The 44825-nt window shown below is 72.2% G+C and carries 45 protein-coding genes; 22 read left to right on the top strand and 23 right to left on the bottom strand.

Annotated features, from left to right (window positions below):
- Positions 1-617: 617 nt before the first annotated feature.
- A complete protein-coding gene (locus AB0C25_RS35205; protein ID WP_357379320.1) occupies positions 618-1181 on the top strand; it encodes a hypothetical protein in 564 nt (187 codons plus the stop codon).
- A 188-nt stretch (positions 1182-1369) separates the two neighbouring features.
- Positions 1370-1729 (top strand): hypothetical protein, encoded by a 360-nt coding sequence (locus AB0C25_RS35200; protein WP_357379318.1) that lies wholly within the window; start codon positions 1370-1372, stop codon positions 1727-1729.
- 86 nt (positions 1730-1815) lie between these two features.
- On the opposite strand, the gene AB0C25_RS35195 is transcribed toward AB0C25_RS35200, so the two are convergent.
- The 3 genes from AB0C25_RS35195 to groES form a co-directional block, all read right to left on the bottom strand.
- Positions 1816-3513, bottom strand: coding sequence for a molybdopterin-dependent oxidoreductase (locus tag AB0C25_RS35195; protein ID WP_357379316.1), 1698 nt, complete (start codon positions 3511-3513; stop codon positions 1816-1818).
- A 125-nt stretch (positions 3514-3638) separates the two neighbouring features.
- Positions 3639-5279 (bottom strand): chaperonin GroEL, encoded by a 1641-nt coding sequence (gene groL, locus AB0C25_RS35190; protein ID WP_357379314.1) that lies wholly within the window; start codon positions 5277-5279, stop codon positions 3639-3641.
- 70 nt (positions 5280-5349) lie between these two features.
- Positions 5350-5664, bottom strand: coding sequence for a co-chaperone GroES (gene groES / locus AB0C25_RS35185; RefSeq protein WP_030330046.1), 315 nt, complete (start codon positions 5662-5664; stop codon positions 5350-5352).
- Positions 5665-5923: 259 nt separating this feature from the next.
- Between groES and AB0C25_RS35180 the strand changes: the two genes are divergently transcribed.
- From AB0C25_RS35180 to AB0C25_RS35145, 8 genes are all read left to right on the top strand, one after another.
- Positions 5924-7120 carry a methyltransferase domain-containing protein gene (locus AB0C25_RS35180; RefSeq protein WP_357379312.1) on the top strand — a complete coding sequence of 399 codons (1197 nt, stop codon included), beginning with the start codon at positions 5924-5926 and terminating at the stop codon, positions 7118-7120.
- A gap of 10 nt (positions 7121-7130) precedes the next feature.
- On the top strand, positions 7131-7610 hold the full coding sequence (ybaK, locus tag AB0C25_RS35175) for a Cys-tRNA(Pro) deacylase (RefSeq protein WP_357379310.1): 480 nt from the start codon (positions 7131-7133) through the stop codon (positions 7608-7610).
- Between the two features lie 180 nt (positions 7611-7790).
- Positions 7791-8879 (top strand): substrate-binding domain-containing protein, encoded by a 1089-nt coding sequence (locus tag AB0C25_RS35170; RefSeq protein ID WP_357379308.1) that lies wholly within the window; start codon positions 7791-7793, stop codon positions 8877-8879.
- Between the two features lie 111 nt (positions 8880-8990).
- Positions 8991-9809 carry an ATP-binding cassette domain-containing protein gene (locus AB0C25_RS35165; RefSeq protein ID WP_357112382.1) on the top strand — a complete coding sequence of 273 codons (819 nt, stop codon included), beginning with the start codon at positions 8991-8993 and terminating at the stop codon, positions 9807-9809.
- Positions 9806-11068 carry an ABC transporter permease gene (locus tag AB0C25_RS35160; protein WP_357379306.1) on the top strand — a complete coding sequence of 421 codons (1263 nt, stop codon included), beginning with the start codon at positions 9806-9808 and terminating at the stop codon, positions 11066-11068. The genes AB0C25_RS35165 and AB0C25_RS35160 overlap by 4 nt, the downstream gene beginning before the upstream one ends.
- Before the next feature lie 22 nt (positions 11069-11090).
- Entirely contained in the window at positions 11091-12272 is a 1182-nt protein-coding gene (locus tag AB0C25_RS35155; protein WP_357379304.1) for an ROK family protein, read from the top strand.
- Positions 12273-12291: 19 nt separating this feature from the next.
- The gene (locus tag AB0C25_RS35150; RefSeq protein WP_357379302.1) at positions 12292-12597 is read left to right on the top strand and encodes a DUF1707 domain-containing protein; all 306 of its coding nucleotides are present in this window, start codon (positions 12292-12294) and stop codon (positions 12595-12597) included.
- Positions 12598-12737: 140 nt separating this feature from the next.
- Entirely contained in the window at positions 12738-13478 is a 741-nt protein-coding gene (locus AB0C25_RS35145) for a DUF4142 domain-containing protein (RefSeq protein WP_357379300.1), read from the top strand.
- Between the two features lie 23 nt (positions 13479-13501).
- On the opposite strand, the gene AB0C25_RS35140 is transcribed toward AB0C25_RS35145, so the two are convergent.
- From AB0C25_RS35140 to tsaB, 4 genes are read right to left on the bottom strand one after another with little or no spacing between them, the layout of a single operon-like run.
- Positions 13502-13756, bottom strand: coding sequence for a hypothetical protein (locus tag AB0C25_RS35140; protein ID WP_357379298.1), 255 nt, complete (start codon positions 13754-13756; stop codon positions 13502-13504).
- Between the two features lie 14 nt (positions 13757-13770).
- Positions 13771-14817, bottom strand: a complete 1047-nt coding sequence (gene tsaD, locus AB0C25_RS35135; RefSeq protein WP_357379296.1) for a tRNA (adenosine(37)-N6)-threonylcarbamoyltransferase complex transferase subunit TsaD — start codon at positions 14815-14817, stop codon at positions 13771-13773.
- The gene (gene rimI, locus AB0C25_RS35130; RefSeq protein ID WP_357253478.1) at positions 14810-15292 is read right to left on the bottom strand and encodes a ribosomal protein S18-alanine N-acetyltransferase; all 483 of its coding nucleotides are present in this window, start codon (positions 15290-15292) and stop codon (positions 14810-14812) included. Before rimI ends, tsaD begins: the two co-directional genes overlap by 8 nt.
- On the bottom strand, positions 15289-15966 hold the full coding sequence (tsaB, locus tag AB0C25_RS35125; protein WP_357253479.1) for a tRNA (adenosine(37)-N6)-threonylcarbamoyltransferase complex dimerization subunit type 1 TsaB: 678 nt from the start codon (positions 15964-15966) through the stop codon (positions 15289-15291). The genes rimI and tsaB overlap by 4 nt, the downstream gene beginning before the upstream one ends.
- Before the next feature lie 491 nt (positions 15967-16457).
- On the opposite strand from tsaB, the gene AB0C25_RS35120 reads away from it, so the two are divergent.
- Entirely contained in the window at positions 16458-17162 is a 705-nt protein-coding gene (locus AB0C25_RS35120; RefSeq protein ID WP_357379294.1) for a helix-turn-helix transcriptional regulator, read from the top strand.
- Between the two features lie 147 nt (positions 17163-17309).
- Here AB0C25_RS35120 and ung read toward each other — a convergent pair whose 3' ends face one another.
- The 6 genes from ung to AB0C25_RS35090 form a co-directional block, all read right to left on the bottom strand.
- The gene (ung, locus tag AB0C25_RS35115; RefSeq protein WP_357379292.1) at positions 17310-18011 is read right to left on the bottom strand and encodes a uracil-DNA glycosylase; all 702 of its coding nucleotides are present in this window, start codon (positions 18009-18011) and stop codon (positions 17310-17312) included.
- A 64-nt stretch (positions 18012-18075) separates the two neighbouring features.
- The gene (tsaE, locus tag AB0C25_RS35110; RefSeq protein ID WP_357379290.1) at positions 18076-18558 is read right to left on the bottom strand and encodes a tRNA (adenosine(37)-N6)-threonylcarbamoyltransferase complex ATPase subunit type 1 TsaE; all 483 of its coding nucleotides are present in this window, start codon (positions 18556-18558) and stop codon (positions 18076-18078) included.
- The gene (locus tag AB0C25_RS35105) at positions 18555-19658 is read right to left on the bottom strand and encodes an alpha/beta hydrolase (protein ID WP_357379288.1); all 1104 of its coding nucleotides are present in this window, start codon (positions 19656-19658) and stop codon (positions 18555-18557) included. Before AB0C25_RS35105 ends, tsaE begins: the two co-directional genes overlap by 4 nt.
- Before the next feature lie 55 nt (positions 19659-19713).
- Positions 19714-20832 (bottom strand): alanine racemase, encoded by a 1119-nt coding sequence (alr, locus tag AB0C25_RS35100; protein WP_357379286.1) that lies wholly within the window; start codon positions 20830-20832, stop codon positions 19714-19716.
- A gap of 89 nt (positions 20833-20921) precedes the next feature.
- Complete coding sequence (locus AB0C25_RS35095) at positions 20922-22391, bottom strand: NAD(P)H-hydrate dehydratase (RefSeq protein ID WP_357379283.1); 1470 nt, start codon at positions 22389-22391, stop codon at positions 20922-20924.
- Between the two features lie 55 nt (positions 22392-22446).
- On the bottom strand, positions 22447-22815 hold the full coding sequence (locus AB0C25_RS35090; RefSeq protein WP_357379281.1) for a holo-ACP synthase: 369 nt from the start codon (positions 22813-22815) through the stop codon (positions 22447-22449).
- A gap of 173 nt (positions 22816-22988) precedes the next feature.
- Here AB0C25_RS35090 and AB0C25_RS35085 point away from each other — a divergent pair, with 173 nt between their 5' ends.
- Together AB0C25_RS35085 and AB0C25_RS35080 are read left to right on the top strand one after the other, a co-directional pair.
- Entirely contained in the window at positions 22989-23285 is a 297-nt protein-coding gene (locus tag AB0C25_RS35085) for a hypothetical protein (RefSeq protein WP_357379279.1), read from the top strand.
- Positions 23282-24874, top strand: a complete 1593-nt coding sequence (locus AB0C25_RS35080; protein ID WP_357379277.1) for an alpha/beta hydrolase — start codon at positions 23282-23284, stop codon at positions 24872-24874. Before AB0C25_RS35085 ends, AB0C25_RS35080 begins: the two co-directional genes overlap by 4 nt.
- 6 nt (positions 24875-24880) lie before the next feature.
- Here AB0C25_RS35080 and glmS read toward each other — a convergent pair whose 3' ends face one another.
- Positions 24881-26794, bottom strand: a complete 1914-nt coding sequence (gene glmS, locus AB0C25_RS35075) for a glutamine--fructose-6-phosphate transaminase (isomerizing) (RefSeq protein ID WP_357379275.1) — start codon at positions 26792-26794, stop codon at positions 24881-24883.
- A gap of 237 nt (positions 26795-27031) precedes the next feature.
- Here glmS and AB0C25_RS35070 point away from each other — a divergent pair, with 237 nt between their 5' ends.
- Together AB0C25_RS35070 and AB0C25_RS35065 are read left to right on the top strand one after the other, a co-directional pair.
- Positions 27032-28051: an MmpS family transport accessory protein gene (locus tag AB0C25_RS35070; RefSeq protein ID WP_357379273.1), complete on the top strand. Its 1020-nt coding sequence runs from the start codon at positions 27032-27034 to the stop codon at positions 28049-28051.
- Between the two features lie 39 nt (positions 28052-28090).
- A complete protein-coding gene (locus tag AB0C25_RS35065) occupies positions 28091-29278 on the top strand; it encodes a pyridoxal phosphate-dependent aminotransferase (RefSeq protein WP_357379271.1) in 1188 nt (395 codons plus the stop codon).
- Between the two features lie 75 nt (positions 29279-29353).
- Here AB0C25_RS35065 and glmM read toward each other — a convergent pair whose 3' ends face one another.
- The 9 genes from glmM to AB0C25_RS35020 form a co-directional block, all read right to left on the bottom strand.
- Entirely contained in the window at positions 29354-30712 is a 1359-nt protein-coding gene (glmM, locus tag AB0C25_RS35060) for a phosphoglucosamine mutase (protein ID WP_357379269.1), read from the bottom strand.
- Positions 30713-30828: 116 nt separating this feature from the next.
- Positions 30829-31308 (bottom strand): 30S ribosomal protein S9, encoded by a 480-nt coding sequence (gene rpsI / locus AB0C25_RS35055; protein ID WP_357379267.1) that lies wholly within the window; start codon positions 31306-31308, stop codon positions 30829-30831.
- Positions 31309-31328: 20 nt separating this feature from the next.
- Positions 31329-31772, bottom strand: coding sequence for a 50S ribosomal protein L13 (gene rplM / locus AB0C25_RS35050; protein WP_053653864.1), 444 nt, complete (start codon positions 31770-31772; stop codon positions 31329-31331).
- A 209-nt stretch (positions 31773-31981) separates the two neighbouring features.
- The gene (locus tag AB0C25_RS35045; RefSeq protein WP_357379265.1) at positions 31982-33367 is read right to left on the bottom strand and encodes a nitrate/nitrite transporter; all 1386 of its coding nucleotides are present in this window, start codon (positions 33365-33367) and stop codon (positions 31982-31984) included.
- 128 nt (positions 33368-33495) lie between these two features.
- A complete protein-coding gene (locus tag AB0C25_RS35040; RefSeq protein WP_238644740.1) occupies positions 33496-33789 on the bottom strand; it encodes a hypothetical protein in 294 nt (97 codons plus the stop codon).
- On the bottom strand, positions 33779-34036 hold the full coding sequence (locus AB0C25_RS35035; RefSeq protein WP_088950199.1) for a DUF6364 family protein: 258 nt from the start codon (positions 34034-34036) through the stop codon (positions 33779-33781). Before AB0C25_RS35035 ends, AB0C25_RS35040 begins: the two co-directional genes overlap by 11 nt.
- A gap of 90 nt (positions 34037-34126) precedes the next feature.
- Positions 34127-34822 carry a class I SAM-dependent methyltransferase gene (locus AB0C25_RS35030; RefSeq protein ID WP_357253512.1) on the bottom strand — a complete coding sequence of 232 codons (696 nt, stop codon included), beginning with the start codon at positions 34820-34822 and terminating at the stop codon, positions 34127-34129.
- Positions 34823-35115: 293 nt separating this feature from the next.
- Positions 35116-35310, bottom strand: a complete 195-nt coding sequence (locus tag AB0C25_RS35025) for a DUF397 domain-containing protein (protein ID WP_357379322.1) — start codon at positions 35308-35310, stop codon at positions 35116-35118.
- On the bottom strand, positions 35307-36074 hold the full coding sequence (locus tag AB0C25_RS35020; RefSeq protein WP_357379263.1) for a DUF5753 domain-containing protein: 768 nt from the start codon (positions 36072-36074) through the stop codon (positions 35307-35309). The genes AB0C25_RS35025 and AB0C25_RS35020 overlap by 4 nt, the downstream gene beginning before the upstream one ends.
- A 279-nt stretch (positions 36075-36353) precedes the next feature.
- Between AB0C25_RS35020 and AB0C25_RS35015 the strand changes: the two genes are divergently transcribed.
- From AB0C25_RS35015 to AB0C25_RS34985, 7 genes are all read left to right on the top strand, one after another.
- Complete coding sequence (locus AB0C25_RS35015; RefSeq protein WP_357379261.1) at positions 36354-36686, top strand: hypothetical protein; 333 nt, start codon at positions 36354-36356, stop codon at positions 36684-36686.
- A 26-nt stretch (positions 36687-36712) separates the two neighbouring features.
- On the top strand, positions 36713-36958 hold the full coding sequence (locus tag AB0C25_RS35010; RefSeq protein ID WP_357379259.1) for a hypothetical protein: 246 nt from the start codon (positions 36713-36715) through the stop codon (positions 36956-36958).
- 142 nt (positions 36959-37100) lie between these two features.
- A complete protein-coding gene (locus AB0C25_RS35005; RefSeq protein ID WP_357379257.1) occupies positions 37101-39314 on the top strand; it encodes a molybdopterin oxidoreductase family protein in 2214 nt (737 codons plus the stop codon).
- A complete protein-coding gene (locus AB0C25_RS35000) occupies positions 39311-40750 on the top strand; it encodes an FAD-dependent oxidoreductase (protein ID WP_357379255.1) in 1440 nt (479 codons plus the stop codon). Before AB0C25_RS35005 ends, AB0C25_RS35000 begins: the two co-directional genes overlap by 4 nt.
- Positions 40747-43284 (top strand): nitrite reductase large subunit NirB, encoded by a 2538-nt coding sequence (gene nirB / locus AB0C25_RS34995; protein ID WP_357379252.1) that lies wholly within the window; start codon positions 40747-40749, stop codon positions 43282-43284. Before AB0C25_RS35000 ends, nirB begins: the two co-directional genes overlap by 4 nt.
- A complete protein-coding gene (gene nirD, locus AB0C25_RS34990) occupies positions 43281-43628 on the top strand; it encodes a nitrite reductase small subunit NirD (RefSeq protein WP_357379250.1) in 348 nt (115 codons plus the stop codon). The genes nirB and nirD overlap by 4 nt, the downstream gene beginning before the upstream one ends.
- Positions 43628-44716 (top strand): uroporphyrinogen-III synthase, encoded by a 1089-nt coding sequence (locus tag AB0C25_RS34985; RefSeq protein ID WP_357379248.1) that lies wholly within the window; start codon positions 43628-43630, stop codon positions 44714-44716. Before nirD ends, AB0C25_RS34985 begins: the two co-directional genes overlap by 1 nt.
- The last annotated feature ends 109 nt before the right edge of the window (positions 44717-44825 follow it).

Raw genomic sequence — 44825 nt, 5'->3', positions numbered from 1 at the left:
CAAGCCTTCAACCAGCCCGAAACCACCTCACACCAACACGTCAAGACCCACTGACCAGCACAAACAGGATGCAACTAGCCCAATGAAGTCGAGTGAATCAAGCCGAGTGCGCGAACCGAGAGGCAAGCGGCGATGGGGACCTTGGTGGGATTGTCCGTTCTGGGGTCTTCGGGCTTACGCGTAGGTAGGCTCTGCGCGGTATACGAGGTTTGTCCAGTGACCGGGCGCACTCGTGGGCCGGAATCATGGCGGGGTCGGGGTCGTTATATACCCTGACGATCGCAGGACCACCGGCTCGCCACCCCCGCCGCCGGGGGTGGGAATGCGGGACCCGGTCCGGTCGTTGCAGTCCCCACGAACGACCGCCCGGCCACTGCCTTCAGGTGGGTGCCGAGGTGGATGGGCCGCCCCCGGAATGACCCTGGGCCCTCGGTCGTTACACCTGGACCCGGCGCCACGAGCCCCCGCTCGGCAGGTCGCCGACCCGACGCCCCACCCGGGCGTCACCCCCCAAACTTTTCCCCTTGTTTGTGCAGCGCCGGACGAGGTGCTCACACCCTGCCGCCGCCCCCCTGTTGGCGGTTGGGGTGTTTCCTACCCCCGAAGGAGCTACCCCCATGAACACGATCATGCGTAAGAGTGTGCTGTCCGTTGCTGGCCTGGCGTTCGCCGGTGGTGTGTTCGCCGGTCCGATCGCCGCCCACGCCGCCACCCCGGTCGATGCCAAGCCGGTCGCGGCCGCCGTGCAGACCGCGGCGCCGAAGCCGCAGGGCGACCAGTCGCACATCGACCTCAACGACGAGAAGACGGCCAACGTCAAGGCGATCATCGCCGCCACGAAGAAGGCCGGCCTGCCCGAGCGGGCCGCGGTGATCTCGATCGCGACGAGCCTGCAGGAGTCGAAGCTGGACAACCTGGGCCACCTCGGCGACGCCAACGACCACGACTCGCTGGGCCTGTTCCAACAGCGCCCGAGTTCGGGTTGGGGCACGCCGGAGCAGATCACCGACCCGGCCTACTCCACCACCGCGTTCCTCAAGGGCCTCAAGCAGGTCGACGGGTGGCAGGACATGCCGCTGACCGAAGCCGCGCAGACCGTCCAGGTCTCCGCGTACCCGGACGCCTACGCCCAGTGGGAGCAGCAGGCCACCGACCTGGTCGGCCAGTACTGGAACAGCTGACCCACCGCACCACGACACCACCGCACCACCGCACCACCACCACCCGCACGACACCGACCGCTGGCCGGCCCCCGCAACTCGGGGTGCCGGCCAGCGGCGTTTTCGGGTCGTCTAGCCGGCATCTCGGGTCACGACGCGACGCGCTGCCCGGTGCGCGACTGCCCGTCAGAGGCGGACGCTCGGAGATCTTGGACAGTTTCCGTTACGCGGGAACGGAAACTGTCCAAGATCTCGCCGCCGGTAAGGACGTCGGCAAGCGCAGGCAAGGCCGCCGGCAAGGCGCCGGCAAGGCGCAGGCAAGGCGCAGGCAAGGCGCAGGCAAGGCGCAGGCAAGGCGCCGGCAAGGCGCCGGCAAGGCCGACGAACAGGGCGCCAGCCAACAGGATGATCATCCCGGGCGGTACGGCGACGGGGAACTCGACCCCGGCCGCCCACAGCACTCCGATGCCTGCGGCACCCACGACGAGGCCGGCGATGGTGAGCGTTCGGGCGGTACAGTCATGGCTTCACCCTGTCCCGACACGGTCCGGTCCGCGTCCGCCCGGTGACGTTATCGGGCATACGACAGGCGGCGTACGCCGGTCGCGGACCGCGGACGGTTGCCGTCCCCAGCGCGACGGTCAGGTGCTGCCGGTCAGCGAACGTTGACGGTGACGGTGTGCCAGCCGGTGGCGCCGTCCGGGACGACGCCCTGCGTACGCTCGGTCTGGGTTTCGCCTGTCGCGTCCGTCGCGCGGACCTGGAGCCGGTGCTCGCCCGGCGTGGCGTCCCAACGCCAGGACCACTGCACCCAGGTGTCCACCGACACGGTCGGTGCCAGCTCCGCCTGCTGCCAGTCGCCGCCGTCGACGCGTACCTCGACTCGGCTGATGCCCCGGTGCTGCGCCCAGGCCACACCGGCGACGGTGATCGGGCCGGTGGTCAGCCGGTTACGACTCCGAGGCGCGTCGATCCGCGACTGGGTCTTGATCGGCCCCTGGGCGGACCAGCCGCGCGGCACCCAGTACGCGTCGAAGTCGGCGAACCGGGTCAGTTCCAGCTCGGTCACCCATTTGCAGGCTGACACGTAACCGTAGAGGCCGGGAACCACCATCCGGACCGGGAAGCCGTGCTCGACCGGCAGCGGCTCACCGTTCATGCCGACCGCCAACAGAGCGTCCCGCCCGTCGCGCAACGCGGCGGTGGGGGTGCCGCAGGTCCAGCCGTCGACCGACCGGCCGACGACCTGGTCGGCATCGTCGTCCGGGTCGACCTCGTCCAGCAACTCCCGAAGGGGTACGCCGAGCCAGCGGGCGTTGCCGATCAGGTCCCCGCCCACCTCGTTGGATACGCAGGCCAGCGTGACGTACCGCTCGACCAGTGGACGGGCCAGCAGATCCGCGTAGCTGTAGGTGCGCTCGGTGCCGACCCGCCCGTGGATACGCAGCCGCCAGGTGTCCGGATCCACCTGGGGCACCACCAGCGCGGTGTCGATCCGGTAGAACTCGAAGTTCGAGGTGACGTACGGCGCGAGTTGTGTCAGTGCGAGGTCCGCGCCGGCCGGCACGGCCGGTGCGGGGGCCACGGGCGCGGGCAGTCGGATCGCCTCCCGGGCGGCGGACACTCCGCGCCGGCCGGCAAGCCAGCGCCCACCGAGACCGGCCACCACGGCCGTGCCGAGCAGCGCCCCACTCCCGGCGAGGAACCGTCGCCGCGAGTCCGGGTCCACGTCGGCAGGCCCGACCGGCTCGTTCGCCGCTACGGATTGCCCGCCCGGAGGCACCGGGGCGGCGGGCGTCACCGGACCAACCGGCGAACCACCAGGCGACACCGGGGCGGCGGGCGATACCGGCGCAGCAGGCGATACCGGCGCAGCGGACGGCACGGTCGGTGTGGGTGGTGACCAGGGCCAGGGGTCCAGCTCGAACGGGCCGGCGATGAACAGCCAGAGCACCAGGGCGCCGAGCCCGGCACCGACAAGCGACGGCAGCGCGTCGGCCGCGTCGGCACCGGAGCGGGTCACGGCGGCGGCCACGCCGATGACACCGAACGCGGCGATGCCGGCAAGTCCGAATGCCAGTCGCCGGATCGCCAGCATGCCGAACAGTGCGGCGAACGCTGCGAGCAGCAGGCCGGTGCCGACCAGCAGTGCGATCTTGTCGGCGGTGCCGAAGAGGTCGATGGCGAGTTGCTTCAGCGACTCGGGAACAGCGTCGACGACCACCCCGCCGACCGCGACCAGGGGCGCCGACCGGGGGCCGGTCAGCACTGCCACCGGTTCGGCGATTCCGATCGCGACTGCGGCGGCGGTTACTCCGGCCAGCGCGGCGTACCGCCGCGACGTGGTGCTCATCGGCCCAGTGTGCGTGATCATCCTGCCCGGTAGCCAACAACGTCAGCGTTCGGTAATGACCTGAGCAGACGAACGGGGCGCACCGTCGTACGACGGTGCGCCCCGCGACAGGTGTCGCTACCGGGTCAGAAGCCCGGGCCGTGCTGGTGGCCGTGACCGTGGCCGTGGCCGCCGCCGGCGGCCGGCTCGGCCTGCTCCGGCTTCTCCACCACGAGGCTCTCCGTGGTGAGCAGCAGACCGGCGATCGAGGCGGCGTTGGTGACCGCGTTGCGGGTCACCTTCACCGGGTCGATGATGCCGGCCTTGACCAGGTCGACGTACTCGCCCTTGGCGGCGTCGAGGCCGTTGCCCCAGTCCAGGTCGGCGACCTTCTGCGTCACGACGTAACCGTCGTGACCGGCGTTCTGGGCGATCCAGCGCAGCGGCTCGACGAGCGCCTTGCGCACGACCGAGACGCCGACCTTCTCGTCACCGGTGAAGCCCAGGTCGTCGTCGAGGACCGAGCGGATCTGCACCAGGGCGGCGCCGCCGCCGGGCACAGTGCCCTCCTCGACCGCAGCCTTGGTCGCCGCGATGGCGTCCTCGATGCGGTGCTTGCGCTCCTTCATCTCGACCTCGGTGGCGGCGCCAGCCTTGATGACGGCGATGCCACCGGAGAGCTTGGCCAGCCGCTCGGCCAGCTTCTCCCGGTCCCAGTCGGAGTCGGAGGCCTCGATCTCCTTGCGGATCTGGGAGACCCGGTCGGCGACGTCGGCCTTCTGGCCACCGCCGTCGACGATCGTGGTGTTCTCCTTGTCGACCACGACGCGCCGGGCGGTGCCGAGCACCTCCAGGCCGACCTGGTCGATCTTGTAGCCCAGCTCCGGGGCGACCAGCTCGGCGCCCGTGGAGATCGCGATGTCCTGGAGCATCGCCTTGCGCCGGTCACCGAAGCCCGGGGCCTTGACCGCGCAGACCTTGAGGGTCTTGCGCAGCGAGTTGACCACCAGGGTGGAGAGCGCCTGGCCGTCCACGTCCTCGGCGATGATCAGCAGGGGCTTGCTGTTCTGCAGGACCTTCTCCAGCAGCGGCAGCAGTTCCTCGATCGCCGAGATCTTCTGGGTGGTGACCAGGATGTACGCGTCCTCGAGGACGGACTCCTGGCTCTCCAGGTCGGTGACGAAGTTCGGCGAGATGAAGCCCTTGTCGAACTGGAGACCCTCGGTCACGTCCAGCTCGGTCGTGAGCATGGAGCCTTCCTCGACGGTGATGACACCGTCGCGGCCGACCCGCTCCATCGCCTCGGCGATCAGGTCACCGATCGTGGCGTCCTGCGCGGAGATCGTCGCCACGTTCGCGATCGACTCCTTGCTGGTGACCTCGGCGGCACGGCCGAGCAGCGCCTCGGAGACCTTGGTGGCCGCCGCGTCGATGCCCCGCTTGAGGCCGGCCGGGTTGGTCCCGGCGGTCACGTTGCGCAGGCCCTCGCGAACCATCGCCTGGGCGAGCACGGTCGCGGTGGTGGTGCCGTCGCCGGCGACGTCGTTGGTCTTGGTCGCCACCTCCTTGACCAGCTGCGCGCCAAGGTTCTCGTACGGGTTGGTGAGCTCGATCTCCTTGGCGATGGTCACACCATCGTTGGTGATCGTCGGCGCACCGAATTTCTTGTCCAGGACGACGTTGCGCCCGCGCGGGCCGAGGGTGACCTTGACCGTGTCCGCGAGGGCGTTGACACCGTGCTCCAGCAGGTGCCGGGCGTCGTCCGAGAAGCTCAGGATCTTCGCCATAAATGTCCCTTCGAAGCGCCATTGCCCCGGCCCGGCGAGCCGGACCGGGGCAATGGCACTGATCGGTTGCTTACTTCTCGATGACCGCGAGGACGTCGCGGGCGGAGAGCACCAGGTACTCCTCGCCGGCGTACTTGACCTCGGTGCCGCCGTACTTCGAGTAGAGGACGGTGTCGCCGACCTGCACGTCAACCGGAACCCGGTTGCCGTTGTCGTCGACGCGCCCCGGGCCCACAGCGAGGACAGTGCCCTCCTGCGGCTTCTCCTTGGCGGTGTCGGGGATCACGATGCCCGACGCCGTGGTGGTCTCAGCCTCGTTCGCCTGGACCACGATGCGGTCCTCGAGCGGCTTGATCGCAACCTTGGTCGCGGTAGTCACGGGCATACCCTCCTGGGGTACTGGTTTCGTTGCTGGTCGGCGGGGCCAACCAGCGTCAATCTGCCTCATGCCACCGGGCGGGGCCGTCGTCGCGGGTGCCGGTCCGCCTGGCGTGCGCACCCGGGTCGCGAGACCCGGAAGCTGGCACCCTCAGGGTGAGAGTGCTAATCGCAGGTTATTCCGTGGCTAGCACTCCGTCAAGGAGAGTGCCAGCGAGTCGCGCCCCGCCAGCCCGGATTTCCGGGTCCACCCGGACAATGACCGGGTGGATCTCGATCAGCTGGCGGCGCTGCGTACCCCCGAGGGGTCGGCCGCGCTCACGGCGGCGGCCGGGCTGGCCGGCGGTGATCCGCTGGCCGCGGCGTCGGCCCTGCGCGCGGCCGGAGTGCCGCCGACGCTGGCCGCGGCGGCGCTCACCCAGGCCGAGTTGCGTCACCGGGCGGTCGGCAAGTTCGGTCCGGCCGCCGCCGGGATGTTCCTCACCCGCCCCGGGCTGGAGCAGGCCACCCGCCGGGTGGTCGCCGATCGTCGGGCCGCCCGGCTGCACGCGGCCGGCGTCCGCACCCTGGCCGACCTGGGCTGCGGCCTCGGCGCGGACGCGCTGGCCGCCGCCCGCGCCGGCATCAGGGTGTACGGCGTGGAGGCCGACCCGGTGACCGCCGCGATGGCCGCCGCGAACGCCGCGGCGGCCGGGCTGGACGAGTTGTTCACCGTCGAGTGCGGTGACGCCACCGCGTTCGACGTCTCCCGCGTCGACGGGGTCTTCTGCGATCCGGCCCGCCGCACCAGCGGCACTGGACGACGGATCTTCGACCCGCGCGCCTACTCGCCACCCTGGGATTTCGTGACCGGGCTGGCCGAGCGGGTGCCGCGCACCGTGGTCAAGGTGGCGCCGGGGCTGGACCACGCGCTCATCCCGGCCGGCGCGGAGGCGGAGTGGGTCGGCGTGGACGGCGACCTGGTCGAGGCCGCGCTCTGGTGCGGTGAGCTGGCGGAGGTGCCCCGCCGCGCCACGCTCTACCGGCAGCAGGGCGTCGAGGCTCGCCGCCACCAGCTGATCGGCTCGGGTGCCGACGAGGCGCCGGTCGGGCCGCCCCGGCGCTTCCTGTACGACCCGGACCCGGCGGTGGTCCGCGCGCACCTCGTCGCCGAACTGGCCGACGAACTGGATGCCACCCTCGGCGACCCGAGCATCGCCTACCTCTACGCCGACCGCCCGACCCGCACCCCGTACGCGCGCTGCCTGGAGATCACCGACGTGCTGCCGTTCTCGCTCAAGCGGCTGCGGGCACTGCTGCGCGAGCGCCGGGTGGGTCGGGTGGAGATCCTCAAGCGGGGTTCGGCGCTCACCCCGGAGCAGCTTCGGCGGGATCTGCGGCTGACCGGCGACGTTGCGGCGAGCCTGGTGCTCACCCGGGTCGCCGGGGCGCCGACCGTGCTGATCGGTCGGCCGGTGGACTAGCCTCGCCGGTGTGGCGGGACAGGGCACGCCGGCGACGGCACTGTTGGTCAAGCGCGGGGTCGCGCATCGCACCCACCCGTACCGGGTGTCGCCGGACGCCCCGAACTACGGCGCGCTGGTGGCGGCGGCGCTGGGCGTGGCACCGGAGCGGGTCTTCAAGTCGTTGGTGACCGAGGTCGACGGCGCGCTCACCGTGGCGGTCGTTCCGGTCACCGGCGAGTTGGATCTCAAGGCGCTCGCGGCGGCGGTCGGCGGCAAGCGGGCGGCGCTTGCCGACCGGACGGTCGCCGAGCGGGCCACCGGCTACGTACGCGGTGGGATCAGCCCGCTCGGGCAGCGCAAGCGACTGCCCACCGTGCTCGACGAGTCCGCGTTGGACCTTCCGACGATCTACGTCTCGGCTGGTCGGCGCGGTCTGCAACTCGAACTGGCCGCGGCGGATCTGGTGGCGCTCACCGACGCCCGCACCGCCCCGTTGCAGACGCGCTGACGACTCTCGTTACGTCGACTCCACGGTGGGATACCCGTGGAGTAACAGTCGCGTTGCTGAATTGTTATCGCTGCCAACAAACTGGGTACCTGCGCGGTCTTGTGGAGGCGGTGTGACGCGCAATACGTTGCCGGACACAACAAAAACAACACCTCCCCCACCCCCGAAAGGACCCTGCACATGCGTAAGGGGATCCTCACCATCGCCGCCGTGGGCCTGCTCACGACCGGCGGCTTGACGGCCTGTAGCGACGACTCCGGCACCGGCTCGGCCGACTCCAAAAAGACTCCCAAGATCGGCGTGATCCTCCCGGACAGCAAGTCCTCCCCCCGCTGGGAGACGGCCGACCGCCGCTTCCTGGAGGAGGCGTTCAAGACCGCCGGCGTCCAGTACGACATTCAGAACGCCCAGAACGACAAGGCCGCCTTCCAGACCATCGCCGACCAGATGATCACCAGTGGCGTCACCGCCCTCATGATCGTCAACCTGGACTCCGGCACCGGCAAGGCCGTGCTCGACAAGGCCAAGTCGCAGGGCGTCGCCACGATCGACTACGACCGGCTCACCCTGGGTGGGTCCGCCCAGTACTACGTCAGCTTCGACAACGAGACCGTCGGCAAGCTCCAGGGCGAAGGCCTGGCGAAGTGCCTGACCGAGAAGGGCGCCAAGAACCCGGTCGTGGCGTACCTCAACGGCTCCCCCACCGACAACAACGCCACCCTCTTCAAGGCCGGCTACGACTCGGTGCTCAAGCCGAAGTTCGACTCCAAGGAATACACCAAGGGCCCGGACGACGCCGTGCCGGGCTGGGACGGCCCCACCGCCGCGACCATCTTCGAGCAGCAGCTCACCGCGACCAAGGGCAAGATCGACGGCGTGCTGGCCGCCAACGACACTCTCGGCAACGCCGCCATCTCGATCCTGAAGAAGAACAAGATCAACGGCAAGGTGCCGGTGACCGGCCAGGACGCCAGCGTGGAGGGCCTGCAGAACATCCTCGCCGGCGACCAGTGCATGACCGTCTACAAGGCCGTCCGGGAAGAGGCCAAGGCTGCCGCGGACCTGGCCATCGCACTGGCCAAGGGCGAGAAGAAGGACACCGGCCAGTCGGTGAAGGACGGTGACCGGGACGTCCCCTCGGTGCTGCTCACCCCGAAGGCCATCTACAAGGACAACGTCAAGGACGTCGTCGCCGACGGCTACGTGACCAAGGAGCAGCTCTGCACCGGGACGTACGCCGCGCTCTGCGCCGACGCCGGCATCAGCTGACGGACGCCGCAGTACCCGCCGGGACGACAATCGCCGCCCGGCACGGGAGCACCCTCCCGTGCCGGGCGGCGCCCGCCGGACGGGCCCCGACCCTCCCCTAAGGAGACCCCCGTGTCCGCGACCCCCCTGCTGGAACTCCGCGGGATCGACAAGAGCTTCGGTCCCGTCCAGGTGCTCCGCGACGTCGCCCTGACCGTCCACCCGGGTGAAGTGACAGCTCTGGTCGGCGACAACGGCGCCGGCAAGTCGACCCTGGTGAAGTGCATCAGCGGCATCCACCCCACCGACGCCGGTGAGTTCCTGTTCAACGGTGAACCGGTGCACATCGGCAGCCCCCGCGACGCCGCCACGCTCGGCATCGAGGTCGTCTACCAGGACCTCGCGCTCTGCGACAACCTGGACATCGTGCAGAACATGTTCCTCGGCCGCGAGCGGCGCAGCGGCATCGTCCTGGACGAGCCGACGATGGAGCAGCTCGCCGCCGAAACCCTGGCCGGGCTCTCCATCCGTACCGTCACCTCACTGCGCCAACACGTGTCGAGCCTCTCCGGCGGCCAGCGCCAGACCGTGGCCATCGCCAAGGCGGTGCTGTGGAACAGCAAGCTGGTCATCCTGGACGAGCCGACCGCCGCGCTGGGCGTGGCGCAGACCGCCCAGGTGCTCGAACTGGTCCGCCGCCTCGCCGACAACGGCCTGGCCGTGGTGCTCATCTCGCACAACATGAACGACGTCTTCGCCGTCTCCGACCGGATCGCCGCGCTGTACCTCGGCCAGATGGTCGCCCAGGTGAAGACCACCGACATCACGCATGCCCAGGTGGTCGAGCTGATCACCGCCGGGCGCTCGGGCGGGCTCGGCCTCGCCACCGACCCGGGCAGCAACGGCGACGGCCCGCAGCCGGCCGACTCGATCTCAGGAGGCGCCCGATGACCACCACCGCCGTGCGGAAGGACGGCCCCGCGGCCGTCACACCGCCGCCGACCGTCGGGGGCCACGTCCGCAACTACCTGAGCCGGGTACGCGGTGGCGACGTCGGCGCACTACCGGCCGTGCTCGGCCTGATCGTGCTCTGCACCGTCTTCGCGATCATGCGGCCGTCGTCGTTCCTGTCGGCCGGCAACTTCGCCAACCTCTTCACCCAGGGCGCGGCGGTCACGCTCATCGCGATGGGCCTGGTCTTCGTACTGCTGCTCGGCGAGATCGACCTCTCCGCCGGCTTCGCCAGCGGCGTCTGCGCGGCGGTGCTGGCCAACGTGGTCACCGTGCTCGGCTACCCCTGGTGGGTCGCCGTGCTCGCCGCGGTCGCCACCGGCGTGGTCATCGGCACCACGCTCGGGATGCTGGTCGCGAAGATCGGCATTCCGTCCTTCGTGGTCACTCTCGCCGGCTTCCTCGCCTTCCAGGGCGTCGTACTGCTGCTCGTGCAGGAGGGCACCAACATCTCCGTCCGCGACGAGGTGCTTGTCGCCATCGCCAACCGCAACCTCGCACCCGCGCTGGGCTGGGCGCTCACCGCTCTCGCGGTCGTCGGCTACGCGGCGGTGCAACTGCTGCGTTACCGCAACCGGGCGGCCCGTGGTCTGATCACCGACCCGATCGCGGTGGTGGCGCTGCGGATCGGCGGACTCGCCGTCATCCTCGGCACGGCGATGTACGTCCTCAACCTCGAGCGCAGCCGCAACGTGCTGATCGTCTCGCTCAAGGGTGTGCCGATCGTGGTACCGATCATCGCGGTGCTGCTGGTCATCTGGACCTTCGTGCTGCAACGCACCAGCTACGGCCGGCACATCTACGCCGTGGGCGGCAACCGGGAAGCGGCCCGCCGGGCCGGTATCGGCGTCGACCGGATCCGGATCTCCGTCTTCGTGATCTGCTCCTCCATGGCCGCCATCGGTGGCATCGTGGCGGCCAGCCGGGCCAACTCCGTCGACCCCAACACCGGGGGCAGTAACGTACTGCTCTACGCGGTCGGCGCAGCGGTGATCGGAGGCACCAGCCTCTTCGGTGGCAAGGGCCGCGTCCTCGACGCCGTACTCGGCGGCGCGGTGGTCGCGGTCATCGAAAACGGAATGGGCCTGATGGGTTACAGCGCGGGAGTCAAGTACGTGGTGACCGGCGTTGTGCTGCTCCTCGCCGCCAGCGTCGACGCGCTCTCCCGCCGCCGCGCGGCAGCCACCGGCACCCGCTGACCGCGCGGGAGGTAGCACCACGATGCGCCCAGGACCGAGTCAGGACGACGTGCGACGGCAGAACCTCGGGGCCCTGCTGCGCCACGTACACGTCCACGGGCCGACGACGCGCGCCGAACTGACCACCACGCTGGGCCTCAACCGCAGCACCATCGGCGCGCTCACCGCCGACCTGTCCGCAGTGGGACTGGTCAGCGAAGGAGCGCCAAAGGAAACCGGCCGGGCCGGCCGACCGTCACTTGTCGTCCGGCCCGCGTCGGCCCGGGTGTACGCGTACGCGTACTCCGTGGAGGTGGACCGGTTGCGCGCGGCCCGGATCGGGCTGGGCGGCGCGGTCCTGGACCGCCGGGAGCTGGACCGGCCCCGCGGCCTGCTGGCCGCGGAGGCCGCGCCGCTGCTGGCCGGCGCGCTCAAGGAGATGCAGCAGACGGTGCCGCGCGACGCGATCTGCGTCGGTGCCGGCGTCGCGGTCTGCGGCATGGTCCGCCGCAACGACGGCCTGGTGCGGCTCGGCCCGACCACCGGCTGGGTGGACGAGCCGATCGGCGCGGCCCTCGCCGCCGAGCTGGGCATCGAGGTGCCGGTCACGGTGGGCAACGTGGCGGACGTCGCGGCGTTCGCCGAGCACGCGCGCGGGGTGGCGGCCGGCTGCGACAACGTCCTCTACCTGTACGGCGACGTCGGCGTGGGCGCCGGCATCATCGCCGGTGGCCGGCGGCTGACCGGGCACGGTGGGTACGGCGGCGAGGTCGGCCACATGAAGGTGGTCCTCGACGGCAGGCCCTGTGAGTGTGGCTCCCGGGGCTGCTGGGAGACCGAGATCGGCGAGCACGCTCTGCTCCGCGCCGCCGGACGCTCCGACGCCCGAGGTCACGATGCGCTGCTGGCCGTCTTCGACGCCGCCGACCGCGGTGACGCCCGCGCCCAGACCGCGGTCCGCCAGGCCGGTGACTGGCTCGGCTTCGGGCTGGCCAACCTGGTGAACGTCTTCAACCCGGAGATGGTCATCTTCGGCGGCACCATGCGCGACCTCTACCTCGCGTCGGCGGCCCAGGTCCGCAGCCGGCTCAACTCCAACGCGCTCGCCGCCTGCCTGGAGCACGTCCGCTTGCGTACGCCGAAGTTGGGCGAGGACGCCCCCCTGATCGGGGCCGCCGAGTTGGCCTTCGAACGACTCCTCGCCGATCCCCTCGACGTGGGTTGATCCGCGTACGCTGTCCAGCGTGGATGTCGAGCTGCGCGCTTCCGACGACGACCGCAACCGGGTGGTCGCCGAGCTGCACCGGCACACCGCTGCGGGCCGGCTGACCCTCGACGAGTTCTCCGAGCGGGCCGGTGCGGTGTGGACGGCGCGCACCCTCGGTGACCTGGCCGCCCTCACCCGCGACCTGCCGGTCCTGCCCGACCCGACAGTCGACAGCGAGCCCGTCGGGCAGGGGCGTCGGGAGCTGCTGATGCTCTTCGCCGCCGCCGCTCTCACTCTGCTGCTGCTCGGCGGCTTCCTGGCCGTCACCCGTGGATCCGCCTGACCCGCCCCCCGCTGATCCGCCTCGCCCTCGGATGAACTGATCGCGCGATCAGTCCGTACCAGTGGTCGGACGGGCAGCCGGCAGGATCTGGCTGTCCGGTCCAGACGCGTTCCGGTCCGGACCGAGGAGGCCCCACAGACATGGCACCGCTGAGATCCGCCCATCGCCGACTGGGCAACCGGACCCACCGAGCGGCGCTGCTGCTCATCGCGATCGTCGCGGCGGTCGGTGTCCTGCCCGGCGTGGCCATCGCCGCGCCCGCCGGCGGTCAGCAGCTCAACGCCGCCGACATGACGCTGCTCAACGGGGTCCGGTTGGCCGGGCTGTGGGAGATGCCCGCCGGCCAGATGGCCGCCGAGAAGGGCCAGTCGGCGAAGGTCCGGGAGATCGGCGCCGGCATCGCCAGCGAACACCAGCGGCTCGACCAGCTCACGGTGGACGCGGCCAACAAGTTGGGCGCGAGCATCCCCAGCGAGCCGACGGCCGAGCAGAAGGGCTGGCTGGCCGAGATGCAGAAGGCCTCCGGCGCCCGCTTCGACCAGATCTTCGTCACCCGGCTCCGGGTCGCCCACGGCAAGATCTTCCCGGTGATCGGCGCGGTCCGCGCCAGCACCCGGGACGCCACCGTCCGCAAACTCTGCGAGGACGCCAACGCGTTCGTCCAGCACCACATGCAGATGTTGGAGAGCACCGGGCTGGTCCGCTGGCCGGAGCTGCCGCCGGCCGCGCTGCCCGCTCCCGGTGAGGACGGACTGTTGGCTGCCGCCGCCGCGAACGCCGGCCCGCAGGTCGGGGTCAGCAGCACCGTCGTCTGGCTCGTCTTCCTCGCCGCGCTGGGCACCGGCGGAATCGCCACGTACCGGATGCTGCGCCGCAGCTGAGCATCGCTCGTTGGTGGCTCGCGTCAGCGGTCGACCTGGGTGAAGTCCCAGGAGTGCGGAGCGCGGGCCACCAGCAGGGCGGGCGGATCGGGCAGCGGGCGCGGGGTGCTGCGCCACTTGGAGATGACCACCACCCGGTGGTCGGTGGAGGAGAAGACCTCGCTGGAGACGTGGAGCGGGTCGTGCTCCAACTCGGGCAGGGCGGTGTCGCACACCCAGGTGATCAGGTCGGCGACGCCGTACGCCTCGGCGCGTGCCTCCCACATCCGCACGATCATGTCCGCCTCCCCCGTCACACGCTGACCGTGGTCAACGGCAGTGCCGAGTCGGCCGGCAGATCCAGTCGGCTGGGCGCGACGCCGGCGGCAACCAGGTGCGACCCGAGCGCCGCCACCATCGCCCCGTTGTCGGTGCACAGCTTCGGCCGGGGCACCCGGACTCGGATGCCGTACTTCTCGGCCCGCTGCTCGGCCATCGCCCGCAGCCGCGAATTGGCCGCCACTCCCCCGCCGATCACCAGCGTGTCGATGCCCTGCGCGCGGCAGGCGGCGAGCGCCTTGCTGGTCAGCACGTCGCAGACCGCCTCCTGGAAGGACGCGGACACGTCGGCCACCGGCACCGGCTCGCCGGCCCGCTCCCGCGCCTCGACCCACCGGGCCACCGCGGTCTTCAGCCCGGAGAACGAGAAGTCGTACCGGTGGGCGGCGAGATCCTTCGCGGCGGTCAGGCCGCGCGGGAAGGCGATCGCGGCGGCGTCGCCGGCCCGAGCCTCCCGGTCGATCGGTGGGCCACCCGGAAACGGCAGCCCGAGCAGCCGGGCGACCTTGTCGAACGCCTCACCGGCCGCGTCGTCGATGGTGGCGCCCAGCGGGGTGACACCCCGGGCCAGATCGTCGACGAGCAGCAGGGACGAGTGCCCGCCGGACACCAGCAGCGCGATGGCAGGCTCGGGCAGCGGGCCGTGCTCAAGGGTGTCCACCGCGACGTGGGCGGCAAGATGGTTCACGCCGTAGGCGGGCTTCTCGGCGGCGAGCGCGTACCCCTTCGCGGCGGCGACACCGACCAGGAGCGCGCCGGCCAGCCCCGGCCCGGAGGTGACCGCGATCGCGTCGATGTCGGCAAGTGTGACGCCGGCCTCGGTCAAAGCCCGGTCCATGGTCGGCACGATGGCCTCCAGGTGTGCCCGACTGGCCACCTCGGGCACCACACCCCCGAACCGGGCGTGCTCCTCGACGCTGGAGGCGAGCGCGTCGGCCAGCAGGGTGTGCCCCCGCACGATGCCGACGCCTGTCTCGTCGCAGGAGGTCTCGATTCCCAGGATCAGCGGTTCGTCAGCCATGGTGGTGTGGTCCGTCCCCGGTCGGCTCGGCGTCGCGCCGCATCACCAGCGCGTCGGTGTTGCTCGGTTGGTAGTAGCCGCGCCGCACCCCGACCGGCTCGAACCCGTACGTCGCGTAGAGCCGCTGGGCTGCGGCGTTGTCCACGGCGACCTCCAACAGGGTGCTGCGGGCGTCCCGGCGGGCCGCCTCGGCGAGCAGTTCCTCCAGCAGGGCGCGGCCCACACCGCGCCGCTGGGCGTCCCGGCGGACGGCGATGTTCTGGACCCACACCTCACCCGGCGGAACACCGGCGAGCCCGGCGTAACCGAGCACCGCGCCGTCCGCGTCGACGGCGACGCGGTAGTGGTGCCCGTTGGCCAACTCGTTCCAGAACATGGCCGGCGACCACTGCTCGGCGCCGAAGAGGTCAGCCTCGATGGGTAGCACGTCGTCGATGTGCCACCAGCGGAACGGTTCGAGTCGTACCGCCGTCATGGCAGGACCGGTTTGCGGCCGGTCGCCACCACCGCGTCGGGCCGGCGCAGGTAGAGCGGGGTGAGCCGCTCACTGGCGGCACCCGCTCGGATCCGCTCGGCGGCGAGCAGCGCCAGCACGGTGGCGTCCGGGTACCGCGGCTCGACCCGGACGGGCAGTTCCAGGGCCTCGGCGTACCGGTGCGCCCCGTCGCCCACCGCGATCGTCGCGCCCAACTCCCGGGCGCGCGCGGCGGCTACCGCCGGCGTGGACACCTCGGGGCCGACGATCCGCTCCCCGGCACCGTCGTAGACGGCCCAGTACAGCTCCTTGCGCCGGGCGTCGCTGGCGGCCAACACCGGCTCACCGGACGCCGCCGGGTAGCCGATGCCGTCGAGCGAGCACACGCCGTACGTGGGGATGCCGAGCACCTGGCCCATCGTCGCGGCCGTGACGAGGCCGACCCGCAGCCCGGTGAACGGCCCCGGGCCGAGCCCGGCGACGATGGCGGCCAGGTCACGCGGGCGCGCGTCGACATCGGCGAGGACCGCGTCCACCTGGGGCGCGAGCAGTTCGCCGTGCGCGCGGGCGTCGACCGTGCACCGGTACGCCCGCGACGCCACGCCATCCGCCGAGACCTCCACCAGCGCCGCGGTCACCGCGGGGGTCGAGCTGTCCACCACGAGTACGAGCACGGTTAGCCAGCCTAGCGGCCTCGCCCCCCGCCCCGGTCACGCCCCGCCCCGGCACCACCCACGGCGACCCCGCGCGACCCGCGGCCCCATCCACCGGACGCCCCACCCGCCGGGAAGGCCCGCCCGCCGGGAAGGCCCCACCCGCCGAAACGGCCCCACCCGCCGAAACGGCCCCACCCGCCGGTAAGGCCCCACCCGCCAGGGCGGTCCCACCCGCCGGGGCGGTCCCAGCCGCCGGGAAGGCCCCACCCGCCAGGGCGGCCCCACCCGCCGGGGCGGCCGGGCCGGCGGAGGGCGACGGGCCGCATGCCATATTGAGCGGTATACCTGTGAGTCATAAATATGACTGACAGGTATACCGCTCAGCAGGGAAAGGCCCGGTCGCCGGAGGAACCGTCACCCGGCAGGCTGTGCAGCGGAGCGACGGCCAGACAGTCGTGAATCCGCCGCACCGGTTTCCGCTGCGGGGCGGCGTGGTCCACCATCCCCGGATGCCATCCACTCGTCTCGTCGGGCTAATCGCCACGGCCATTCGTCAGCAACGACACTCGCGCCAGCTGAGCCAATGTGAGCTGGCCGAGTTGACCGGAGTCAGCCAGGCGACGGTCGCCCGGATCGAAGGCGGCGACCGAGCGCCCAGCATCGCCGTACTGGAGCGGTTGCTTGCCGCCATGGACGTGCAGTTGGTCGTCGGGGTTGAGCCGTTGGACGCGCACCTCGACGCCCGGATCGACGACCTGGCTGCCCGGCCGATCACCGAGCGGATCGACGCGCTTGGCCTGGATGGGCTACTGGGCCGGCTCCCCGACTTCGCCCAGGCGATCACCGGAAGCACGGCAGCGCTGTTACAGGGCGCGCCGGTGCCGGTCGACGCGCTGGAGATCGCCCTGCGCTGGCAGGACTCCAAACCGTTCACCCGCTGGCTGGAGACGAACTACAGCCAGCGGTGGAACGCCCGCTGGGAGGAGTTCGGCGGGGTGTGGTTGGAGCCCGAGGAGCCCGGCGAACACCGCTGGTCGACCCGGTACGGGGAGATCAGGGCCACGATGTGCGACGAGCTCCCCGAGACGATCGAGGTGCGCCACGGCGAGCGGAGTTACCAGGTGGTGCCGCTTGTCGAGCTGGAGCTGACCGAGCCGCGCGCCGCCGATCTGCTACGCCGTTACCGGGACCGGCAATCGGCCAGCGACGGCTGAACCAACCGCCGGCCGACCTGCGGGCTACGGGCTGTGCGCGGCGGCCGGCACACCGCGCAGCCGGCCCGGGCGGCCCACAGCCCGCGCAGCCCACAGCCCGCGCAGCCCACAGCGCGCGCAGCCCACAGCGCGCGGCCTGGTGCCAGTTCAGCCGGCGGTGCGCTCCCAGTCGATGGTGGGCAGGCCGGCGTCGGCGAGTGCCTTGTTGGCCGCGCTGAACGGACGGCTGCCGAGGAAGCCACGCGGGTTCATCGGGCTGGGGTGGCCAGCCTCCAGCACCACGTGCTGCGGGTTGGTGACCAGCGCCGCCTTCTTGCGGGCGTAGCCACCCCAGAGCAGGAAGACCACCCGGTCCGGCGAGGCGTCCAGCGCCCGGATGGTCGCGTCGGTGAACCCCTCCCAGCCGGCGTTGGCGTGCGAGCCCGGGGTGGCCTGGCGGACGGTCAGCACCGCGTTGAGCAGCAGCACACCCTGGGCGGCCCACCCGTCGAGGTTGCCGCTGCGCGGCTTGGGGACGCCGACGTCCTCGCCCAACTCCTTGAAGACGTTGCGCAACGACGGCGGCACCGTCACCCCGTCCCGGACGCTGAAACTCAACCCGTGTGCCTGCCCGGCCCGGTGGTAAGGGTCCTGCCCGAGGATCAGCACCCGGGTGCCCTGCGGCGGGCAGAGCCGGTACGCCGAGAACAGGTCCTCGATAGGCGGGAAGACGGTCTGCGTCGCGTATTCCCGGGCGACGAACTCGGCCAACGCGGCGGTGCGGGCCGCGTCCAGGTGCGGGGTGAGCACGGCACGCCACTGCTCCGGCAACAGGGCCAGCAGGTCAAGGGCGGGGGCATCGTCGGGCATCAGGAACCTCTCACAGCTCGGGTCGGTCCCCCGCACTCTAGGCATCCGGTACGACAGCGGCGGCCTAACCCAGGTCGGCGAGCCGCCGGGCCCAGTCGCCACCGATCGGGTCCAGCTCGACGATCCTGGTGTCGTCGTCGCGGCGGTCGATACGGACCCGTAGGTGCGCGTCGACCAACTGCTCCACCAGGCCCTCGCCCCACTCCACCACCGTCACGGAGTCGTCCACCGAGGCGTCGAGGTCCAGGTCGTCGATCTCGGCGCGCGGATCGGTGGCGGCACCCAACCGGTACGCGTCGGCGTGCACCAGAGCGACCCGGCCACCTCGGGCCGGATCGGGGCGATGCACCCGGGCGATCACGAAGGTCGGCGAGGTGATGTCGCCGACCACACCGAGCCCAGCGCCAACGCCCTGCGTGAGCGCGGTCTTACCGGCGCCCAGCGGACCGGTCAACAGCACCAGGTCACCGGCCCGCAGCAGCCCGGCCAGGCGCCGGCCGAACTCCCGGGTGTCCTCGACGGTCGACAGCTTGACGACGTGACTCACCGTTCCTCCGACTTCCCAAGTGATTCGAGGAACCGCGCGAGCGCGGCGTTGACCTCGTCAGCATGCTCCAACATCACCACGTGACCGCTGTCCTTGATCTTGACGAACTCGGCGTGTGGCAGCCGCCGGACGATCTCCTCGGAGTGGACCACCGGGGTGATCATGTCCTTGTCGCCGACCACCACCAGCACCGGCGTCGCGGCCAACGCCGCGAGGGCCGGGAAGCGGGAGTGGGTGGCCAGGGTCCGCAGGTAGCGGGTCACCGTGTCGGCCGACGTCCGGGAGTTCATCATCTCGACGTAGGAGACCAGAGTGGGGCTGGGCTTGCGGGTGCCGAAGCCGTACTTGCGGGTCAGCAGCCAGGCCACGTTCGACGTCGACTTGCGGGCCTTGTCGATCACCGGCCCGCCGTAGCGGGTGGCGTTGCTGACCATGTAGAGCACCGGGCCGCCAACCCGGCCGAGCAGCGCGGGCGCGACCAGCTTGGTCTCCGCGATGAGCCCGCCCGAGGTGGCCATCAGGACGGTGCCCACCACCCGGTCACCGAACAGCTCTGGAAACAGCTCGGCGAACGCCATGATGGTCATGCCGCCCATCGAGTGGCCGACCAGCACCAGTGGCCCGTCCGGGGCGGTGCGGTCGATCACCTGGCGCAACGTCCGGCCGAGCACCGTGAGGTCGTACTCGCCGGTCTCCAACCGGCCGGACCGACCGTGACCGGGCTGGTCGTACGCGACGACGCGGTAGTCACCGCGGGCGGCGAGCATCTGGCGCTGGAAGTGGAACGTCCCCATGTCCAGGCAGAAGCCGTGCACCAGCACCACCGTGGGTTGCCCCGGCACCGGCCTGGTCGGCTCGACCACCTCGACGTGGATGTCCGTGCCGTCCGGCAACTCCAGGCGGAACGCCTCGTCGTACCGTTGCTCGCCGAACATCTCGTGCGCGTAGCGGTCGGCCGGGTCGGCCTTGAGCCGGCGGACCAGGGTGCGCTCGGTCGCGACCCCGGCCGCCAGGCCCGCGGCGGCAACCCCCACCGCGGCGCCGACGATCCCCGCGACCCGGCCCACCGCGGTCCGCGGACGCGGAATGCGGTAGCTCACGGCGTCACCTCGGTTCGCGACTGCGGGGCTCGCAACCCCGGCTCACTCCTCGCGCTCACGGCCGCTCGCCGTCGTAGACCCGGGGCACCCGGGTGCTGCCGAACCGGGTCACGATCTCGTAGTTGATCGTGCCGGCGGCCTCGGCCCAGTCGTCGGCTGTCGGCTCGCCGTCCGCGCCGCTGCCGAAGAGCGTCGCCACGTCGCCGTCCGCCACCGGGTCGTCGCCGCAGTCGAGCACGAACTGGTCCATGCAGACCCGCCCCGAGATCGTCCGCCGTACGCCACCGAGCTGCACCGGACCGGTGTTGGAGGCGTGCCGGGGAACCCCGTCGGCATACCCGAGCGGGACCACGGCGAGATTCGCGTCGGATTCCGTGGTGTACGTGTGCCCGTACGAGACTCCGGTGCCGGCGGGAACCCGCTTGGTGAGCATCACCCGGGCGCGCGCGGTCATCGCCGGTCGCAGACCGTACGTCTCGCCGGCCACCGGGGAGAGCCCGTAGATGGCCAGACCGGGGCGGACCAGGTCGAAGTGGGTGTCCGGGCGGGTCAGGGTGGCCGCCGAGTTGGCGAGGTGCCGCCAGCGCGGTCGCAGCCCGGCCCGCTCGACCATGGCCAGCCCCTCGTGGAAGACGGCCAGTTGACGGTCGATGGTGGGGTGGCCGGGCAGGTCCGCGTACACGAAGTGGCTCCACACGCCGACCACCTCGACCAGGCCGTCGGCCTGCGCCTTCGCGGCGGCGTCCAGCAGCGCCGGCCAGTCGGCGACGGTCGCCCCGCCCCGGGACAACCCGGTGTCGATCTTCAGGTGCAGGCGGACGGGGCGCCCGGCGAGCCGGCTCGCCTCGATCATCTCGTCCAGTTGGGACAGGCTGGCCGCGCTCAGGTCCACCCCGGCGCTGACCCCCTCGTGCAGCGGCAGGCCGGGCGCGAGCAGCCAGGCCAGCACCGGCTCGGTCACGCCGGCCCGGCGCAGGGTGAGAGCCTCGTCGAGGGTGCAGACACCGAGCCAGTCCGCGCCGGCGTCGAGCGCCGCGCGAGCGGCCGGGAGCATCCCGTGGCCGTACCCGTCGCCCTTGACCACCGCCATCAACTCGGCGGTGGTGCCGGAGCGGAGCCTGCTCACGTTCTCGCGGATCGCGTCAAGATCGACGCGTACCTCGGCCTGCCACATACGCCCAGCCTACTTTCCGTGGAGATCAGCGCGGGCGGCGACGCACGTCCCCGAGGGCCGGTCCGGTCGTTCCGCCCGGAACCGCCCGATCAGCCCAGGCGGGCGACGACCGGGCGCAGCGCGGTCACCACGTCGGGCGCGGTCACCGGCCCGCTCCGGGCCGCCTCCCGGCCGGCGAGCCCGTGCAGGTACGCGGCCGCGGCCGCGGCCCGATCGGCGGGCACACCGGCCGCCAGCAGTGAGCCCAGCAGCCCGGCCAGCACATCGCCGGTGCCGCCGGTGGCCAGTGCCGGCGAGCCGGTCGGGTTGACGTACGCCCGACCGTCAGGTGTGCCGATCACCGTGCGGTCGCCCTTGAGCAGCACCACCGCCTTCATCCAGGCGGCCAGCCGCAGCGCGGCGCCGACCCGGTCGGCGCCGGGGTCCTCACCGCAGAGTCGGGTGAACTCGCGGTCGTGCGGGGTGACCACGATCGGTGCGTCCCGACCGCGGAGCTGGTCGGCGAGCGACCCGTCCACCAGCAGGGTCAACGCGTCGGCGTCGAGCACCACGGGCACCGGGGCGGCCAGCACGGCGCGCAGCTCGGCCGCCGCGTCGGCACCGGTGCCCAGCCCCGAGCCACAGACCCAGGCCTGCACCCGACCCGCGTCGGCGACCCGCCCACTGGCGATCACCGAGGGGTGCTGGTGCAGCACCTCGGCGCGGGCGCTACCGGCGTAGCGGACCAGGCCGGTCGGTCCGGCCAGCGCACCGCCCACGGAGAGCACCGCCGCACCCGGGTAGGTCGCCGAGCCGGTCGCCACCCCCACCACGCCCCGCGTGTACTTCTCCGATGCCGGACCCAGCTCCGGCCACCAGTCGACGACGTCGGACCACTCGGTGACCCGCAGCGCCGGGGTGCCTCGCAACCAGGGCCGCAACCCGATGTCGACGAGCTCCACCTGGCCGGCCAGGGCAGCGGCCGGCCCCACCACCAGGGCGGGCTTCAACGCGCCGAACGCCACCGTCACGTCGGCGTGCACCGCGTCCGGTCGGCCGGACGGGGCCAGCGGCACGTGCCCGGTGTCCACCGCGACCCCGCTCGGCACGTCCACCGCCAGCACGGTGGCGCGGTCACTGTCACGTCCGCGCAGCTCACCGAGCCGTTGCGCCACCGCGTCCGCGCCGGCCCGCAGCCCCCCGGTGCCACCGATGCCGACGATGCCGTCGAGCACCAGGTCCACCGGGCCGGTGGGCTGGTCGACAAGCTGGCCGCCGGCCGCTCGCAGCGCGGCCAGTCCCGCCGCGTGGGCACGCCCGGGAGTGAGGAGCAGTGCGGACACCTGGACACCCCGACGGGCCAGTCGCTCCCCCGCGTACAACGCGTCGCCGCCGTTGTCGCCGGAACCCACGAGCAGCAGCACCCGGCCGCCGTAGACGCCGCCGCGTTCGGCGAGCAGCAGCGCGGCCCGGCGGGCCAGCCCGGCGGCGGCGCGCTGCATGAGCGTCCCCTCCGGCAGCGTGCCCATCAGCCCCGCCTCGGCCGCCCGCACGTCGGCCACCCGCCACACCGCTCTCATGCCACCGTCTCCCCATCCGTTCGCGGGTGGACCCGACCGGCCCGCCCGGTCGACGTCACCGTTCCGCGACCACCATCGCCGACGCGATCCCCCCGTCGTGCGACAACGAGAGATGCCAGTGGTTGACCCCGCGCGCCTCGGCCGCCGCCGCGACGGTGCCGGCGACAGCCAGCCAGGGACGGCCGTCCGGGTCGGCCCTGATCTCGCAGTCGTGCCAGCTCAGCCCACCCGGGGCACCGAGCGCCTTGGCCACCGCCTCCTTGGCGGCGAACCGGGCGGCGAGCGACTCCGGCGGGCGCGGGCCACCGGAGCGGGTGTGCCGCTCGGCGCTGGTGAAGAGTCGGTCGGCGAGCAGCGGCGTCCGTGCCAGGGCCCGGGCGAACCGGTCGACCAGGACCACGTCGATGCCGACAGCGACGATCACGATCACACCCTACCGGCGGCCGGGCCGGAGATTAGCCGTCCGGCCCGCGGTGGGCAACGCCTGTGGACAGGCCGGGGTACGACCCACCGCCCGCTGTCCACAGGGCACTCCGGTGCCCGCCACGCCCGCCTAGCGTCAGCGCGTCGATCCCGATCGTCCACGGGGGTGTGGTCATGACCGATGAGTTGTTCGCCGTCCGGCCGGAGGAGCTGCGGGCGGTCGCCGGCACGCTCGACGACGAGGCGTACCGGCTGGCGTTGGGCCTCGCGAGGGTGCCGGAGCTGCTGGTGGTCGCGCCCGAGTGGAGAGCCGGCGCGGCTCTGGCCGGGCTGGAGGCGGCCGGGCACGCCTGGTTCTGCCGGCTGGGTGCTCGGGTCGCGGCGACCTCCGGTGGAGTCCGGGCGGCGGCCGGGGCGTACGAGACGGTCGACGACCGGGCCGCCGGCCGGTTCGCCGCGCTGCCCCGGTGAGCGGCGTCGGTTACCGGCAGCTGTGGGCGGCCGATCCGGGCGGCTGGCGGACCGCCGGGGTGGCCTGGGCCGGGCTGACCGGGCCGGTCGAGAGACAGGTCGGCGAGTTGGGGGCGGCCGGCGCGCGCCTGCGCAGCGGTTGGTCCGGTGCGGCGGCCACCGCTGCGGACGCCCGGCTCGCCGGTCTCGGTGCCGAGTTGGCCTCGGTCGCACCCGCACTGATCGAGGTCGACCAGGTGCTGGCCGAGCTGGCGGGCCGGCTGACGGTCGCGAAGGCCCGGCTCGCGGCGGCGGTCGCCCAGGCGGACGCGGCCGGGCTGGTGGTGGACCGCGCGGGCGGGGTGCACGTCGATCCCACCCGGGTTCGGCCCACCGAACGGACCGGCGTGGCGGCGGCTCGGGTGGCGGCGGCCCTACGCGACGCGCTCGACACGGCCGGGGCGGCGGATCGGATCGCCGCCGACCGCCTGGACGAGCTGACCCGGGCCGCCGGCTCGGGTTGGGCGTCCCCGCCACCGCCGGGTCGGCCGGCGGCCGGTGCCGCACCGACGCTTGTTCGCGCCTGGTGGGCAGGGTTGACCCCGGCGCAGCGACGGTGGCTGATCGGGCACGAGAGTGCGCTGGTCGGCCGGTTGGACGGGGTGCCGGTCGCCGCGCGGGACCAGGCCAACCGGCTGCGGCTCGGGGTCTGGCGCGCGGAGCTGCTGGCTGAGCGGCAGCGGTTGCTGACCCGGGTGCCGCCGGGGCCGCTCACGACGCTCCGCCTGCACGGGGTGGCCGGGCGGCTGGCCGGCCTGGACGCGTTGGCCGGGCGGCTGGCGGCGGACGGGGAGCCGCGGGCGTACCTGCTGCGGCTGGACACGGCCGGTGAGGGCCGGGTGGTGCTGGCGCTCGGCGACCCGGACCAGGCCGACCGGGTGCTCACCTACGTGCCGGGGATGGGTTCCGGACTGGGCGACGCTGCCGGTGAGTTGGGCAGGGCGGCGCGGGTACTGGACCGGTGCGCCACGCTCGCCCCGGGTGAGCGCAGCGCGGCGGTGCTCTGGTTGGACTACGACGCCCCGGACTTCGTGACCGCAGCGGCGTCGGCGGGCCAGGCCAACGACGCCGGCCCGGCGCTGCACCGCTTCCAGGAGGGGCTGCGGGCCAGCCACGAGGGGCCACCGGCCCGGCAGACCGTGCTCGGGCACAGCTACGGGTCATTGGTGGTGGGGACTGCCGCGCGGGAGCACGGGCTGGCCGCCGACGCGCTGGTCTTCGTCGGCTCGCCCGGGGTCGGCGCGTCGCACGCCGCCGAGTTGGGCGTGCCACCCGGCGAGGTCTGGGCCAGCCGCGCCCCGGACGACGTGATCCGCGCTGCCCGCCCAGTCGACGAGTTCGGCCGACGCGCCCTGCTCGGCGCGGCTCCACTGGCCGCGGTGCTGGGCTGGCCCGACCGGACCGGGCACGAGCTGTGGTTCGGTCACGACCCGTCGGATCCGGGGTTCGGCGGTCGGGTCTTCGGCAGCGGGCGAGGCGGGCACGCCGGTTACTGGGACCCGGGCAATCCCGCGCTGGACGGGATGGCCCGGGTCGTGCTGGGGCGTTGAGGAGGCCTACTCGACGGTGACCGACTTGGCCAGGTTGCGGGGCTGGTCCACGTCGTGCCCACGGGCGTCGGCGATCTCGGCGGCGAGCACCTGCAACGGCACCGTGGTGACGAGCGGGGCCAGCAGCGTCGGCGTACGCGGCACGTAGATCAGGTGGTCGGCGTACCGGACGACGGCCTCGTCGCCCTCTTCGGCGATCACGATGGTCCGCGCGCCACGGGCCCGGACCTCCTGGATGTTGGAGACGACCTTGTCGTGCAGCATGCCCCGGCCGACCGGCGAGGGCACCACGCAGATCACCGGTGTGCCCTTGTCGATCAGGGCGATCGGGCCGTGCTTCAGCTCGCCGGCCGCGAAGCCCTCGGCGTGCATGTACGCCAGCTCCTTGAGCTTCAGCGCGCCCTCCAGGGCCACCGGGTAGCCGACGTGTCGGCCGATGAACAGCACGGTTGGCTCGGACTTCAACTCCCGGGCCAGCTCACGGACGGGCTCGATCCGGTCGAGCAGCTCACGCAACTTGCCCGGGATCTCCTGCAACTGCGCGACCACCGCGCCCACCTCGTCGGCGAACTTGATCCCGCGGACCTGGGCCAGGTGCAGGCCGATCAGATAGCAGGCGACGACCTGGGTGAGGAACGCCTTGGTGGACGCGACGGCGATCTCCGGCCCGCCGTGGGTGTAGAGCACCGCGTCGGACTCCCGGGGGATCGTCGAGCCGTTGGTGTTGCAGATCGCCAGCACCCGGGCCTTCTGCTCCTTGGCGTGGCGCAGCGCCATCAGGGTGTCCATCGTCTCGCCGGACTGGGAGATCACCACGATCAGCGTGGACCGGTCGAGCACCGGGTCGCGGTAGCGGAACTCGCTGGCCAGCTCCACCTCGCAGGGGATCCGCGTCCAGTGCTCGATGGCGTACTTGGCGACCATGCCGGCGTGGTACGCCGTGCCGCAGGCGACGATGAAGATCTTGTCGACGTCGCGCAGGTCCTGGTCGCTGAGGCGGACCTCGTCCAGGGCGATCTCACCGGTCTCGGTGAGCCGGCCCAGCAACGTGTCGGCGATGGCCTGCGGCTGCTCCTCGATCTCCTTGAGCATGAACCAGTCGTAGCCGCCCTTCTCGGCCGACGAGGAGTCCCAGTCGATGTGGAAGTCCTTGCCGGTGGCGGGCTGACCGTCGAAGTCGGTGATCTCGATGCTGTCGGCGGTGATCAGCACGATCTGGTCCTGGCCCAGTTCGACTGCTTCCCGGGTGTGCTCGATGAACGCGGCCACGTCGCTGGCCAGGTAGTTCTCGCCGTCGCCCCGGCCGACGACGAGCGGCGAGTTGCGTCGGGCGCCGACGACCGCGCCGGGCACCGAGGCGTCGACGGCGAGCAGCGTGAAGGCCCCTTCCAGCCGCTGGCACACCACGCGCATGCCGGCGGCGAGCAACTGCGGGCCGTCCGGCTGGCCGGCGGCACGCAGGTCGGCCAGCGCGGCGGAGAGCAGGTGCGCGGCGCACTCGGTGTCGGTGTCGCTGGCGAACTGGACGCCGTCGGCCTCCAGCTCGGCGCGCAGCTTGGCGAAGTTTTCGATGATGCCGTTGTGGATCACCGCGACCCGTCCGTCGCCGGCGACGTGCGGGTGGGCGTTGCGGTCGGTCGGGCCACCATGGGTGGCCCACCGGGTGTGCCCGATGCCGGTGGTGCCGTCACCGATCCCGATCGGGCTGGCCGCGCAGGAGGCCGGGTCCTCGGCGGCCCGCTCGGAGAGCATCTTCTCCAGGTTGGCCAGCTTGCCGGCCTTCTTCTCGGTCAGCAGCTGGTCGTCGCAGACGATTGCGACGCCCGCCGAGTCGTAGCCGCGGTATTCCAGCCGCCGCAGCCCGTCGAGGACGATGCCGAGAGCGGGGCGCGCGCCCGCGTATCCCACGATTCCACACATGGCCCGCAGCCTAACCCAGTTTCGCTCATGATGGGTGCTCGAAAGTCGGGTTATCAATCACGGAATCTGAGCGATCGGTGCCTGGGTGGCCGCAACGGGACGAGCGTCGCAGGCCGTTCGCGCCCCACCCCGGAGCGCAGGGTTGCGGCGCGCCAGCGGGTGCGAAAGTCTCTCGGCGGGTTTGGCGCTCCCGTCCACGGCCCGCTCGTTTCCTACCCACTCCCGCCCGGAGCAGCCATGACCGACGCGCCCTCGCCCGACCCGTCGCCCTCACCCGCACCCGCACCCGCACCGGAGCCGACCCCCTCCGCGCCCCCGCCGGAGCCGACGGCGTCGCCCTCCTCGGCGCCGATCCCGACCGCCGACCCGCTGGCTCCGGTTCAGCCGTGGGCGCCCCAGGCCCCATGGACACCGTCGCCGTGGCCGCCATCTCCGCCGGCCGAGCCCTGGGCGCCGGCCCCGCCCGACACCCAGTGGACACCCCAGCCGCCAGCGGCACCGTGGACGGGCCAGCCGCCCGCGGCACCGTGGACGCCCGACGCACAGACGTCTCCCTGGTCGCCGGCTCCGGCCGACGCCTCCGGCGCGCCGCCGGCCGGATCACCGCCGCCGGGGTGGCCCACGCCGGCCGGGCAGCCGCCGTACGCGGGCTGGCCGCCGCCGGGGTATCCGCCGCCGTACGCCTACCCCGGCTATCCGCAGGTCTCCGGCAAGCCGGCCTCGGGCGGACGGGTCGTCGGGATCGTCGTCGCGGTCATCGTGGCGGTCGTTCTGACCGTGTGCGGTTGCCTCTGCGCGAGTGGCCTGTGGCTCGGCCCCACCCGCCCGGACCCGATCGCCGAGGAGCCGTGGGTCACCCCCGACGACGGTTGGGCCTCACCGAGCGCCGGACCGCTCGTCCCGGAGGCCCCCGCCACCGAACGCCCCACCGTGGCGCCCACCCCCACCAAACAGCCGATCACCCGCCCCACGTCGGGGCCGGCCCCGGTGACGGTGGTCTACGAGGTCACCGGTGGGGGCACAGTGGACCTCGCGTACTTCGACGCCGAGAGTGACCTCATCCACGTCGACGGCCAGAAGCTGCCCTGGCGCACCACCATCCGCACCAACGGCAAGAGCCGGATCAGGGTGGAGGCCGACTGGGTCGATATGGGATACCACGGTCTCCTCGAATGCACCGTCACGATCAGCGGCACCGGCAAGCCGGTGGTCCTCAAGGAGCGGAGTTACGGCAGCATCTGGTGCGCGCCCGAGTGAGGCTGGGGTTCAGCCCGGGGCACCCGTAGGCTGGCGCAGGTGACGAGCACCGATTTCGACCCGCTGGTGGCCCGGATGCGGCCGTTCGGCACGACGATCTTCGCCGAGATGTCCGCCCTCGCCGTGCGGACCGGCGCGGTCAACCTCGGCCAGGGCTTCCCCGACACCGACGGCCCCCCGGAGATGCTGGCCGCCGCCGCCGAGGCGCTGCGCGGCGGGCAGAACCAGTACCCGCCCGGCCCCGGGATTCCCGCTCTGCGCGCGGCGGTCGCGGCCCACCAACTGCGGTTCCACGACCTGACGTACGACCCGGACGGCGAGATCGTCATCACCGCCGGAGCGACGGAGGCGGTCGCGGCGAGCATCCTCGCCCTCTGCGAACCGGGCGACGAGGTGATCTGCTTCGAGCCTTACTACGACTCGTACGCCGCCTCGATCGCGCTTGCCGGCGCGGTCCGGCGGCCGGTGACCCTGCGCCCCGGGGTCGAAGGCCGGTACGCCTTCGACCCGGCGGCGCTCCGCGCGGCGTTCGGCCCACGGACCCGGCTGGTGCTGCTCAACTCGCCGCACAACCCGACCGGCAAGGTCTTCACCCCGGCCGAACTGGCGCTGATCGCCGAGCTGTGCCAGGAGCACGACACGTACGCGGTCACCGACGAGGTGTACGAGCACCTGGTCTTCACCGACGCGGCACACCCGCACGTGTCACTGGCCTCCCTGCCCGGGATGTGGGAGCGCACGCTGCGCATCTCGTCGGCGGGCAAGACGTTCTCCTGCACCGGTTGGAAGGTCGGCTGGGCGAGCGGCCCGGCGGCGCTGGTCTCGGCGGTGCTGCGGGTGAAGCAGTTCCTCACCTACGTCAACGCGGCTCCGCTGCAACCGGCGGTCGCCGTGGCGCTTGCCCTGCCGGACGACTACTACACCGGCTTCCGGGACAGCCTCCAACAGCGGCGGGACCAGCTCGTCGGCGGTCTCACCGACGCCGGGTTCGAGGTGCTCGACTCGGAGGGGACATATTTCGTCACCGCCGACGTCACCGCCCTCGGCGGCCGGGACGGGGTGGAGTTCTGCCGCTCGCTGCCGGAGCGTTGCGGCGTGGTGGCCGTGCCGACGCAGGTCTTCTACGACGACGTCGAGGCGGGCCGGCGGCTGGTGCGGTTCGCGTTCTGCAAGCGTCCCGAGGTGCTGACCGAGGCGGTCAACCGGCTGCGCGCGCTGGGCCGCTGATCCGACGGCCCCGGCTGTGCCGGAGGCTGTGGAGCTGATGTCGTGAACGATTCAGCTCCACAACGTCCCACTGACCTACGACGCGGCAGGGCTGGCGGTGCGGACCAACTCGGCGATCCGCTCGGCGACGTCGCGGGCGGTCTGCTCGGTGGCGGCCTCGACCATCACCCGCACCAGCGGCTCGGTGCCCGACGGGCGCAGCAGCACCCGCCCGGTCTCACCCAGCTCCGCCTCGGCCCGCTCGACCTCGGCGCGGACGGCCGGTGCGGCGGCGCCGACGGTCCGGTCACCGACCGGCACGTTGATCAGCACCTGGGGCAGTTTGGTGACCACCGAGGCCAACTCGGCGAGGGACTGGCCGGTGGCGGCCATCCGGGCCATCAGGTGCAGGCCGGTGAGCACTCCGTCGCCGGTGGTGGCGTGCGCCGGCATGACGATGTGACCGCTCTGCTCACCGCCGAGTGCCAGCCCGGACGCGCGCAGGGCCTCCAGGACGTACCGGTCGCCGACCTTTGTCTCGATCAGCCGGATGCCCTGTGCGGACATGGCCAACCGTAGGCCGAGGTTGCTCATCACGGTCGCGACCAGGGTGTCCTGGGTGAGCGTGCCGGCATCCCGCATGGCCAGTGCGAGGATCGCCATCACCTCGTCGCCGTCGACCTCGTCGCCGTCGGCGCTGACCGCCACGATCCGGTCGGCGTCGCCGTCGTGCGCGATGCCCAGGTGGGCGCCGTGCTGGACCACAGCCTCGCGCAGCGCCTCGATGTGGTTGGAGCCGCACTCGTCGTTGATGTTCAGGCCGTTCGGCTCGGCGTGGATCGCGACGACCTCCGCGCCGGCTTCCCGGTAGGCGACCGGGGCGACCTCGGCGGCAGCGCCGTTGGCGCAGTCGACCACGACCTTGATCCCGTCCAGCCGGTGCGGCACGGCCCCGACCAGGTGCTGGACGTAGTGGTCGGCACCGTCGAGCAGGTCGTGCACCCGACCGATGCCGGCGCCGGTCGGCCGGTCCCAGGCGGTGGTGGCGTTGGCCTCCACGGCGGCCTCGATCTTCATCTCGATCTCGTCGGGCAACTTGTGCCCGCCGGCGGCGAAGAGCTTGATGCCGTTGTCGGGCATCGGGTTGTGCGACGCGGAGAGCACCACGCCGAGGTCGGCCTTGGCCTCGGCGGTGAGGAACGCCACCGCGGGGGTGGGCAGCACGCCGACCCGCACCACGTTGGCACCGGCGCTGGTCAGGCCGGCGACCACGGCGGCCTCCAGCATCTCGCCACTGGCCCGGGTGTCCCGGCCGACGACGGCCAGCGGCGGGTGGCTGCGGTCCGTCTCGGCGAGCGTGTGCGCGGCGGCCACCGCGAGCGCCAGCGCCAGTTCCGGGGTGAGATCCGCGTTTGCCCGCCCGCGTACGCCGTCCGTGCCGAACAACCGACCCATACCCGCCAACCTCCGTGGTGCGCTGCCGATGTGGAGAAAGCGAAACGGCCGGCCGCCTTCCCCGAGTCGGGGAGGCGAACCGGCCGTCCGTCAGAAGTACAACGCGCTGGAAAAGATCAGCGCTTCGAGTACTGGGGAGCCTTACGGGCCTTCTTGAGGCCGTACTTCTTGCTCTCCTTGACCCGGGCGTCCCGGGTGAGGAAGCCGGCCTTCTTCAGGGCCGGGCGGTCGTCCGGCTCGTTGATGATCAACGCGCGGGCGATGCCCAGCCGGAGCGCACCGGCCTGGCCGGTGGTGCCGCCGCCACGCAGGTTGGCGATGACGTCGAACGCCTCAAGCTTCTCGGCGGTGACCAGCGGGTCCTTGATGAGCTGCTGGTGCACCTTGCTCGGGAAGTACGCCTCGAGGTCCTGGCCGTTGCAGGTGATCTTGCCGGTGCCCGGGATGATGCGGACCCGGACGATGGCCTCCTTGCGGCGGCCCACGGTCTGGATCGGCCGGTCACCACGAGGCGCGCGGGCGACGGGCGCCGGCGCCTCGGTGGCCTCGGGGGTTTCCGGGGCGACGGCGACCTCGGTCTCGGTGATGTCGGTCATGCTGCTTCCTTCGCCCGCGCTCACTGCGCGATCTGCTTGATCTCGAACGGCACCGGCTGCTGCGCGAGGTGCGGGTGCTCGGCACCGGCGTACACCTTCAGCTTCTTGATCAGCTGACGGCCGAGCTTGTTGTGCGGGAGCATCCCCTTCACAGCCAGCTCGATGGCCCGCTCGGGGCGCTTGGTCAGCAGCTCGTCATAGCCGATCTGCTTCAGACCACCCGGGTAACCGGAGTGGCGGTAAGCAACCTTGGTCTGACGCTTGTTGCCGGTCAACGCAACCTTGCCCGCGTTCACGATGACGACAAAGTCGCCCGTGTCGACGTGCGGCGCGAAAGTCGGCTTGTGCTTACCACGCAGCAACGTGGCGGCGTGGGTGGCCAGGCGGCCCAGCACGACATCAGAGGCGTCGATGACGTGCCACTGACGCTCGATCTCACCCGGCTTCGGGCTGTACGTACGCACAGGTCTACCTTGTCTCGTCGTCGGTCTGGGGTCGCGCGCCGAGGTGACCAGATCTAGCAGGCCGGACCAGCGCGCACGAACGACCAAGCGTACCTGATAGGGCACGCCTCTGGATGTCGTACAACAGCAGGCAACGATACCCGGCGCGGTGTCCGCAGGTCAAAACGGGGGTGCCGTTCCGCACGGCGACGCGCCGGGGGTGGCCCAGCTCACACGCCGGCGAGCCGATCGGCGGCTCCCGGACGACGGTAGACCACCCAGGTGACCGCGAAGCACAGGGCGTACCAGCCGATGAAGGCCAGGTAGGCGGCGTCGGCGTTGCCGGAGCTGAGGAACGACTGGCGGAACGCGACGTTGACGAGCACCCCACCGGAGGCGCCGATCGCGCCCGCGATGCCGATCAACGCGCCGGTCATCCGCCGCGCCCAGCGGGCGGCGGCCTCCGGATCGCGGCGACCGTCGGCCACCGCGTCCGCCGCCCGGGCCCGGAAGATCGCCGGGATCATCTTGTACGTGGAGCCGTTGCCGATGCCGGAGAACACGAAGAGGGCGATGAACCCGGCCAGGTAGAGCCCGAACGAGCGCTCGCGGGCCGCGTACAGCACGATGCCCGCGCCGGCCGCCATCGCGACGAAGTTCCAGAAGGTCACCCGGGATCCGCCCAGCCGGTCGGCGAGGTGCCCGCCCAGCGGCCGGATCAGCGAGCCGACAAGAGGGCCGAGGAAGGTCAGCCAGGCGGCGTCGACCGGGGTGGGGAACCGCTCGGCGAACTGGAGCTGGAGCACCTGACCGAACGCGAAACCGAACCCGATGAACGACCCGAAGGTGCCGATGTAGAGCAGCGACATGACCCAGGTGTGCGGGTCGCGGGCCGCCTCGCGCAGCGCGCCCGGCTCGTTGCGCGCGCCGGGCACGGTGTCCAACCAGCGGGCCGCGGCCAGCGCGGCCAGCACGATCAGCGGCAGGTAGACCGCCGGGACCAACCGGGGGTACGCGGCACCGGCGGTGGCGAGGACCGCCAGCCCGACCAACTGCACAGCGGGTACGCCCAGGTTGCCGCCGCCGGCGTTGAGCCCGAGGGCCCGACCCTTGAGCCGCTGGGGGTAGAAGAGGTTGATGTTCGCCATCGAGGAGGCGAAGTTGCCGCCCCCGACGCCGGTGAGGCAGGCGAGCACCATCAGGGTGGTGTACGACACCCCGGGTTCCAGCAGCACCGTCATCGGCACCGTGGGCACCAGCAGCAGCAGGGCGCTGATGATCGTCCAGCGTCGCCCGCCGAAGCGGGCCACCGCCAGCGTGTACGGCAGCCGCAGGACCGCCCCCAGCGCCGCCGGCACGGCGGTGAGCAGGAACTTCCCGGCCGGGTCGATGCCGTACGCGGGGCCGAGGAAGAGCACCGTCACCGACCAGAGGCTCCACACCGAGAAGCCGACGTGCTCGGCGAAGATCGAGACCCAGAGGTTGCGCCGGGCGATCGGCGCGCCCGTCGCCTCCCAGAAGTCGGGGTCCTCGGGACGCCAGTCGTCGAGCCGGCGCCCACGCGCGGTGGCGGCCGGCGGCGCGGCGGTGACTGCGGTGCTGGTGAGCGTGCTCACGGCGGCTCCTTCTCGTCGGTGTGACGAGGAGAAACGCTAGGAACGCCTGGTTACCTGGCAGTGCCCGTCCTGGGTCGGCCGGGAAACGGGGATCGCACCACGGCCCGGCGGCGGTGGTGAGGTCGTACTCAGAGCTGTTGCAGGATGCGCAGCGCGCGGCCGACCCGGAGCATGGTGTCGGTGTCGGCGACGTCCACGCAGTCGGTGAACCACTTCTTCATCGGCGAGGAGATGCGGTCGGGCATGACCACGTACCGGCCCATCGACACGGCGAGCGGCGAGTCGCGCAGCAGCGACTCCTCGACCACCTCGACCACGATCACGATGGGCACGTCGGTGGAGTTGTAGACGTCCGAGCTGACCACCAGACCGAGGCGTTCCCGGGCGCCCTCGATGCGCCAGACCTCCCCCCTACGCAGCACGCGGTCGTCCGCCGGAGAGCAGGTCGTTGACCATGCCCACCTCGCGGGCGTCGGCGAGAGCGGCGGACTCCAGGTCCAGGCCGGCGCGACCCACGGCGGCGGCGTGCGCGGTGAAGACCTCGCGCAGCGCCTTCTCGCGGGCGGCCTGGTCCATCCACGCGGAGAGCGACAACCCCTCGCGCTTGGCGAACCGCCGCGCCTCCTCGATCGTCTCGTCGGTAAACGACAGAGTCACCTTGGCAGTCATGCCGCTGAGACTACCCAGCGGTATGACTGCCAGTCATCCCCGCGGCGACCGGCTCGCGTACCGGCGTCGAAACGCCCATTCCGGCGACCGTCACCGAACCCGACCACCGAACACCGCGAAGCGCCACTCCTTGAAGTAACAGTCGACGTCGACCAGGCCGGCCTCGGCGAGCCAGCGGCACTGGTCGGCCACGGTCGCCGGCCGATCGTGGCGCATCCGGCCCCGGGAGCCGGCGATTTCCTCGGGGGACGCGCCCAGTTCGGTGATCCGCTCCATCCACACCTCGTCATAGCGCCGCTCCAGCTCCGGGGTCGGCCCGGCGACCTGCTCGGCGTTGACGAACACCCCGCCCGGCGCCAGCGCGGCGGCCGCCCGCCGGTAGAGCGCCCGCTTGCCGGCGTCGTCCAGGTGGTGGATGGCCAGTGCGCTGACCACCGCGTCGTACCGGCCCGGCGGCAGTTCGTCGGACAGGTCGGCCCGCACCGACCGGTGCGGCACGGACCGGTCGCGCAGTTGCTCGGTGGCGCGGGCGAGCATCGCCGGCGCCCCGTCGACAAGGGTCAACCGGACTCCGGGCACCGCCGTGGCCAACAGCAGCGAGAGCAGGCCGGTGCCGGCGCCGAGATCCAACACCTCGGGGGTACGACCGGCCGCCAGCGCGGCGCGCAGCGGCGGCGTGGCCACCTGGACGGCGGTGCCGTAGAAGGCGTCGAAGCAGGGAATCAGCCGCCGACGCTCCTCGTCGTAGGTGCCGGCCACAGCGTCGAAGACGTCCGTCACACTCATCGCGGGGCTCCCAAACTTTGAGACAGATTTCCCACATTATAAGCGCCGTGCGCCAGACGACGACGCTGATGTCGTCAGCGATTCAGCTCCAAAGGCGTTCGGCTCACACCTCCCGCCGCACGCGAAGTCACCGCGGCTTTCGCAGCGGTGGAACCGGCGCCGCCGCGGGCGGTCCATGTGGTCGGTCTGGCAACGCCTGCGCTGCCTGGCGGGGTGGTTGACCGCGGACACGCGAGAGGCCCCCGGCGATCTCCTTGGGTTCCAGGAGCCGGGGGCCGTTCGTGCTGCATTCGTTAGCCGACGGGACCGATCGCCTTCGCCAGGTCTACGAAACCGGCCCATGCCTCCGGCCTGAAGGTCAGCGTCCCGCCGTCGCGGTCTTTGGTATCGCGGACGAGGACGGTGCCGGGGAGATTGTCGGCAACCTCGACGCAGTTACCGCCGTTGCTGCCGCTGCGGGTGCTCTTGCGCCACTGCACGCCGGTCATGTCCATGCTGCCGCCGCTTTCCTGACGAGATCGAGAGACTGTGCCCTGGGTAGAGCATCGCCAACTATGCGCGCCCACCTTCGTCCAAGGGTAGCAATTTCCGTCGATTCGTCGATGATCTGAGCTCTGACCTGGCCGTCCACATGCGCAACCTGCGCGCCGTCGGGCATCTCGGCCATGGTGAACGGCCCGCCGAGGCCGAGATACATCGGCGTGTCAGCCGGTACGACGTGCACCTGCACGTGCGGCAATGCGGCGCACGTCGCGATGTGTTCGCACTGCTCGCGCATCAGCTCGGCGCTGCGCCCGGCCCGTCGCCGTAGCACTGCCTCGTCGAGCACGGCGACGACCAGCGGCGGGCGAGGACGGTGCAGGATTGCGTGTCGCAGCATCCGCGCGGACACCCGGTCCTCGATCTCTTCAGAGGTCAGCGATTCCATGGCGAGCGTCGCCCGCGCGTACGCCTCGGTCTGAAGGAGACCGGGCACCCATGCCAGCTCGAACCACCGCAACGCGACCGCCTCGCGCTCGATGTCGATCCACGGCCGGAACCACGCTGGTTCCCGTCGGGTGAGGACGTCCGGCCAGAGGTCGCCCACCTCCCGGCCGAGCAGCCTGGCGACCTCGACCCGATGCCGGCTGCGCGGGATGCGTCCTGGATTAGCCCACCGCGCGGCAGTCTTCGGATCGACCCCGACCTGACCAGCGAGACTTTCAGCGGTCTCCCCGGCCTCGGCCATAGCCGCGATGAGTACCTGATTCATTCCTAATCCCTCCCCGACGTCCCGAACGTCCCAGAGGAATGTTGCTACGCAGTGTATGCGTCCCACAACCCTGAGAGAGGCTGCGCCGTAGACGGCGCGGCCGGTAGGGATCACGGAACCCGGCGGACGCGTTCGTATCGGGGCCGCCCTTGGCCTGCCACAGATCTTGGACAGTTTCCGTTACGCGAGAACTACGCGAGAACGGAAACTGTCCAAGATCTCCACGGGCGAGCACGAATGGGGCGGCCCCTTCCCACGTGACGACGAGGAGAGAGCGCCGTGCCGAACGAGCCGCCCGATCGGGAACTCAAGCCGAAGCCCGAATCAAGGAAGCCGCACACGGGTGACGTCCTGCACCTGACCCGCGCCGCGAGTGTTCAGTTCCTGCGCCCGATCTTCGTCCGCGTGATTCGGGTCCTCGACTGGCCGACGTACGACGGCTGGTTGTGGATTGACGGTTACGAGCTGGCCGCGAACGGCGACGCGGTCGCACGCCGGTCCCTGTTCGTGATGCTCGCGGGCCTGATCTGGCCGGACCCGCCCGCCCCGGCAGCCCGTCGTCGGCCAACCACGCGCACGCGCGTGAAGGGCGGTTCGGTGAGGGTCGGATGACCCGCCGCCCTCGCCCACACCATCCGATGCGTCCGGCGTGGCTCTGCCGTAACTGCGCCGCCCCCTGGCCGTGCGCGCCGGCTCAGCTCCACCTCGCGACCGAGTTCCACGGCCATTCGATCGCCCTGGCGTTCTATCTGGCAGCGAACATGCACGACGCGGTCGACGACCTGTACTCCCACGGCGTTCGTCCTGACCCGCGAGCACTTCACGCCCGGTTCCTGGGCTGGCTGTCCCTGACCCGCCGACCACCCCGCGCCGACGTGCGCTGACCGCGAGGTGAAGGCCGCCACCGCCGCGCCGACACCACCCATCCGCCACGTCCGCTGCCCCGGTGCGGTGTGAGCCCCACTTGACAGGACCGAAACAGAAGGGACCCGGACTGGAAACTGCCCGGCGGCACGCTTTGCCGACATGACAGACGGTGCATGGTCCGCGACTCGACCGGGGCGCACACCCCGGCAGGTGGCGACGCACTGTCCGTACTGCGCGCTTCAGTGCGGCATGGTGCTACGCGAGGACGACTCCGGGGTGACGGTCCACCCCCGCCAGTTCCCCACCAACCGTGGCGGGCTCTGCCAGAAGGGTTGGACCGCCGCCGAACTGCTCGACCACCCGGAGCGGCTGACCACTCCCCTGGTGCGCGACCCCGCCACCGGCGCGCTGGTGCCAGCGAGCTGGGACGTCGCCCTCGATCGGATCGTCGACGGCATCCGCGCCGTTCAGGACGACGCCGGCCGGGACGCGGTTGCCGTCTTCGGCGGCGGCGGCCTGACCAACGAGAAGGCGTACGCGCTGGGAAAGTTCGCCCGGATCGGGCTCCGCACCCGACACATCGACTACAACGGACGGTTCTGCATGTCCTCGGCGGCCGCCGCCGGGATGCGTGCCTTCGGCATCGACCGAGGGTTGCCGTTCCCCCTCTCCGACCTGGGCCGTGCCGACACGCTGCTGCTGGTCGGCGCGAACCCGGCGGAGACGATGCCGCCGCTGGTGCGTTGGCTCACCGAGCAACGCGGCAACGGAGGTCAGCTGATCGTCGTCGACCCCCGGGTCACCGCCACCGCCCGTCAGGCCGACCTGCACCTGCAACCACTGCCCGGCACCGACCTCGCGGTGGCCAACGCACTGCTGCACATCGCGCTCACCGAGGGTTGGGTCGACCGGGCGTACGTGGCCGACCGCACCTCCGGGTTCGAGGCGGTCCGCCGCAGCGTCGCCGCCTGGTGGCCGGCCCGCGCGGAGCAGCTTTCCGGAGTGCCGGTGGCAGACCTGGAGGCGACCGCCCGCGCGCTCGGCACCGGCGGTCGGGTGATCATCCTTACCGCTCGTGGCGCCGAGCAGCACGCCAAGGGCGTGGACACGGTCACGGCGTACGTCAATCTCGCCCTCGCCCTGGGCCTGCCCGGCCGCGACGGTTCGGGGTACGGCTGCCTCACCGGCCAGGGCAACGGCCAGGGCGGGCGGGAGCACGGGCAGAAGGCCGACCAACTCCCCGGCTACCGGCGGATCGACGACCCCGTGGCCCGCGAGCACGTGGCCGGTGTCTGGGGGGTGCCGGCCGACGAGTTGCCCGGCCCGGGTGTGCCGGCCTACCAACTGCTCGACTCACTCGGCACACCGGGCGGCCCCCGGGCGCTGCTGGTGTTCGGCTCGAACCCGGTGATCTCCGCCCCCCGGGCGGCGCGGATCGAGAGCCGGCTGCGCGACCTCGACCTGCTGGTCGTCGCCGACCTCCTGCTCTCCGAGACGGCCGCACTGGCGGACGTGGTGCTGCCCACGGCGCAGTGGGCCGAGGAGGACGGCACCATGACCAACCTGGAGGGTCGGGTGCTGCGCCGGCGCGCGCTCCGCCCGCCCCCGGCGGACGTCCGGACCGACCTGGCCATCATCTCCGCCCTCGCGGCGAGGCTGGCCGCCGCCGAGGCGCCCGTCACCATTGCGGCCGGCACCGTCACCACCGGCGCGGTCGGCACCGAACCAGCGGGAGTCGAGCCGGATACCTCGCTACCCAGTGCCCGTGCGGCGGCGCGGTTCCCGGCCGACCCGGCCGCCGTGTTCGCCGAGTTGCGCCGCGCCTCGGCCGGTGGGGCCGCCGACTACGCCGGCATCAGCTGGGCCCGGATCGACGCCGCCGACGGCGTCTACTGGCCCTGCCCGACCGAGGACGGGCCGGACACCCCGCGGCTCTTCGCCGACCGGTTCGCCACCCCGGACGGCCGAGCCCGGTTCCACCCCGTCGACCACCGGCCCGCCGCCGAGGAGGTCAGCGCCGCGTACCCGCTGCATTTCACCACCGGCCGGGTGCTGGCCCAGTACCAGTCCGGCACCCAGACCCGTCGGGTGGCCGCGCTACGCCGGGCTGCCGGCGAGGCATTCGTCGAGCTGCACCCCGACCTGGCCGCCCGGCTCGGCGTCGACGACGGAGACCCGGTGCGGGTCACTTCACGCCGGGGTGAGTTGTGCGCACCGGCCCGACTCAGCGCCGGGATCCGACCGGACACGGTGTTCGCCCCGTTCCACTACGCCGGGGCCGGGCGGGCCAACTCGGTGACGAACGACGCGGTGGACCCGATCTCCGGGATGCCCGAGTTCAAGATCTGCGCGGTCCGGGTGGAGAAGGCATGACCGCCCGGGTGGTCATCGTCGGCAACGGGATGGCGGGTGCTCGCCTCGCCGGCGAGCTGCACGCCCGGGAGGGCGACCGGAAGGTCACCGTGCTCGGGGCGGAGCCACACCGGGCGTACAACCGGATCATGCTCTCCACCCTGCTGGCCGGCCGGGTCGACGAGCCGGACGTGGAACTGACCGAGGCCGCCGGGCACGGCATCGACCTGCGCACCGGCGTACCGGTGACCGGGGTCGACCGGTCCGCCCGGGAGGTCCACACCGCCGACGGCGAACGCATCGGCTACGACCACCTGGTGCTGGCCACCGGGGCGCGGGCGGTGGTGCCGCCACTGCCCGGCCTCGACCCGGCCGACCTGCCGGAGCGGGTGGTCCCCTTCCGGACCCTGGACGACTGTCGACGGATCCTCGCCGCGGCGGACGGGGCGCGCAGCGCGCTGGTGCTCGGCGGTGGCCTGCTCGGGTTGGAGGCCGCCCGCGGCCTGGCCGCCCGAGGGCTCACCACCACCGTGGTGCACCCACGCGGGCACCTGATGGAACGGCAGCTCGACCCGGCGGCCGGCGCGGTGCTCGCCGGCACGCTCGCCGCTCTCGGCGTCACCAGCCACCTGGCGGTGCCGGCGATCGGCGTGGCCACGGATGCCACCGGCGTACGCCTCGACCTGGCCGACGGCCAGACGCTGCACGCCGACCTGCTGGTGCTCTCCTGCGGCGTGCGCCCGGACACCGCCCTCGCGCAGGCGGCCGGGCTGAGCGTCGGCCGTGGCGTGATCGTGGACGACCGCCTCCGCACCAGCGACCGGACCATCTCGGCGATCGGCGACTGCGCCGAACACGACGGCGTGCTCACCGGGCTGGTCGCCCCCGCCTGGGCCCAGGCCCGGGTGCTCGCCGACGTGCTGACCGGGACGGACCCGCTGGCCCGGTACCGGCCCCGGCCGGTGGTGACCCGGCTCAAGGCCGCCGGGATCGACCTGGCCTCGATGGGTGACCCGGTGGGCGGTGGGCCGGGTGAGGAGCTGACCTTCACCGACCCGAGCCGGGGCACGTACGCCCGGTTGCGGATCAGGGACGAGCGACTGGTCGGCGCGATCCTGCTCGGCGACAACCCGGCCGTCGGCACGGTGATCCAGCTCTTCGACCGCGGCCACCCGGTGCCCACCGACCGGCGGGCGCTCCTGCTGGGGCGGGCACTCGGCACGGTTGCCGCGGCGCCGGCCGCGTCACCGGCACTGATGCCGGACGGGGTCACGGTCTGTCAGTGCAACTCGGTGAGCAAGGGCGCTCTGGTGCGCAGTTGGCGCTCCGGGGCCCGAACTGTCGACGCGGTGGTGGCCGCGACCCGGGCCGGCACCGGCTGCGGCGGTTGCCGCGACGCGGTGGGCGGCATCGTCGATTGGCTGAGCCAAGCGGAATCGGTGGAGGTGACGCGATGAACGGCGGCGAACTGGTCGTCATCGGCAACGGCATGGTCGGGCAGCGTTTCGTCGACGCGCTGCGCGCCCGCGACCCGCAGGGGCGCTGGCGGGTGACCGTGCTGGCCGAGGAGGGGCGTCCGGCGTACGACCGGGTGCGGCTCTCGGCGTACTTCGACGGGGTGAGCGAGGACGAGCTCAACGTGCACACCCCGCACGAGGGGGTGCGGCTGCGCCTCGGTGAGCCGGCCACCGCCCTCGACCGGGAGCGGCAGGTGGTGACCACCGCCGTGGGCGAGTACCACTACGACGCGCTGGTGCTGGCCACCGGGTCGTACCCGTTCGTGCCGCCGGTGCCCGGCGCCGACCTGCCCGGCGTCTTCGTCTACCGCACCCTGGACGATCTGGCGGCGATCCGGGAGTACGCGCGGGGCCGGCGGGTCGGCGCGGTGATCGGCGGTGGGCTGCTCGGTCTGGAGGCGGCGAACGCCCTGCGGCTGCTCGGCCTGAGCACCGACGTGGTCGAGTTCGCGCCCCGGCTGATGCCGGTGCAGGTGGACCAGGCCGGCGGTGCGATGCTCCGCCGCTACGTCGACGACCTCGGCGTCCGTACCCATCTCGGGGTGGCCACCACGGCGATCCGGTCCGGCCCGGACGGCGCGGTCGCCGCCCTGGAACTGTCCGACGGCAACGCGGTCGACGCCGAGCTGGTGGTGGTGGCCGCCGGCATCCGGCCCCGCGACGAGCTGGCCCGGACGGCCGGTCTGCCGGTGGGTCCGCGCGGTGGGGTGCTTGTCGACGAGACGTGCCGCAGCGCCGACGAGCGGATCTGGGCGGTCGGTGAGTGCGCGGCTGTCGACGGCACCTGCCACGGCCTGGTCGCACCCGGGTACGCGACGGCCGAGGTGGTGGCCGACCGGCTGGTCGGTGGCGCGGCGACGTTCCCGGGCGCGGACACCGCCACGAAACTCAAGCTGCTCGGCGTCGACGTGGCCTCGTTCGGTGACGCGCACGGCACGACCCCGGGCTGCCTGGACGTCACGTTCACCGACCCGGCCACCCGCGTCTACGCGAAGCTGGTCCTCTCCGATGACGCGCACACCCTGCTCGGTGGGGTGCTGGTCGGCGATGCCAGCGCATACCCGACGCTGCGGGCCAGCGTGGGTGGTCCGCTGCCGGCCGCGCCCCTGGCGTTGCTCGCGCCGGAGGGCGGCGGTGCGGACGCCGGCGCGTTGCCCGCCACCGCCCAGGTGTGCTCCTGCAACGCGGTGACGCGTGGCGACGTGGACGCCGCCATCGCCGACGGCTGCGCGGACGTGCCGGCGTTGAAGGCGTGCACCAGGGCTGGCACCAGTTGCGGCTCCTGCGTGCCGATGCTCAAGCAACTCCTGGACGCGGCCGGGGTGGTGCAGTCCACCGCGCTCTGCGAGCACTTCGACGTCAGCCGGCGGGAGCTGTTCGAGATCGTCCGCGTACGCGGCATCCGCACCTTCTCCCAGCTCATCGCCGAGCACGGCCGGGGGCGCGGCTGCGACATCTGCAAGCCGGTGGTGGCGTCGATCCTCGCGTCGCTGGGCAGCGGGCACGTGCTCGACGGTGAGCAGGCGTCGTTGCAGGACACCAACGACCACTTCCTGGCCAACCTGCAACGCGACGGCAGCTACTCGGTGGTGCCCCGGATCCCGGGCGGTGAGATCACCCCGGAGAAGCTGATCGTGATCGGTGAGGTGGCCCGGGACTTCCGGCTCTACACGAAGATCACCGGTGGGCAGCGGATCGACCTGTTCGGGGCGCGGGTGGAGCAGTTGCCGCAGATCTGGCAGCGGCTGGTGGACGCGGGCTTCGAGTCCGGCCACGCGTACGGCAAGGCGCTGCGAACGGTGAAGTCCTGCGTGGGCGAGACCTGGTGCCGGTACGGGGTGCAGGACTCGGTGGGGTTGGCCGTGGCGCTGGAGTTGCGCTATCGGGGCCTGCGCGCACCCCACAAGATCAAGTCAGCGGTCTCCGGTTGTGCCCGCGAGTGCGCCGAGGCCCGCAGCAAGGACTTCGGCATCATCGCCACCGAGACCGGCTGGAACCTCTACGTCGGCGGCAACGGCGGCTTCCGGCCCCGGCACGCCGACCTGTTCGCCACCGACCTGTCGACGGAAGCGCTGATCACGCTGATCGACAGGTTCCTCATCTACTACATCCGCACCGCCGACCGACTGCAACGCACCGCCGGCTGGATCGAGGCGATGGACGGCGGCCTCGACCACCTCCGCTCGGTGATCGTGGACGACTCACTGGGTCTCTCCGCCGACCTGGACGCGGCGATGGCCCGGCACGTGTCGTCGTACTCCGACGAGTGGCGCGACGTGCTGAACGACCCGGATCGGCTGCGCCGCTACACCTCGTTCGTCAACGCTCCGGACGTGCCCGACCCGTCGATCACCTTCGCGCTGGAACGCGGCCAGCCGGTACCCGTACGCGACCATCCCCCGACCGGATCCGAGCCGACGAACGGTCGCCGTCGGCAACCGGTCACCCTCGGCCTACCGGAGGTACGGCGATGACCCAGACCATCACGCGGATGTGGACCACCGTCTGCCTCCTCGACCGGTTGGAACCGGACCGGGGCGTCGCCGCCCTGGTCGACGGCGTGCAGGTCGCCCTCTTCCGGACCACGGACGGGCTGTTCGCGATCGACAACCGCGATCCGGTCTCCGGGGCGTACGTGCTGTCGCGGGGCATCGTGGGCAGCCGCGGCGGGGTGCCGACGGTCGCCTCGCCGCTGCACAAGCAGGTGTACGACCTGCGCAGCGGGCAGTGCCTCGACCTGCCGGGGGTGGCCGTGGGCCGGCACGACGCACGCTGCCGCGACGGGCTGGTCGAGGTGCGGCTGAGACAGGAGGGTTGATGCGCGAAGAACTGGCGGGCTTCACCATCGGGGTGACCGCCGACCGGCGGCGCGACGAGTTGGCGGCGCTGCTCGAGCGGCGGGGCGCCCGGGTGGTGCTCGCCCCTGCGCTGCGGATCGTGCCGCTGTCCGACGACACCGAGCTGCGCGAGGCGACCCGCGCCTGCCTCAACCAGCCGCCGGACATCCTGATGGCCAACACCGGCATCGGCATGCGCGGGTGGCTGGAGGCGGCCGAGGGCTGGGGGCTGGCCGAGCCGCTGCGCTCGGTGCTGGCCAGCTCGTACGTGGTGGCCCGCGGCCCGAAGGCACGCGGCGCGATTCGTGCGGCCGGGCTGCACGACCAGTGGTCGCCGGCCTCGGAGAGCTGCGACGAGGTCGTCGACCACCTGCGCCGGCGCGGTGTGGCCGGGCAGGTGATCGCCATGCAGCTGCACGGTGAGCGGCAGCCCGACTGCACGCTCGCGCTGGAGGCGGCCGGCGCCACGGTGATCGAGGTGCCGGTCTACCGGTGGGCGCCGCCGACCGATCCGGCACCGCTGCACCGGTTGATCGACCTGATCACCGGCCGGTTGGTGGACGCGGTGACCTTCACCTCGGCACCCGCGGTGGAGGCCCTCCTCCGTGCGGCCGGGGACCGTAGCGACGCGGTCTTGTCCGCGTTGCGCGGTGACGTCCTCGCCAGCTGCGTTGGCGCGGTGACCGCCGAGCCGCTGCTGCGCCACGGCGTGCCGGTGAGCGCGCCGGGCCGGGCCCGGCTGGGCGCGCTGGTGCGGACCATCGTCGACGAGCTGCCCCGCAGGACCATGACGTTCAAGGCCGGCGGTCACCTGCTCACGCTGCGCGGGCACGCCGCCGTGATCGACGGCGAGTTGCGGCCGCTCGCCCCCGCCCCGATGGCGGTGTTGCGGGCGCTCGCCCAGTCTCCCGGCCGGGTGCTGTCCCGCACGGCACTGCTGCGGACGCTGCCCCGGGGCGCGGACGAGCACGCGGTGGAGATGGCGGTGGCCCGCCTCCGGGCCGGCCTACGCGCGCCGCGCGTGGTGCAGACCATCGTGAAGCGCGGCTACCGGCTCCGGGTCGACTAGGGCGTGTGTCAAAGCCCCTGGCCGGCCTGCGGCGTGCCCAGACGACGACCGGCCGCGTTGGAGATTGGCCCGGATACAACACCGGTATCCGGGCCAATCTCCGCCTTGC

This window comes from Micromonospora sp. NPDC048839, from assembly GCF_040649915.1.
Lineage (GTDB): Bacteria > Actinomycetota > Actinomycetes > Mycobacteriales > Micromonosporaceae > Micromonospora.
This window is presented reverse-complemented; position numbering and strand designations above follow the sequence as displayed.

Bases quoted from the DNA above. Each gene is read 5' to 3' on its own strand.
- AB0C25_RS35205 (WP_357379320.1), top strand. From the start codon at position 618: ATGAACACGATCATGCGTAAGAGTGTGCTGTCCGTTGCTGGCCTGGCG.
- AB0C25_RS35195 (WP_357379316.1), bottom strand. From the start codon at position 3,513: ATGAGCACCACGTCGCGGCGGTACGCCGCGCTGGCCGGAGTAACCGCC.
- groL (WP_357379314.1), bottom strand. From the start codon at position 5,279: ATGGCGAAGATCCTGAGCTTCTCGGACGACGCCCGGCACCTGCTGGAG.
- groES (WP_030330046.1), bottom strand. From the start codon at position 5,664: ATGCCCGTGACTACCGCGACCAAGGTTGCGATCAAGCCGCTCGAGGAC.
- AB0C25_RS35170 (WP_357379308.1), top strand. From the start codon at position 7,791: ATGCGTAAGGGGATCCTCACCATCGCCGCCGTGGGCCTGCTCACGACC.
- AB0C25_RS35160 (WP_357379306.1), top strand. From the start codon at position 9,806: ATGACCACCACCGCCGTGCGGAAGGACGGCCCCGCGGCCGTCACACCG.
- AB0C25_RS35155 (WP_357379304.1), top strand. From the start codon at position 11,091: ATGCGCCCAGGACCGAGTCAGGACGACGTGCGACGGCAGAACCTCGGG.
- AB0C25_RS35145 (WP_357379300.1), top strand. From the start codon at position 12,738: ATGGCACCGCTGAGATCCGCCCATCGCCGACTGGGCAACCGGACCCAC.
- AB0C25_RS35140 (WP_357379298.1), bottom strand. From the start codon at position 13,756: ATGATCGTGCGGATGTGGGAGGCACGCGCCGAGGCGTACGGCGTCGCC.
- tsaD (WP_357379296.1), bottom strand. From the start codon at position 14,817: ATGGCTGACGAACCGCTGATCCTGGGAATCGAGACCTCCTGCGACGAG.
- rimI (WP_357253478.1), bottom strand. From the start codon at position 15,292: ATGACGGCGGTACGACTCGAACCGTTCCGCTGGTGGCACATCGACGAC.
- AB0C25_RS35120 (WP_357379294.1), top strand. From the start codon at position 16,458: ATGCCATCCACTCGTCTCGTCGGGCTAATCGCCACGGCCATTCGTCAG.
- ung (WP_357379292.1), bottom strand. From the start codon at position 18,011: ATGCCCGACGATGCCCCCGCCCTTGACCTGCTGGCCCTGTTGCCGGAG.
- alr (WP_357379286.1), bottom strand. From the start codon at position 20,832: ATGTGGCAGGCCGAGGTACGCGTCGATCTTGACGCGATCCGCGAGAAC.
- AB0C25_RS35095 (WP_357379283.1), bottom strand. From the start codon at position 22,391: ATGAGAGCGGTGTGGCGGGTGGCCGACGTGCGGGCGGCCGAGGCGGGG.
- AB0C25_RS35085 (WP_357379279.1), top strand. From the start codon at position 22,989: ATGACCGATGAGTTGTTCGCCGTCCGGCCGGAGGAGCTGCGGGCGGTC.
- glmS (WP_357379275.1), bottom strand. From the start codon at position 26,794: ATGTGTGGAATCGTGGGATACGCGGGCGCGCGCCCCGCTCTCGGCATC.
- AB0C25_RS35070 (WP_357379273.1), top strand. From the start codon at position 27,032: ATGACCGACGCGCCCTCGCCCGACCCGTCGCCCTCACCCGCACCCGCA.
- glmM (WP_357379269.1), bottom strand. From the start codon at position 30,712: ATGGGTCGGTTGTTCGGCACGGACGGCGTACGCGGGCGGGCAAACGCG.
- rpsI (WP_357379267.1), bottom strand. From the start codon at position 31,308: ATGACCGACATCACCGAGACCGAGGTCGCCGTCGCCCCGGAAACCCCC.
- AB0C25_RS35035 (WP_088950199.1), bottom strand. From the start codon at position 34,036: ATGACTGCCAAGGTGACTCTGTCGTTTACCGACGAGACGATCGAGGAG.
- AB0C25_RS35030 (WP_357253512.1), bottom strand. From the start codon at position 34,822: ATGAGTGTGACGGACGTCTTCGACGCTGTGGCCGGCACCTACGACGAG.
- AB0C25_RS35025 (WP_357379322.1), bottom strand. From the start codon at position 35,310: ATGACCGGCGTGCAGTGGCGCAAGAGCACCCGCAGCGGCAGCAACGGC.
- AB0C25_RS35020 (WP_357379263.1), bottom strand. From the start codon at position 36,074: ATGAATCAGGTACTCATCGCGGCTATGGCCGAGGCCGGGGAGACCGCT.
- AB0C25_RS35010 (WP_357379259.1), top strand. From the start codon at position 36,713: ATGCGTCCGGCGTGGCTCTGCCGTAACTGCGCCGCCCCCTGGCCGTGC.
- AB0C25_RS35005 (WP_357379257.1), top strand. From the start codon at position 37,101: ATGACAGACGGTGCATGGTCCGCGACTCGACCGGGGCGCACACCCCGG.
- AB0C25_RS35000 (WP_357379255.1), top strand. From the start codon at position 39,311: ATGACCGCCCGGGTGGTCATCGTCGGCAACGGGATGGCGGGTGCTCGC.
- nirB (WP_357379252.1), top strand. From the start codon at position 40,747: ATGAACGGCGGCGAACTGGTCGTCATCGGCAACGGCATGGTCGGGCAG.
- nirD (WP_357379250.1), top strand. From the start codon at position 43,281: ATGACCCAGACCATCACGCGGATGTGGACCACCGTCTGCCTCCTCGAC.
- AB0C25_RS34985 (WP_357379248.1), top strand. From the start codon at position 43,628: ATGCGCGAAGAACTGGCGGGCTTCACCATCGGGGTGACCGCCGACCGG.